The organism is Aquabacterium sp. A08, assembly GCF_011742065.1.
This window is the reverse complement of record NZ_JAAQQT010000690.1, coordinates 1-41,216: the sequence shown is the minus strand read 5'-3', so window position 1 is coordinate 41,216 and position 41,216 is coordinate 1. Positions and strand designations below refer to the sequence as shown.

34 protein-coding genes are annotated in these 41,216 nt (G+C 70.9%); 21 read left to right on the top strand and 13 right to left on the bottom strand.

Annotated features, from left to right (window positions below; genetic code table 11):
- Positions 1-1,673: transglutaminase family protein (locus HA630_RS23830; protein WP_243855539.1), on the bottom strand; the 1,673-nt coding region annotated here is incomplete at its 3' end.
- 118 nt (positions 1,674-1,791) lie between these two features.
- Here HA630_RS23830 and HA630_RS19305 point away from each other — a divergent pair.
- From HA630_RS19305 to HA630_RS19295, 3 genes are all read left to right on the top strand, one after another.
- Positions 1,792-4,257, top strand: coding sequence for a DNA internalization-related competence protein ComEC/Rec2 (locus tag HA630_RS19305; RefSeq protein ID WP_371809296.1), 2,466 nt, complete (start codon positions 1,792-1,794; stop codon positions 4,255-4,257).
- 100 nt (positions 4,258-4,357) lie between these two features.
- Positions 4,358-5,803: a circularly permuted type 2 ATP-grasp protein gene (locus tag HA630_RS19300; protein WP_166836920.1), complete on the top strand. Its 1,446-nt coding sequence runs from the start codon at positions 4,358-4,360 to the stop codon at positions 5,801-5,803.
- 13 nt (positions 5,804-5,816) lie between these two features.
- On the top strand, positions 5,817-6,779 hold the full coding sequence (locus tag HA630_RS19295; RefSeq protein WP_166836918.1) for an alpha-E domain-containing protein: 963 nt from the start codon (positions 5,817-5,819) through the stop codon (positions 6,777-6,779).
- A gap of 66 nt (positions 6,780-6,845) precedes the next feature.
- Here HA630_RS19295 and mltB read toward each other — a convergent pair whose 3' ends face one another.
- The 4 genes from mltB to HA630_RS19275 all read right to left on the bottom strand — a co-directional run bounded on the left by mltB (position 6,846) and on the right by HA630_RS19275 (position 12,067).
- Positions 6,846-7,928 (bottom strand): lytic murein transglycosylase B, encoded by a 1,083-nt coding sequence (mltB, locus tag HA630_RS19290; RefSeq protein WP_371809297.1) that lies wholly within the window; start codon positions 7,926-7,928, stop codon positions 6,846-6,848.
- A 79-nt stretch (positions 7,929-8,007) separates the two neighbouring features.
- Positions 8,008-10,086, bottom strand: coding sequence for a DUF3488 and transglutaminase-like domain-containing protein (locus tag HA630_RS19285; RefSeq protein ID WP_166836914.1), 2,079 nt, complete (start codon positions 10,084-10,086; stop codon positions 8,008-8,010).
- Positions 10,077-11,093, bottom strand: coding sequence for a DUF58 domain-containing protein (locus HA630_RS19280; protein WP_166836912.1), 1,017 nt, complete (start codon positions 11,091-11,093; stop codon positions 10,077-10,079). Before HA630_RS19280 ends, HA630_RS19285 begins: the two co-directional genes overlap by 10 nt.
- 50 nt (positions 11,094-11,143) lie before the next feature.
- Entirely contained in the window at positions 11,144-12,067 is a 924-nt protein-coding gene (locus HA630_RS19275) for a MoxR family ATPase (protein ID WP_166836910.1), read from the bottom strand.
- A 30-nt stretch (positions 12,068-12,097) separates the two neighbouring features.
- Between HA630_RS19275 and HA630_RS19270 the strand changes: the two genes are divergently transcribed.
- The 7 genes from HA630_RS19270 (at position 12,098) to HA630_RS19240 (ending at position 20,056) form a co-directional block, all read left to right on the top strand.
- A complete protein-coding gene (locus HA630_RS19270; RefSeq protein ID WP_166836908.1) occupies positions 12,098-13,048 on the top strand; it encodes a histone deacetylase family protein in 951 nt (316 codons plus the stop codon).
- Between the two features lie 22 nt (positions 13,049-13,070).
- Positions 13,071-13,853, top strand: a complete 783-nt coding sequence (locus tag HA630_RS19265; protein WP_166836907.1) for an enoyl-CoA hydratase — start codon at positions 13,071-13,073, stop codon at positions 13,851-13,853.
- 5 nt (positions 13,854-13,858) lie between these two features.
- Complete coding sequence (locus HA630_RS19260) at positions 13,859-15,184, top strand: mechanosensitive ion channel family protein (RefSeq protein WP_166836906.1); 1,326 nt, start codon at positions 13,859-13,861, stop codon at positions 15,182-15,184.
- 144 nt (positions 15,185-15,328) lie between these two features.
- On the top strand, positions 15,329-16,078 hold the full coding sequence (locus HA630_RS19255) for an electron transfer flavoprotein subunit beta/FixA family protein (RefSeq protein WP_166836905.1): 750 nt from the start codon (positions 15,329-15,331) through the stop codon (positions 16,076-16,078).
- A 50-nt stretch (positions 16,079-16,128) separates the two neighbouring features.
- The gene (locus HA630_RS19250; protein WP_166836904.1) at positions 16,129-17,058 is read left to right on the top strand and encodes an electron transfer flavoprotein subunit alpha/FixB family protein; all 930 of its coding nucleotides are present in this window, start codon (positions 16,129-16,131) and stop codon (positions 17,056-17,058) included.
- 127 nt (positions 17,059-17,185) lie between these two features.
- Positions 17,186-18,976 (top strand): acyl-CoA dehydrogenase, encoded by a 1,791-nt coding sequence (locus tag HA630_RS19245; RefSeq protein WP_166836903.1) that lies wholly within the window; start codon positions 17,186-17,188, stop codon positions 18,974-18,976.
- A 126-nt stretch (positions 18,977-19,102) separates the two neighbouring features.
- On the top strand, positions 19,103-20,056 hold the full coding sequence (locus tag HA630_RS19240) for a nitronate monooxygenase family protein (RefSeq protein WP_166836902.1): 954 nt from the start codon (positions 19,103-19,105) through the stop codon (positions 20,054-20,056).
- A 24-nt stretch (positions 20,057-20,080) separates the two neighbouring features.
- Here HA630_RS19240 and HA630_RS19235 read toward each other — a convergent pair whose 3' ends face one another.
- From HA630_RS19235 to mutL, 5 genes are all read right to left on the bottom strand, one after another.
- Positions 20,081-22,039 (bottom strand): diguanylate cyclase domain-containing protein, encoded by a 1,959-nt coding sequence (locus HA630_RS19235; RefSeq protein WP_166836901.1) that lies wholly within the window; start codon positions 22,037-22,039, stop codon positions 20,081-20,083.
- A gap of 60 nt (positions 22,040-22,099) precedes the next feature.
- A complete protein-coding gene (miaA, locus tag HA630_RS19230) occupies positions 22,100-23,083 on the bottom strand; it encodes a tRNA (adenosine(37)-N6)-dimethylallyltransferase MiaA (protein WP_166836900.1) in 984 nt (327 codons plus the stop codon).
- A complete protein-coding gene (locus tag HA630_RS19225) occupies positions 23,080-24,330 on the bottom strand; it encodes a multidrug effflux MFS transporter (RefSeq protein WP_166836899.1) in 1,251 nt (416 codons plus the stop codon). The genes miaA and HA630_RS19225 overlap by 4 nt, the downstream gene beginning before the upstream one ends.
- Before the next feature lie 97 nt (positions 24,331-24,427).
- A complete protein-coding gene (gene gdhA, locus HA630_RS19220) occupies positions 24,428-25,771 on the bottom strand; it encodes an NADP-specific glutamate dehydrogenase (protein WP_166836898.1) in 1,344 nt (447 codons plus the stop codon).
- Between the two features lie 104 nt (positions 25,772-25,875).
- Positions 25,876-27,843, bottom strand: coding sequence for a DNA mismatch repair endonuclease MutL (gene mutL, locus HA630_RS19215; protein ID WP_371809295.1), 1,968 nt, complete (start codon positions 27,841-27,843; stop codon positions 25,876-25,878).
- A gap of 150 nt (positions 27,844-27,993) precedes the next feature.
- Here mutL and HA630_RS19210 point away from each other — a divergent pair, with 150 nt between their 5' ends.
- Together HA630_RS19210 and HA630_RS19205 are read left to right on the top strand one after the other, a co-directional pair.
- Positions 27,994-29,391 carry an aromatic ring-hydroxylating dioxygenase subunit alpha gene (locus tag HA630_RS19210; protein WP_166836897.1) on the top strand — a complete coding sequence of 466 codons (1,398 nt, stop codon included), beginning with the start codon at positions 27,994-27,996 and terminating at the stop codon, positions 29,389-29,391.
- A complete protein-coding gene (locus tag HA630_RS19205) occupies positions 29,388-29,918 on the top strand; it encodes a nuclear transport factor 2 family protein (protein ID WP_371809294.1) in 531 nt (176 codons plus the stop codon). The genes HA630_RS19210 and HA630_RS19205 overlap by 4 nt, the downstream gene beginning before the upstream one ends.
- Positions 29,919-29,930: 12 nt before the next feature.
- On the opposite strand, the gene HA630_RS19200 is transcribed toward HA630_RS19205, so the two are convergent.
- Both HA630_RS19200 and tsaE read right to left on the bottom strand, forming a co-directional pair.
- A complete protein-coding gene (locus HA630_RS19200) occupies positions 29,931-31,343 on the bottom strand; it encodes an N-acetylmuramoyl-L-alanine amidase (RefSeq protein WP_166836896.1) in 1,413 nt (470 codons plus the stop codon).
- A complete protein-coding gene (tsaE, locus tag HA630_RS19195; RefSeq protein WP_166836895.1) occupies positions 31,340-31,846 on the bottom strand; it encodes a tRNA (adenosine(37)-N6)-threonylcarbamoyltransferase complex ATPase subunit type 1 TsaE in 507 nt (168 codons plus the stop codon). The genes HA630_RS19200 and tsaE overlap by 4 nt, the downstream gene beginning before the upstream one ends.
- A 24-nt stretch (positions 31,847-31,870) precedes the next feature.
- Between tsaE and queG the strand changes: the two genes are divergently transcribed.
- The 4 genes from queG to HA630_RS19175 are packed head-to-tail and all read left to right on the top strand — an operon-like array spanning position 31,871 to position 35,502.
- Complete coding sequence (queG, locus tag HA630_RS19190) at positions 31,871-32,980, top strand: tRNA epoxyqueuosine(34) reductase QueG (RefSeq protein ID WP_166836894.1); 1,110 nt, start codon at positions 31,871-31,873, stop codon at positions 32,978-32,980.
- A gap of 10 nt (positions 32,981-32,990) precedes the next feature.
- On the top strand, positions 32,991-33,794 hold the full coding sequence (locus tag HA630_RS19185) for an ABC transporter permease (RefSeq protein WP_166836893.1): 804 nt from the start codon (positions 32,991-32,993) through the stop codon (positions 33,792-33,794).
- A 5-nt stretch (positions 33,795-33,799) separates the two neighbouring features.
- Entirely contained in the window at positions 33,800-34,792 is a 993-nt protein-coding gene (locus tag HA630_RS19180) for an MlaD family protein (RefSeq protein WP_166836892.1), read from the top strand.
- Positions 34,789-35,502 carry a hypothetical protein gene (locus tag HA630_RS19175; RefSeq protein WP_166836891.1) on the top strand — a complete coding sequence of 238 codons (714 nt, stop codon included), beginning with the start codon at positions 34,789-34,791 and terminating at the stop codon, positions 35,500-35,502. The genes HA630_RS19180 and HA630_RS19175 overlap by 4 nt, the downstream gene beginning before the upstream one ends.
- A 75-nt stretch (positions 35,503-35,577) precedes the next feature.
- Here HA630_RS19175 and HA630_RS19170 read toward each other — a convergent pair whose 3' ends face one another.
- Positions 35,578-36,492, bottom strand: coding sequence for an AEC family transporter (locus HA630_RS19170; protein WP_166836890.1), 915 nt, complete (start codon positions 36,490-36,492; stop codon positions 35,578-35,580).
- Between the two features lie 116 nt (positions 36,493-36,608).
- Here HA630_RS19170 and HA630_RS19165 point away from each other — a divergent pair, with 116 nt between their 5' ends.
- From HA630_RS19165 to HA630_RS19145, 5 genes are all read left to right on the top strand, one after another.
- A complete protein-coding gene (locus tag HA630_RS19165) occupies positions 36,609-37,571 on the top strand; it encodes a hypothetical protein (protein ID WP_166836888.1) in 963 nt (320 codons plus the stop codon).
- Entirely contained in the window at positions 37,552-38,436 is an 885-nt protein-coding gene (locus HA630_RS19160) for a class I SAM-dependent methyltransferase (RefSeq protein ID WP_371809293.1), read from the top strand. Before HA630_RS19165 ends, HA630_RS19160 begins: the two co-directional genes overlap by 20 nt.
- A complete protein-coding gene (gene rnhA, locus HA630_RS19155) occupies positions 38,433-38,870 on the top strand; it encodes a ribonuclease HI (RefSeq protein WP_166836887.1) in 438 nt (145 codons plus the stop codon). The genes HA630_RS19160 and rnhA overlap by 4 nt, the downstream gene beginning before the upstream one ends.
- Positions 38,871-38,994: 124 nt before the next feature.
- Entirely contained in the window at positions 38,995-40,206 is a 1,212-nt protein-coding gene (locus HA630_RS19150; RefSeq protein ID WP_166836885.1) for an efflux RND transporter periplasmic adaptor subunit, read from the top strand.
- A gap of 15 nt (positions 40,207-40,221) precedes the next feature.
- Positions 40,222-41,216: efflux RND transporter permease subunit (locus tag HA630_RS19145; RefSeq protein WP_166836883.1), on the top strand; the 995-nt coding region annotated here is incomplete at its 3' end.

Here is a 41,216-nt window from a genome sequence, read left to right as displayed (position 1 = left end):
TAGTCGGTGGCCGAAACCCAGGGCAGGGAGTCCAGCGGCAGGCGGTAGCCCATGGGCGAGTCGCCGGGGATGAGGTACATGCGCTCGTCGCGGAAGAACCAGGGGCCGGTGCTCCAGCTGCTGCCAAAGCCGTTGCGCACGCCTTTCTGGCTGCCGTCGGGCACGGCGTGCACCTGCAGCGGCAGCACGTAGCCCACCGTGGCGTCCAGCCCCTGGCCGAAAACGCGGCGCAGGCGCACCCGCTCCATCTCGTCGCTCAACTTGGCGTCGAACGGGTCCACGTTGACCGGCAGCTTGCGTTCGCGCCACAGGTAGTACCAGGTGTCCTCGTAGCCGGGGGTGATGTGCTGGGTGCTCAGCCCGAGCTTGCGCGCCAGGGTCTGGATGAAGCGTTGGGCGTCGGCGTCGGTGTAGTGGGCGGTGTCGCGCTCGTCGGCGAACAGCTCGGGCTTGTGCCACAGGGTCTGCCCGTCGGCGCGCCAGAACAGCGACAGCGCCCAGCGCGGCAGCTGTTCGCCGGGGTACCACTTGCCCTGGCCCAGGTGCACAAAGCCGCCGGCGCCGTATTCGCGGCGCAGCCGGTGCAACAGTTCGGTGGCGTAGCTGCGCTTGGTCGGGCCCAGGGCGTCGGTGTTCCACTCGGCGGCGTCGCGGTCGCGCGTGGCCACGTAGGTCGGCTCGCCGCCCATGGTCAGGCGCACGTCGCCGGCCACCAGGTCGGCGTCCACCCGTTCGCCCAGGGCCTGGATGGCGGCCCACTGCTCGTCGGTGTAGGGCTTGGTCACGCGCGGCGATTCGTACACGCGGCTGACCTGCATGTGGTGCTCGAACGACACCTCGCACTCGTCCAGGGCGCCGTCGATGGGCGCGGCGCTCGACGGCTGCGGCGTGCACGCCAGCGGGATGTGGCCTTCGCCAGCGAGCAGGCCGGAGGTCGGGTCCAGCCCGATCCAGCCGGCGCCGGGCAGGAACACCTCGCACCAGGCGTGCAGGTCGGTGAAGTCGGCCTCGGGGCCGTTGGGGCCGTCGACCGATTTCACGTCCGGCGTGAGCTGGATCAGGTAGCCCGAGACGAAGCGCGCCGCCAGCCCCAGGTGGCGCAGCAGCTGCACCAGCAGCCAGCCGGTGTCGCGGCAGGAACCGCTGCCTTTGCGCAGCGTGTCCTCGGGCGTTTGCACCCCGGGCTCCAGGCGGATGGTGTAGGCGATGTCGCCCTGCAGCTGCTGGTTGATGGCCACCAGGAAGTCGATGGTGCGCTGCGGCTTCGTGTCCACCCGTTGCAGGTAGGCCGCCAATTCCGGCGTCAGCGGCTCTTTCACCAGGTAGGGCGCGAGTTCTGCCGCCAGCGAGGCGCTGTAGCCGAAGGGGAACTGCTCGGCGCTGGGTTCGAGGAAGAAGTCGAACGGGTTGTGCACCGCCATTTCCACCACCAGGTCCACCGTGACCTTGAATTCGCGCATGGGTTCGGGGAACACCAGCCGCGCCTGGTAGTTGGCGAACGGGTCCTGCTGCCAGTTGATGAAGTGGTTGGCCGGCTCGATGCGCTGGGAATACGACAGGACTTTGGTGCGGCTGTGCGGCGCCGGGCGCAGACGCACCACGTGCGGGGCCAGGTTGACGAGGCGGTCGTACCGGTAGTGCGTGATGTGATTCAATGCGACATGGATGGCCATGTGGGTCTTTCAGAGCGGCGAGGGGAGGAAAAACAATGCACGACCGTGGGTACACAGAGGTGGTCGGGTTCATCCTAGCAAGGAATGCGCCAGTTTTGATGTCTGCCGGGGGCTGACGGTGCTGCCGTGGCACCGCGGCCCGGGTGTGCTGGCACCGGCCCTGCTGGGGGCGGTGATCGGGGCCGCCTGGCAGCTGCAATGGGCCGAGTTGCCCGGGTGGGCCACGCACTCGGCCGTGGCCGCGCTGGGGCTGCTGGCCGCCGCCGTGGCCGCGCGCTGGCGCGGCATGGCCCCCGTTGCGGCGGCGGCGCTGGCCTTGTGCGCCGCGCTGGCCCTGGCCTGGGCCGCCACCGGCGCCCGGGCCCTGGGGTACGCCCAGGGGGCGTTGCCCCCGGCCTTGGAGGGGCGCGACCTGGTGGTCGAAGGCGTGGTGGCCGGCTTGCCCCGCCAGGGCGACACCGGGGTGCAGTTCGAATTCGACATCGCATCGGCCCGGCTGGCCGGCGCGCCGGTGGCGGTGCCGGCCTCGGTCCGCCTGTCGTGGTTGGCCGCTGGACCGCCTGCCGGGTCTGTGGCCGGGCGCGACGGCGCCGCCTTGCCGGCGGTGCGGGCCGGTGAGCGCTGGCGCCTCACGGTGCGGCTGTACCGCCCGCACGGCCTGGCCAACCCCCACGGTTTCGACACCGAACTCTGGCTCTGGGAGCGGGGGCTGCGGGCCACCGGCCACGTCCGGCGCGGGCGGGACGCGCCAGCGCCGGCCCTGCTGGAGCACACCTGGCGCTACCCGGTGCAGCAGGCGCGCCAGCGGGTGCGCGACCGCCTGTGGGCGCAGGTCGACGATCCGCGCTCGGCCGGGCTGCTGGTGGCCTTGCTGGCCGGCGACCAGGCCTCCATCGGCCCGGACGACTGGGCCGTCTTCCGCACCACGGGCATTGCCCACCTGGTGTCGGTGTCGGGGGTGCACGTCACCATGTTCGCCTGGCTGGCCGTGTGGACCCTGGGCTTGGCCTGGCGCTGGCTGGGGCGCTGGCGCCCCGGGCTGCTGCTGGCCGCGCCCACGCCCATGGTGGCGGGCGTGGGCGGGGTGGTGCTGGCGGCCCTGTACGCGGCCTTTTCCGGCTGGGGGGTGCCGTCGCAGCGCACGGTGCTGATGCTGGCGGCCGTCACCGCCCTGCGCCTGAGCGGGCGGCGCTGGCCCTGGCCGGTGGTGTGGTTGCTGGCCATGAACGCGTTGGTCTGGATCGACCCCTGGGCCCTGCTGCAACCCGGTTTCTGGCTGAGCTTCGTCGCCGTGGGGGTGCTGTTCGCCACCGCCTGGCCCCAGGCGCCGGCCCCCGGTGGCAGCGCCCTGGCGCGGCAGGGGCGCGAGATGCTGCAGACCCAGGCGGTGGTCACCGTCGCGCTGGCGCCGCTGACGCTGATGCTGTTCGGCCAGTTCTCGCTGATCGGGCTGGTGGCCAACCTGTTTGCCATTCCGTGGGTGACGCTGCTCGTCACCCCGCTGGCCATGCTGGGGGCGGTCTGGCCCCTGTTGTGGACCCCGGGCGCCTGGGCGGTGGATGCCCTGTTGTGGTGTCTGCACGCCCTGGCCCAGGTGCCGGGCGCGACGTTGGAGCGGCCGGCCCTGCCCCTCGGGCTGGCCATGCTGGCGGCGCTGGGCGGTGTGCTGCTGGTGCTGCGCCTGCCCTGGGCCTGGCGCGGTTGGGGGCTGTTGCTGCTGTGGCCGGCGCTGGTGTACGCCCCGCCTCGGCCAGCGCACGGCACCTTCGAGGTGGTGGCGCCCGACGTGGGCCAGGGCACCGCCGTGCTGGTGCGCACCGCACGCCACACCCTGCTCTACGACACCGGGCCGCCCCTGGGCGCGTCCACCAACGCCGCCGAGCGGGTGTTGCTGCCCTTGTTGCGCGCCGGCGGCGACCGGCTCGACGCCGTCATGGTCAGCCACGCCGACAGCGACCACGCCAGTGGCGCGGCCAGCGTGGCCCGGGCCCACCCCAGGGCGGTCTGGTGGGCGTCGTGGCCCTTGGGTGGGCCAGGCGCCGAGCCGCCGCTGGACGCGGTGCGGGCCCGGCCGTGCCTGGCCGGCGAACACTGGGACTGGGACGGCGTGCGCTTCGAGGTGCTGCACCCGCGTCCCGCCGACCATGCCGCGGGCCTGTCCGAAAACGCCCGCTCCTGCGTGCTGCGCATCGGTGGCGATGGCGGTGCGCTGCTGACCGGCGACATCACCCTGGCCGAGGAAACCCGGCTCGCGCTGGAGCGGCCCGAACTGCGCACCCAGCTCCTGCTGGCCGCCCACCACGGCAGCCAGACCTCCACAGGGCCGGTCTGGCTCAACACCCTGCGCCCGGCCGTGGTGGTGGTGCAGGCCGGCCACCGCAACCGCTACGGCCACCCCGCGCCGGTGGTGGTGCGGCGCCTGCAGGCCCGGCCGCTGCGCTGGGTGGCCAGCCCGCGCTGTGGCGCCGCCACTTGGCGCAGCACCGAACCGCAGCGCATCGACTGCCACCGCGACACCGCCCGGCGCTACTGGCACACGCCCCGCGCAGGCGCCCCGGCCGCCAACGGCCCCGACCCGAACTGACGCATACTGACCCGGTGTGCACACCCCAAGATGGCCTGGCCCGCTCCTTGCTTAAAGCCCTTCGGCAAGCAGACACAGGCGCCTACACCAAAGAGCATCCATGAGCAAACACACCTTTGACGAAATGTACGCGGCGCCCGAACAGGTGCGCGACCACTACCGCCAGTACGCCCGCTGGCTCGCCCAGCAGCCCGCCGACGTGATGGCCGACCGGCGCGAAGAGGCCGAGATGATCTTTCGCCGCGTCGGCATCACCTTCGCCGTCTATGGCGACAAGGACGAGGACGGCGCCGGCACCGAACGCCTCATCCCCTTCGACCTGATCCCGCGCATCATCCCCGCGCACGAATGGCGCTCCATGGAAAAGGGGCTGGCCCAGCGCGTCACGGCGCTCAACCGCTTCATCCACGACATTTACCACGACCAGGACATCATCAAAGCCGGCATCGTGCCGCGCGAGCAGATCGAGCGCAACGCCCAGTTCCGCCCCGAGATGGTGGGCGTGGACGTGCCCGGCGGGGTGTACTCGCACATCGCGGGGGTGGACATCGTGCGCGCCCCGGTGCCCGGCGGCAGCGGCGAGGCCGAGTACTACGTGCTGGAAGACAACCTGCGCGTGCCCAGCGGTGTGAGCTACATGCTGGAAGACCGCAAGATGATGATGCGGCTCTTCCCCGAGCTGTTCAGCCAGAACCGGGTGGCCCCGGTGGCGCATTACCCCGACCTGCTGCTGGAAACCCTGCGCGCCGTCAGCCCCGCCCACACCGCCGAGCCGACGGTGGTGGTGCTGACCCCCGGCATGTACAACAGCGCCTACTTCGAGCACGCCTTCCTGGCGCAGCAGATGGGCGTGGAACTGGTCGAGGGCCAGGACCTGTTCGTCAAGGACCACTTCGTTTACATGCGCACCACGCGCGGCCCCAAACGGGTGGACGTGATCTACCGCCGGGTGGACGACGACTTCCTGGACCCGCTGGCCTTCCGGCCCACCTCCACCCTGGGGTGTGCGGGCCTGCTGGACGTGTACCGCCGCGGCAACGTGACGCTGTGCAACGCCATCGGCACCGGCGTGGCGGACGACAAGTCCATCTACCCCTACGTGCCGCAGATGGTCGAGTTCTACCTGGGCGAAAAACCCATCCTGAAGAACGTGCCCACCTTCCTCGGCCGCAAGCCCGACGACCTGAAATACATCCTGGCCAACCTGAAGGAACTGGTGGTCAAGGAGGTGCATGGCGCCGGCGGCTACGGCATGCTGGTCGGGCCGGCGGCCACCGCCGCCGAGATCGAGGCCTTCCGCCAGGCCGTGCTGGCCAACCCGGAGGGCTACATCGCCCAGCCCACGCTGAGCCTGTCGTCCTGCCCCACCTACGTGGAGTCCGGCATCGCGCCGCGCCACATCGACCTGCGCCCCTTTGTGCTGAGTGGCAAGACCGTGCAGATGGTGCCCGGCGGCCTGACCCGCGTCGCCTTGAAGGAAGGCTCGCTCGTCGTCAACTCGTCGCAGGGCGGCGGCACCAAAGACACCTGGATTCTGGAAGCCTGAGGGGACACACACAATGCTGTCAAGAACCGCCGACCATTTGTTCTGGATGTCGCGCTACACCGAGCGCGCCGAAAACACCGCCCGCATTCTGGACGTGAACTACCAGACTTCGCTGTTGCCGCAATCGGCCGGCGTGGCCCAGGTGGGCTGGGAGGGGCTGCTGCGCATCAGCGAGCTGATGCCCGCCTACCAGTACCAGTACGGCGAAATCACGCCGAAAGACGTGCTGCACTTCATGGTGCGCGACGAGAGCAACCCGTCGAGCATCGTCAGCTGCCTGCGTGCCGCCCGCGAAAACGCCCGCGCCGTGCGGGGTGCGCTGACCACCGAACTCTGGGAAACCCAGAACCAGACCTGGCTGGAGCTGCAGCGCCTGCTCAAGGCCAAGGCGTTCGAGAAAGACCCGGGCGAGTTCTTCGAGTGGGTCAAGTTCCGCTCGCACCTCTCGCGCGGGGTGGCCATCGGCACCATGTTGCAGGACGAGGCCTTCCACTTCTACCGCATGGGCACCTTCTTGGAGCGGGCCGACAACACCGCGCGCCTGATCGACGTCAAGTTCCACGCGGTGGAGAGCGACTTTTACGGCGCCGCCAACGAGTCCGACCAGGAGCTGGACTTTTACCACTGGAGCGCCATCCTGCGCAGCGTCAGCGCCTTCGAGGTCTACCGCAAGGTGTACCGCGCGGTGATCACGCCAGAACGGGTGGCCGAGCTGATGATCCTGCGCCCGGACATGCCGCGCAGCTTGCTGGCCTGCATGAACGAGGTGGTGAACAACCTGAGCGCGGTGAGCAACGAGACCTCGGCCGAAACCGAGCGCCACGCCGGCAGGTTGCGCGCCGAGCTGCAGTTCGGTCGCATCGACGAGATCCTGGCCAACGGCTTGCACGCCTTCCTGACGCAGTTCCTCGACCGCGTCAACATGCTGGGCAACCGCATCAGCCAGAACTTTTTGGTGCCGGTTCACGCGCCCTGATCGCGCTTGGTGCGGCGGCGTCCGGTTTGGGGTGTGGATGCACCAGGCTGGTGCCTTTGGGCGCGTTCAGCGCACCACCAAGGCCTGCACCGCCTGGCCCAGTTCGATCACCGCCATCGCGTAGTAGCTGCTCCAGTTGTAGCGGGTGATGGCGTAGAAGTTTTCGGTGCCCAGCACGTAGCTGCGCGGGGCGTCGCCGTTTTCCAGTTCCACCAGGGCCAGCGGGCCGGGGTGGGCCTGCACCGCGGCGTCGAAGCGCGCGCCCTGGCGGTGCAGGGCGTCCGGGCTGAAGGTGGGCAGGATGTCGGGCAGCAGCAGGGCTTCGAGGTCCAGGCTGGCGGCGTCGAAGCCGACCGGGTAGTGCGTTGGCATGCCGGGTTGCCAGCCGTAAGCCTGCAGGTAGCGGGCGACGGAGCCGATCGCGTCGCTGGGGCTGCGCAGCAGGTCGATGCGGCCGTCGCCGTCGAAATCCACCCCGAACCGTTCCCAGTTGCTGGGCATGAATTGCGGCAGGCCCATGGCCCCGGCGTAGCTGCCGCGCCACTCGGTCGGCGCGACGCCGCTGCGGCGGGCCATGTCCAGGAAGGCGGCCAGTTCGCTGCGGAAGTACTCGGTGCGCTGGGCGGCGCGCGGGTGTTCGGCCGGGAAGTCGAACGCGAGGGTGGCCAGCGCGTCCAGCACGCGGAAGTTACCGGTGTGCTGGCCGTACAGGGTTTCCACACCGATGATGCCGACGACCAGCCAGGCCGGCACGCCGTAGGTGGCCTCGGCGCGGGCCAGGGTGTCGGCGTGCTGGCGCCAGAAGCGCTGGCCGGCCTGCAGCCGCACCGGCTCGACGAAACGGCTGCGGTAGGCGGCCCAGTTCTTGGGGGTGCCGCTGGGCGGGGGCGCGATGAGCCGGACCACCTGCGGCTTGCGCTCGGCCTGGGCCAGCCAGCGCCGGGCCCAGCCGTCGTCCCAGCCCTGGCGGCGGTCCAGTTCGTCGGCGTAGGCCAGGGCGGCGGCGTGGCTCTGGTAGCTGAAGGCCGGTGCACTGGACGGGGCGCTGCGCGCGGCGGCTGGGCGGGTGGGGCTGGCGGGTTGGGCCACGGCGCTGCCCGCCGCCAGGCAAGTGGCCAGCAGGGCGGCGTGCCAGCGTGGCGGGTTCAGGACGGTGCTGGCCAGGCGCGGTGCAGTGGCCCGTGGCTTCCAGTGGGTGGCGGTGGACACAGGGGTGGAGGGAGCGGGTTCAGGAGGCCGAGGGGCGGACATGGGGTGAGGCAGGGGTGGACAAGGGCGGCAAGGCGGGCAGTTGGCGCCAGCGGGTGCGCAGCGCGGGCAGGGATGTGGCTGGTGCGGCGTGGGCCGGGTCGTAGCGCCAGGCCTCCAGGTCCAGCAACCAGTCTTGCCAGGCCTGGGCGGTCAGGGCCGAAGCGCCCGGCACGTCCCCACCCAACGCGGCCAAGGCCTGGGCCAGTTGGCGTGGGGTGGCGTGCGGCGGCAGCGCCAGGCCGTGCCGTTGCAGGCGCTGGCGGGCTTGTTGCAGCAGCGCCAGCCAGGGGTCTTGCCGGCGCCGCTCCCACCAGGTCCAGCCTGCGCCGGCCAGGCCCGCCAGCACCAGCGCCGTGGCCAGCAGCTGCACCAGGTCGGTCCAGCTGGGCGATGGGAAGCCCAGCCGGCGCAGCAGGTCCAGCTGGCGGCTTTGGGTGTAGTTCAGCACCCACTGGTTCCAGCGGTTGTTGGTGGCTTCCCAGACCGAACGCAGGTGCGCCAGCAGCGTGGGGTTGGCGCGCAGGAGCGCGCCCATGAACAGGCCGGGGGGCGGACGCAGCCGCTCCACCGTGTCGGTCCGGGCCGGCATGACGTAGGCGGTCGGGTCGATGCGGGTCCAGCCCCGTTCGGCCAGCCAGACCTCGGCCCAGGCGTGGGCGTCGCTCTGGCGCACCGTCCAGACGCCGTCCACCGGGTTCAGCGACCCGCCCTGGTAGCCCGTCACCACCCGGGCCGGGATGTCCAGCGCCCGCATCAGGATGACGAAGCTGGACGCGATGTGCTCGCAAAAGCCCTGCTGGCGGTCAAACCAGAATTCGTCGGCGGTGTGGCGGCCGTACAGGCCCGGCTCCAGCGTGTAGCGGTAGCCGCCGCTGCGCAGCCGCTCCAGCACGGTGTCGACGTAGGTGGCGGCCGGGGTCTCGGGGCCCAGCTGGCGCTGCAGGTCCTGGGCCCATTGCAGGGTGCGCGGGTTGAAGCCGGGCGGCAGGTCCAGGTCGGCCTGCAGCGCCAGTTCGCGCTGGGCCGGGCCGTGGCGGTGCTGCGGGTAGGCGACCGCGTCGAAGCGGGTCACGTCGGTCAACGGGCGCGGCACCAGCCATTGCAGGTCGGGCGTCGGGCGCGGGGTCTGGCCGGCCAGGACGGGCAGTTCGGGCGTGGCCTCCAGCGTCAGCACCCAGGGGCGGTTGCTGGGCTCCATCGTCAGGCGGTAGCGCACACCGGGGCCCGTGGTTTGCAGGCCGCTGTCCGGCAGGACCGGCCGGCTGGCGTCGGCGTGGCGCGGGCGCCACTCGGTGCCGTCGAACTGGCTCAGCACCGGCCCGCGAAAGTACAGCGCCTGTTGCGCTGGCCGCTGGCCGGGCTCGAACTCGACCCGCAGGGCGATGCGGTCGTCCTGCGCCAGCCGGGCGATCTGGCCCACCTGCATCTGCCCCGACAGGCCGGTGCGTCCCAGCGTGCTGTCGTTCGGGATGCCCCACAGCGGCGCGAAGCGCGGGAACAGCATGAACAGCACCAGCATGATGGGCGCCCCCAGCAGCGCCATGCCGCCGGCCAGCCGCACGCTGCGCCACAGCGGCGGCCGCCCCACCGGCATGTGGGCGTTGACCAGCGCCGTCAGCAGCCCCAGCAGCGCGACCAGGATGCCCAGCGCCGTGGACAGCGACTGGGAATGGAAAAAGTGCGTGAGCAGGGTGAAGAAGCCGAGGAAGAAGACGACGAAGGCGTCGCGCCGGGCGCGCAACTCCAGCGTTTTGAGCGCCAGCAGCAGCACGATCATCGTCACCCCGGCCTCCTGGCCGAGCAGGGTGCGGTGGCTGGCCCAGACGCCGCCCATGGCCAGCAACAGCACCCCGAGCCGCCAGGGCCAGCCCGGCAACGCGCGCTGGCGCAGGGCCAGGGTGCCGCGCCAGGCCAGCACCGCCAGCGTCAGGCCGGTGCACCAGGCGGGCAGGTGGGGGCTTTGCAGCAGCACGATCCAGCCGATCACCCCCAACAGAAACAGGGTGTCGCGCGCGTCGCGCGGCAAGGGGGCGAAGCGTGGGACGCTCAGTGGCATGCCAGGGCCTCCAGGCAGCGGCGTCGGTGCGCTGGGCCCTGGTCGGGCGGCAGGGCCAGACCGGGCAGGCGCAGGCCGTAGCGCAGGCCCAGGGTCTCGGCCCGCAGGACCCAGGCGCACAGGCGCGAACGCTGGGCTTCCGGGTCGCTCAGGCCGCACTGGGCGTGGTCCAGCCACAGTTCGGTGCCGCTGGGGGGCGCAAAGTCGCGGCTGACCCAGGCCGGGTGGGGGCCGTCGGCCAGCCGCGCCACTTTTTTCCAGAGCACCCATTTCAAGGGGTCGCCACGCCGGTGTGGGCGCACGCCATCGGTCTCGTCGCTGCGGCCCACGCCCTGGGCGCTGGGGGGCTGCTCTGGCGCTGGTCCGTCGGGACGGGGCAGGGCGGGCTCGGGCGTTTCTGGGGCGGGGTACACCAGCCAACGGCCGGCCGGCCGCCACCAGTGCCAGGCGCTCACGGTGCCCAGGGGAAAGCGGGTTTCCACCCGCAGCGCGGGCAGGGGCAGGGGGCCTCGCCGCTGGGTGGGGTGGCTCAGCTGCACGGTGGCGCTGGCCTGGGGCGGCACATCGGCCCAGACCGACGCGTCGGCGGCGCCAGGGTCCAGCCAAGCCAGCCCCACGCCGTAGCGGTGTCGCGTGCCGGGGTTGTGCAGCACCAGTTGCACCGGCGCCGCCTGGCCGGCGAACACCGGCTCCAGGCCGTGCACCGACAGGCGCAGCCCGCGCAGGTTGTTGTGGGTCACGTGCAGGGCCACCACCGCGCAGCCGGCCAGCAGAAAGGTCAGCAAATAGCCCAGGTTCAGCTGGTAGTTGATGCTGCCCACCAGCAGCAGCAACAGGGTCAGCCCCAGCATCAGCCCGGCGCGGGTGGGCAGGATGTAGAGGTTGCGGTGGGTCAGCGTCAGGTGGGCCGTCGGGGTCTGCCGCCGCAGCCACCACCCGTGCCAGGTCGCCCGCCAGCGGCCACGGCGCCACCGGGAGGGCGGGGAAGCGGGGGCAGGGGTGGGCATGTCGCTCTGAGCCGGCTGGGGCGGGGAAGTTCGGGGCGGCGCCGTGGCCGTCAGGGCAGCGGCGTGGCCGCCACCATGGCACGCACCTGCTCGGCGGCGCCGCGCCCGGCCGCGCCCACCGCCACCAGCCGGTGGGCGGCGGTCTGCGGCAGGATGGCGGCGATGTCGTCGGGCGCCACGTAGCGCCGCCCGTCCACCAGGGCGCGGGCCTTGGCCGCCCGCAGGATGGCCAGCCCGGCCCGCGGGCTCAGGCCCTGCACGAACCAGCGCCCGTCGCGGGTGGCGTCCAGCAGGTCCTGCAGGTAGTTCAGCACCGGCTCGCTGGCGGCCACGGCCTGCACCACCTGCTGCAGCGCCTGCAACTGCCCGGGCTGGAGCACCGCCGGCAGGCCGTCCAGCAGGGCGCGGCGGTCCTGGCCGCGCAGCAGTTCGCGTTCGGCGCCGCGGTCCGGGTAGCCCAGCCGGACGCGCATCAGAAAGCGGTCCAGTTGCGATTCGGGCAAGGGGTGGGTGCCGAGCTGTTCGTGCGGGTTCTGCGTGGCGATGACGAAGAAAGGTTGGGGCAGGGGGCGGGTTTCGCCCTCGACCGACACCTGTTTCTCCTCCATCGCCTCCAGCAGCGCGCTCTGGGTCTTGGGGCTGGCGCGGTTGATCTCGTCGGCCAGCAGCACCTGGGTGAACAGCGGGCCGGGGTGGAAGACAAAGCCCTGGCGCTCGCGCTCGTACACCGACACGCCCATCAGGTCGCTGGGCATCAGGTCGGAGGTGAACTGCACCCGCGAAAACCCCAGCCCAAAGCTGCGCGCCAGCGCCTGGGCCAGCGTGGTCTTACCCACGCCGGGCACGTCCTCGATCAGCAGGTGGCCGCCGGCCAGCAGGCAGGTCACGCAGTCGCGGACCTGGGCCTCCTTGCCCACGATGACCGTGGTAAGCTGGTGCAACAACGAGGAGATGGTCTGTTGGGGGGCGTCCATACCCCCTGACGATACCGGAAAACGACAGCTATGAAACCCACAGGCTATTACACCCACCCGGTGTGCTGGAAGCATGAAATGGGGGCCGGTCACCCGGAGTGCCCCGAACGCCTCAGCGCGATCGAGGACCGGCTGCTGATCACCGGCGTCGGCGACGCGCTGGAGCGGCGCGAACCGACCCCCGCGTCGGTCGCCGAACTGGAGCTGGCCCACGGCCGCATGCACGTGGCGGCGCTGCGCGGGCTGCACGACGAGCTGCGCGAAGAAATCGCCGCCGGCGGCCCCAGCCACGCCCAGCTCGACCCAGACACCTCCATCAACCTGCACACCTGGGAGGCGGCGCTGCTGTCGGCCGGGGCCGCGCTCAACGCCACCGACGCGGTGCTGGCCGGCGAGCTGGAAAACGCCTTCTGCGCGGTGCGCCCACCCGGCCACCACGCCTGCCGCGACAAGGCCATGGGCTTTTGCTTTTTCAACAACGTGGCGGTGGCGGCCAAGTACGCGGTCGAGCGCCACGGCCTGCAGCGCGTGGCCATCATCGACTTCGATGTGCACCACGGCAACGGCACCGAAGACATCGTCGCCGGGGACGACCGCATCCTCATGTGCAGCTTCTACCAGCACCCGTTCTACCCCGAGTGGAACCACTCCGGCGCGGCCAACCTGGTGAACATGCCGGTGTCGGCCTACACCAAGGGCATGGACATCCGCGAGCTGATCGACATGACCTGGTTGCCCCGGCTGGAGGCGCACCGGCCAGAAATGGTCTTCATCAGCGCCGGCTTCGATGCGCACCGCGAGGACGACATGGGCCAGCTCGGTCTGGTGGAGCAGGACTACGTCTGGATCACCCAGCAGATCAAGCAGGTGGCCCAGCGCCATGCCCAGGGGCGCATCGTCAGCGTGCTGGAGGGTGGCTACAACCTCAGCGCCCTGGCGCGCAGCGTGGAAGCCCACCTCCGCGTGCTCGCCGACGTCTGACCTTTTTTCACGGAGCCTTGGCATGAGCGACGAAGCCATCCTGCTGCACAGCCGCGACCCGCGTGGCGTGCACACCCTGACCCTGAACACCCCCAAGGCCTTCAACGCCCTGAGCGAGGCCATGCTGGCCGCGCTGTCCGCCGCGCTGGAACAGGTGGCGCAAGACCCGCAGGCCCGCGTGGTGGTGCTGGGTGCGGCCGGCAAGGCCTTTTGCGCCGGCCACAACCTCAAGGAAATGAAGGCCCACCCCACGCTGGACTACTACCAGCAGCTGTTCGCCCAGTGTTCGCGCATGATGCTGCAGATCCAGCGCCTGCCGGTGCCGGTGATTGCCCGGGTGCAGGGCCTGGCCACCGCGGCCGGCTGCCAGCTGGTGGCGCAGTGCGACCTGGCCGTGGCGGTGGACGATGCCCGGTTCGGGGTCAACGGCATCGACGTCGGCCTGTTCTGCGCCACCCCCAGCGTGCCGCTGGTGCGCAACGTGCCGGCCAAGGTGGCCATGGAAATGCTGCTGACCGGGGAATTTATTGGCGCCGCCGAAGCCCAACAGCGTGGCCTGGTGAACCGGGTGGTGCCGGCCGAGCGGCTGGACACCGAGGTGGAACGCCTGTTGGCCGCCATTCTGGCCAAACCGCGCGAGGCGATTGCCATGGGCAAGGCCGTGTTCTACCAGCACCGCGAAACCGGCATCGAAGCCGCCTACCAGCTCGCCGGCCAGACCATGGCCTGCAACATGGTCCACGAGGTGGCCCAGGAAGGCGTGCAAGCCTTCATCGACAAACGCGCCCCCGCCTGGCGCCCCTGAACGACATGACCCCTGAGACGACACCCCCGGTACCCCTGAGCGATTTTTCCCAATGGCTGGCCGCCATGCTGCAGCCCGCCGCCCTGATCGAACTGGCCGTGCTGGCCGGCTGTGTGTTGCTGGCGCTGCTGCTGGTCTGGCTGCTGCGCCGCGGCTTGGAGCTGGACCACGGCGCCTCCATCTGGTTCGGTCGCAACCTGTTCGACGGGGTGCTGTTCCCGGCCCTGCTGCTGGCCCTGGGCTACGCCGGCCGTTCCTTGCTGGTCCAGTACCAGGAGCTGGCGGTGTTCCGGGTGGCCATCCCGGTGCTGGTGTCGCTGGTCACCATCCGCGTGGGGGTGAAGGTGCTGCAGGTGGCCTTTCGCGACGCCCCCTGGCTGCGCCCGATCGAGCGCAGCATTTCCTGGGTGGCCTGGCTGGGCATGGTGCTGTGGGTGTCGGGCCTGCTGCCGGTCATGCTCAACGAACTCGACCAGATCTCCTGGAAGCTCGGCGGCACCACCATGACGGTGCGCACCCTGCTGGAGGGCGCGCTGACCGCCGGTGCGGTGCTGCTGGTGTCCCTGTGGGTGTCGGCGGCCATCGAATCGCGGCTGCTGCGCTCGGCCGTGGGGGGCGAACTGTCGCTGCGCAAGGCGGCCAGCAACGCCACCCGCGCGCTGCTCATGTTCGTGGGCCTGATGCTGGCCCTGTCCTCGGTCGGCATCGACCTCAGCGCCCTGTCGGTGCTGGGCGGCGCCATCGGTGTCGGCATCGGTTTTGGCCTGCAGAAACTGGCCGCCAACTACGTCAGCGGTTTCGTCATCCTCACCGAGCGCAGCATGCGCATCGGCGACCTGGTGCGTGTCGACAACTTCGAGGGCCGCGTCACCGACATCAAGGCGCGCTTCACCGTCATCCGCAACCTCACCGGGCGCGAGTCCATCGTGCCCAATGAAATCCTCATCACCAGCCGGGTGGAAAACCTGTCGCTGGCCGACCCGCGCCTGTGGCAGTCCACCGTGGTGGGGGTGTCCTACAGCAGCGATGTGGAACTGGTCAGTCGCCTGCTCACCGAGGCCGCGCTGAGCCAGCCGCGGGTGTTGCGCGACCCGGCCCCCAGCGCCGCCATGTCGGCGTTCGGCCCCGATGGCCTGGAGTTCACCCTGGGCTACTGGATCGCCGACCCCGAAAACGGCCAGCTGGGCCTGCGGTCCGACATCAACAAGACCATCCTGGCATCTTTCCGTGCCCATGGCGTCGAGATTCCCTTCCCGCAGCGGGTGCTGCACCTGCCGGCGGCGCCCCCGCTCCCGGAGGGGCTGGCTTCGGCTAATAGTTATATAAAATAACCAATAGACCGTTTCGTTGTGGTTTACCCGGACACCCCGCTATAATGCACAAAAAAGAACGGTCGTTCGTTTTTTTCCACGTACAATGTTGACGTTTACGTAAACGTCAATTTGTCGACGCCTCAAACATTTCAGGAGCATGGCATGAAAATCCTCGTCCCCGTCAAGCGCGTGGTGGACTACAACGTGAAGGTTCGCGTCAAGGCCGACGGGTCGGGCGTGGACATTGCGAACGTCAAGATGAGCATGAACCCCTTCGACGAGATCGCGGTCGAAGAAGCCGTGCGCCTGAAAGAAAAGGGCGCGGCCACCGAGGTCATCGCCGTTTCCTGCGGCGTGGCCCAGTGCCAGGAAACCCTGCGCACCGCCATGGCCATCGGTGCCGACCGTGCCATCCATGTGGAAACCGACGCCGAACTGCAGCCCCTGGCCGTGGCCAAGCTGCTCGCCGCCCTGGTGGCCAAGGAACAGCCCGGCCTGGTGATCCTGGGCAAACAGGCCATCGACGACGACGCCAACCAGACCGGCCAGATGCTCGCCGCGCTGACCGACCTGCCGCAGGCCACCTTCGCCTCCAAGGTGGAAGTGTCCGGCAGCAGCGCCGAAGTCACCCGCGAGATCGACGGCGGCCTGGAGACCCTGAGCGTGAACCTGCCCGCCATCGTCACCACCGACCTGCGCCTGAACGAGCCGCGCTACGTGACGCTGCCCAACATCATGAAGGCCAAGAAAAAGCCGCTGGAAGCCGTCAAGCCCGAAGATCTCGGTGTGGACGTGGCCCCGCGCCTGAAAACCCTGAAAGTGGCCGAGCCCGCCGGGCGCAAAGCCGGCATCAAGGTGGCCGACGTCGCCACCCTGGTCGACAAGCTCAAGAACGAAGCCAAGGTGCTCTGAAGCCCCACCGCCGCCCCGCCGTTCACCCCAGGTACCAAGGAATTCCCGTCATGACCACCCTCGTCATTGCCGAACACGACCACGCCAGCCTCAAGGGCGCCACCCTCAACACCGTCACCGCCGCCGCCCAACTGGGCGGTGAGGTGCACGTGCTGGTCGCCGGCCACCAGGCTGGCGCCGCCGCGCAAGCCGCCGCCCAGATCGCCGGCGTCGCCAAAGTCCTCCACGCCGACGGCGAGAGCCTGGCCCACGGCCTGGCCGAGCACGTCGCCGCGCAGGTGCTGGCCATCGCCAGCAACTACAGCCACATCCTGTTCCCCGCCACCGCCGGCGGCAAGAACGTGGCTCCGCGCGTGGCCGCCAAGCTCGACGTCGCCCAGATCAGCGACATCACCCGGGTGGTGAGCGCCGACACCTTCGAGCGCCCGATCTACGCCGGCAACGCCATCGCCACCGTGCAAAGCGGTGATGCGGTCAAGGTCATCACCGTGCGCAGCACCGGCTTCGACGCCGCCGCCCTGGGTGGCAGCGCCACCGTCGAGAGCGTGGCCGCTGTGGCCGACGCCGGCCAGAGCCGCTTCGTCAAGAGCGAGATCGCCAAGAGCGAGCGCCCGGAGCTGACCGCCGCCAAGATCATCGTCTCCGGTGGCCGCGCGCTGGGCAGCAGCGAGCAGTTCAACCAGGTCATGACCCCGCTGGCCGACAAGCTGGGCGCCGCCATCGGTGCCAGCCGCGCCGCGGTGGACGCCGGCTACGCCCCCAACGACTTGCAGGTCGGCCAGACCGGCAAGATCGTCGCGCCGCAGCTCTACATCGCCGCGGGCATCTCCGGGGCGATCCAGCACCTGGCCGGCATGAAGGACTCCAAGGTGATCGTGGCGATCAACAAAGACCCCGAGGCGCCGATCTTCTCGGTGGCCGACTACGGGCTGGAGGCGGACCTGTTCGCCGCCGTGCCGGAGTTGGTCAAGACGCTCTGAGCCAGAGCGCGTGAGCCAGGGCATCGTTCGCGATGCCCTTTTTGTATCCGTGTGCGGTGCGGTCACCCGGCAGCGGCCGGGCGGGCGAGGTGACACGGTGGTCCCCCAGTCGACAGGAAACAGTTTCATGACCTACAAAGCCCCCCTCAAAGACATGCTGTTCGGCATGCAGCACCTGGCCAACCTGGAACAGGTGGCGCAGCTGCCCGCGTTCGAGGACGCCGGCCTGGACACCGCCCAGGCGGTGCTGGAAGAGTGTGCCAAGCTCAACGAAGACGTGGTGGCGCCCCTGAACTGGGAGGGCGACAAGAACCCGTCGTCGCTCAAAGACGGCGTGGTCACCACCACCCCGGGTTTCAAGCAGGCCTTCAAGCAGTACGCCGAAGGCGGCTGGCAGGGCCTGCAGCATCCGGTGGACTTTGGCGGTCAGGGCCTGCCCAAAACCATCGGCGCGGCCTGTGGCGAAATCCTCAACAGCGCCAACCTGAGCTTCGCGCTGTGCCCCTTGCTCACCGACGGCGCCATCGAAGCCTTGCTCACCGCCGGCAGCGACGAGCAGAAAGCCCAGTACCTGCCCCGCATGATCTCGGGCGAGTGGACCGGCACCATGAACCTGACCGAGCCGCAGGCCGGCTCCGACCTCTCGCTGGTGCGCACCCGCGCCGAACCCCAGCCCGACGGCAGCTACAAGCTCTTCGGCACCAAAATCTTCATCACCTACGGTGAACACGACATGGCCGACAACATCGTCCACCTCGTGCTCGCCCGCGTGCAAGGCGCCCCCGAAGGCGTCAAAGGCATCAGCCTCTTTCTCGTGCCCAAGTTCCTCGTCAACGCCGACGGCAGCCTGGGCGCGCGCAACGACGTCCACTGCGTCAGCATCGAACACAAGATGGGCATCAAGGCCAGCCCCACCGCCGTGCTCCAGTTCGGCGACCACGGCGGCGCCATCGGCCACCTCGTCGGCCAGGAAAACCGCGGCCTCGAGTACATGTTCATCATGATGAACTCCGCCCGCTACGCCGTCGGCGTCCAGGGCATCGCCGTGGCCGAACGCGCCTACCAAAAAGCCGTGCAGTACGCCCGCGACCGCGTGCAAAGCCGCCCGGTCGATGGCTCGCTCAACACCGCCGCGCCCATCATCCACCACCCCGACGTCAAGCGCATGCTCATGACCATGCGCGCGCTCACCGAAGGCTGCCGCGCCATGGCCAGCGTCGCTGCCGCCGCCTACGACGCCGCCCACCACCACCCCGACGCCGAGACCCGTGCCCAGAACCAGGCCTTCTACGAATTCATGGTGCCCCTGGTCAAAGGCTACAGCACCGAAATGAGCCTCGAAGTCACCAGCCTGGGCGTGCAAGTCCACGGTGGCATGGGCTTCATCGAAGAAACCGGCGCTGCCCAGTACTACCGCGACGCCAAGATCCTCACCATCTACGAAGGCACCACCGCCATCCAGGCCAACGACCTGGTCGGGCGCAAGACCGCGCGCGACGGCGGGCAGGGCGCCCAGGCCCTGGCCCGCCAGATCGAAGCCACCGAAGCCGAACTGCGCGCCAGCGGCAGCACACACGCTCTGGCCATGGCCCAGCGCCTGCAGGCCGCGCGCCAGGCTTTCGTGGACGTGGTCGAATTCATCGCTGCCAGCGCCAAGGCCCGCCCCAACGCCGCCTACGCCGGCAGCGTCAACTACCTGATGCTGGCGGGCAACCTCATGGCCGGCTGGCAGATGGCGCGCGCCCTGTTGGTGGCCGAGCGCGAGCTGGCCGCGGGCCACGACGTGGCCTTCATGCAGGCCAAGGTCACCACCGCACGCTTCTACGGCGACCACATCCTGACCCGGGTGCCGGGGCTGCGCGAGGCCATCGTGCACGGCGAGGCCGGCGTCAACGCCATGGCGCTGGAAGCGTTCTGACGGCTGGCGTGGTGCCCGGGCGCCGGACCCGTCTGGCGCCGTGACCCTGACACGCCCTGTCGCTTCACCGACAGGGCGTTGTTGCCTCTGGGCCCAGAATTCCCCCACAACAACGACGGAGACCCCATGTCCCAACTGCCCCCCGCGCTGCGGCGCGTGCCTTTTCCGGTGATCGGCTCACCGCTGTTCATCATCAGCAACCCCAAGCTCGTCATTGCCCAGTGCACGGCCGGCGTGGTCGGTTCCATGCCCGCCCTCAACGCCCGCCCGGCGGCCCAGCTCGACGAATGGCTGGCCGAAATCACCGAAGCGCTGGCCGCGCACGACCGGGCCCACCCGGACAGCCCGGCCGCGCCGTTCGCCATCAACCAGATCGTGCACAAGAGCAACGACCGGCTGGAGCACGACATGGCGCTGTGCGCCAAGTACAAGGTGCCCATCGTCATCACCAGCCTGGGCGCGCGCGAAGACGTGAACCAGGCGGTGCACAGCTGGGGCGGCGTGGTGTTGCACGACATCATCAACAACTTTTTCGCGCACAAGGCGATCGAGAAGGGGGCCGATGGCCTGATCGCGGTGGCGGCCGGTGCCGGCGGCCACGCCGGGGTGAAAAGCCCCTTCGCGCTGGTGCAGGAAATCCGCCAGTGGTTCGACGGCCCGCTGGCCCTGTCCGGCGCCATGGCCACCGGGGATGCGGTGCTGGCGGCCCAGGCCATGGGGGCAGACTTCGCCTACATCGGCTCGGCCTTCATCGCCACCGAGGAGGCCCGGGCCTCCGACGCGTACAAGCAGTGCGTGGTGGACAGCAACTCCGACGACATCGTCTACAGCAACCTGTTCACCGGGGTGCACGGCAACTACCTCAAGCCTTCCGTCCGCGCCGCCGGGCTGGACCCGGACCACCTGCCCGAGAGCGACCCGAGCAAAATGAACTTCGGCGGCGACGCGAAGAAGGCGTGGAAGGACATTTGGGGCTGCGGTCAGGGCATTGGGGCGGTGAACGCGGTGGTGCCGGCGGCCGAACTGGTGGCGCGGCTGCGGCGCGAATACGCGGCGGCCAAGGCCCGGCTGCTGGGCTGACGCAGGCGGGCTCCCGGGGCGAGGTCAGGCGCCGGGGGTGCCCTCAGCCGCCACGGGCGTCCCGAAGCCCGCTCCCGCAGGTGCCTCTGCCAGGCAGACCCGGCCGCTGGCCTGCTGCTTGGCCCGGTACATGGCCTCGTCGGCGCTCTGGATCAGCCGGTCCACCGTGTCGCCGTGTTCCGGGTAGCGCGCCACGCCCACGCTGGCGCTGAGGCCGATGGTGTGCGCACCGACGGTGCAGGGCTGCTCAATTGCCTGCACCACCCGCTCGGCCAGGGCCAGCACCGGCGCCAGCGCGGGCTCGTCGGGCAGCAGCACCACGAACTCGTCGCCGCCCTGGCGGCAGACCAGATCGGTTTCGCGCAGCAGGCCGGTCAGTCGCTGGGCCACTTCGATCAGTACCGCGTCGCCGGTTTCGTGGCCGTAGGTGTCGTTCACCGGTTTGAAGCGGTCCAGGTCGATGAACAGCAGCGCCGGGTGGCGCCGGTAGCGTTTGGCCAGCGACAACTCCACCCCCGCGCGCTCCACCAGCAGGGCCCGGTTGGCCAGGTGGGTCAGGTAGTCGTGGTGGGCCAGCTCGCGGATGCGGTCCTCCGCCTGGCGGCGCTCGGTGATGTCCTGGAACAAGCCCACGTAGTGGGCCACTTGCCCCTGGGCGTTGCGCACCGCGCAGATGGACAGAAACTCGGGGTAGGCCTCGCCGTTCTTGCGGCGGTTCTGCAGCTCACCCTCCCAGTGGTCGTTGGTCTGGAGCCGGGCCAGCAGTGACTCTTGTGCGGCCGAGGGCCGGGGCTCGGCGGCCAGCATGCGCGGGGTGTGGCCCATCACCTCGTCGGCGCTGTAGCCGGTGATGCGGGTGAACGCGGGGTTGACCGAGACGATGCGGCGCTGCGCGTCGGTGACGACGATGCCCATGGGGCTGGCTGCCATGACGGTGCCGGCCAGGCGCAGTTCGTCCTGCTGGGCCTGCAGTTGCTGGTTGCTGCGCTGGCTGAGCCACAGGGCCTGTGCAATGCGCTGCCGGCCGCGCAACATGACCGCCACCAGCCCGGTGGCCAGCAAGGTAAGGATGCCGCCCTGCAACAGGGCGTTGGGGCGGGTGTGGGCGTCTTCCAGCGCGGCCAGGCCCGCGGCGGTGGGACGGAACCGCAGGTGCCACTGGCTTCCGTAAAGCGACAGGTGTTCGCTGTGATGGATGGGGAGCGGGGGGGCCGCCGATGGCGCCTCGCTGGCGTACAGCAGCTGATCGGGGTCGGCCCGGTCGCTGGCGAACCATTCGAGGCGAAGGTGGTCCCGCGCGAGCGGGCTGTTGGGGGTGCGCAGCGTGGCCACCACGTCGCCGGCCCGCAGCGGGGAGTAGGCCCAGCCCTGCAAGGCTGGGGTGGCGCTGGCCACCCCGGGTTTGCCGTGGATGGGCATGAACATCAGCAGACCGGCCTGCGGGGCGGTGTGGGTTTCTTGCAGCAGCGTGACGCGCCCGGACAGGGTGGGCTGGCCGCTGGCCACGGCCTGTGCCATGGCGCGCTGGCGCACCGGTTCGCCGTACATGTCGCGCCCCAGGGCGCGCTGGTTGCGCCAGTCCATGGGTTCCAGGTAGACGATGCGGCTGCTGCCCAGGCTCTGCCCTGGGGCAGGTGGTTGCCAGCGGGCAAAACCGACGCCCTGGATCCAGGGGTAGCCGGTGTCGAGCTGCAGGCCCTGCACATAGGTGCGGAATTCGCTGGCGTTGACGTCGTCGCTGCTGGCAAACAGGCCGGCCACGCCGCGCAGCAGGGCCGCGTTGCTGTGCAGGTGCCGCTCCAGCGCGGCGGCCACCTCGGTGGCCTGGGCCTGGAAGCGGGCCTGGCGCAGGGCCTGGAAGGTGGCGGTTTCTTCCCGGTGGGCCAACCCGGTCAGCCCGGCGCCCACCGCCAGCATCAGCAGCGGCAAAGCACGCTGCCAGCGCGGGGTGGCGGGCTCGGGGGCGGGCGGGGTGGCGGGCATGGTGGGGAGGCGGGCGCAGTGCCCCATGCTACGCGCAAACGCCGGTTTTGTGCCGCCGGGCTAGGGCAGCCGTTCGAGGGCCCATTGCAGGGCCACCGGAGCGGCGTCGGGCGCGTCGCAGGCCACAACGTGGCGCTGTGGCATGGCGCGCAACCAGGTCAGTTGCCGTTTGGCGAGCTGGCGTGTGGCAAAGATGCCGGTGTTGCGCAGGTGCTGGCGTTCGGCGTTGTTCAGGTCGGTGCGGCCGTCGGCGGCCGCGTGGTCCAGCGCTTCCCAGGTCTGGCGGTAGCCGACGCAACGCATGGCCGGCAGGTCCGGGGTCAGGTCGCCGCGGGCGCGCAAGCGCTGCACCTCGCCGATCAGGCCCTGGTCCAGCATGGCGTCGAAGCGCTGGGCGATGCGTTCGTGCAGCCAGGCCCGTTGTGTGGGTTCCAGCGACAGCAGGGCGCCGGGCTGGCCGGCGATCTGCAGGGCTTGGTCGGGGGCCGCGGGCACGCGGCGGTGGAAGCTCGACAGCGGCTGGCCGGTGGCGCGGTACACCTCCAGCGCCCGGCCGATGCGCTGGCCGTCGTGGGGCGCAAGCCGGGCGGCGGTGGCGGGGTCCACCCGGGCCAATTCGGCGTGCAGGGCCGGCCAGCCCAGGGCCTGGGCTTGGGTCTCCAGTTCGGCGCGCAGGGCGGGTTGGGCCGCGGGCATGTCGTCCAGGCCCTCGAACAGGGCCTTGAAATACAACAAGGTGCCGCCCACCAGCAGCGGCAGTGCGCCGCGTTGGTGGATCTCGTCCACCAGCCGTTCGGCGTCGCGGGCAAAGTCGGCGGCGCTGTAGCTGCCGCTGGGGTCGCGGATGTCGAGCAGGTGGTGCGGCACCGCCGCCCGTTCCTCTGCGGTCGGTTTGGCGGTGCCAATGTCCATGCCCCGGTACACCAGGGCCGAATCGACGCTGACGATCTCCACCGGCCGCCGCTGGGCCAGGGCCAGCGCCAGCGCGGTTTTGCCCGACGCGGTGGGCCCGGCAATCGCCAACCAGCTCGCGCGGGCGTTCATGGCGTGGCCGCCCGCGCCAGCGGTTGCGGCGGTGTGCGGACCTCGCCGTAGCGCTGCACCAGCGTCCAGCCCACGGCGGCGATGGCCACGCTCCAGAACCACAGGCCGTTGGTCAGGGGCAACACGCCGGCTTCGGGTGTGAGGCTGCCGCCCAGCCAGGTGCCCATGAGAAAGGCCGCCACCATCATGCTGAAGCCGCTGAGTGCCGACGCGGCCCCGGCCGCCTGCGGGAAGGGCGCGACCGCGCCGCTTTGCCCGCAGGGCTGGTGCACGCCGTGCGCCATGATGAACAGGTAGTAGGGCACCATGATGGCCCAGGTGTTTTCCCAGCCGAGCCAGCCCAGCACGCCCATGACGGTGCCGCCGGTCAGCGTGCAGCCGGCGGCAATGGCCACCGTGCGCCGCACCCCCAGCCGTGGAATCAGGCGGCGGCACAGCACCGTGCCCGCGATGTAGCTGGCCGACATGGACAGCATCAGCAGCCCGTACTGGGTCTTGCTCAGGCCCAGCACGTTGATGAACACGAACGAGGAGGTGGCCAGAAAGGTGAACAGGCCGCAGTAGGAGGTGGCCGCCAGCAGGGTGAAGGTCCAGTAGGTGGGGTGGCGCACAATGCCGCGCCAGATGCGCAGCATCTCGCGCGGCTGCAGGGCGCGCGGGTTGGGCGCGGGCAGCGTTTCCCGAAATCGCCAGGCCACCGCGAGCAGGGTGACGCCACCGAACACGGCCAGGGCCCCCAGGGTGGTGCGCCAGCCGAACCATTCCGACAGCACGCCACCCACCGGCGCGCTCAGGCAGGCCAGCACGCCCAGGCCGGTCAGGCCCTTGGACATCATGCGCGCGCCCTCGACCGGGGCGTAGAGGTCGCGCACGATGGCGCGCGCACACATGACCGCCGCGCCCATGGCCGCGCCCTGCACGGTGCGCCAGAGCACCAGTTGCTCCATGTTCTGGGCGAACACGCTGCCGACCGAGGCCAGGGTGAACGCCGCCATGCCGCAGAGCAGCACCGGACGGCGGCCGTAGCGGTCCGACAACGGCCCCCACAGCAATTGCGACACGCCAAAGGCCAGGAGCAGCGCGGTGAGGGTGAGCTGCGCCTGGTGCATGGGCGCGGCAAAACCCGCGGTCATGGCCGGCAGGGCCGGCAGGTAGAGGTCGGTGGCCACGGGCTGGATGCCCAGCAGCAGCGCCAGCATCAGCACGGTGGTGCCGCTGGACATGGAGGGACGGCTGGGGTGAGGCATGCCGGCGAGGGTAACAGATGGGGGTGGCCGCGCCGGCTGCCGCCGCTGGCGGGGCTGCGCCTGGGCACCGCGCCACCGCGGTGCCCAGGCTCTGGCCTCAGATGACGCCCTGCGCCAGCATGGCGTCGGCCACTTTGACGAAGCCGGCGATGTTGGCGCCGTCGATGTAGCTGACCGAGCCGTCGGCGCGCCGGCCGTGCTTGACGCAGGCGGCGTGGATGCCCTGCATGATCTGCAGCAGGCGCGCGTCCACTTCCTCGCGGGTCCAGCTCAGGCGCATGGCGTTCTGGCTCATCTCCAGGCCCGAGGTGGCCACACCACCGGCGTTGGACGCCTTGCCCGGCGCGTACAGCACGCCGGCCGCTTCAAAGGCCTTGGCCGCTTCGATGGTCGAGGGCATGTTGGCGCCCTCGGCCACGCAGACCACGCCGTTGGCGATCAGGGTGCGGGCGTCGGCCTCGTCCAGCTCGTTCTGGGTGGCGCAGGGCAGGGCCACGTCCACCGGCACGTGCCAGGGGCGCTGGCCGGCCTCGAACTGCACGCCGGTGCGGGCGGCGTAGTCGCTCACGCGGCCGTAGTGGTGGTTCTTCACGTCCATCAGGATGGCCAGCTTCTCCGGCGTGAAGCCTTCTTCGTCGACGATGGTGCCGCTGGAGTCGGACACGGTGATCACCTTGGCGCCCAGCGCCATGGCCTTTTCGACCGCGTACTGCGCCACGTTGCCCGAGCCGGACACCGAGACGCGCAGGCCCTGAAAGGACTTGCCACGGGTCTTGAGCATCTCGTCGGCGAAGTACACCGTGCCGTAGCCGGTCGCCTCGGGGCGGACCAGCGAGCCGCCGAAGCTCAGGCCCTTGCCGGTGAACACGCTGGCGGCGTTGTTGGCCAGCTTCTTGTACATACCGGCCATGTAGCCGACCTCGCGGCCGCCCACGCCGATGTCGCCGGCCGGCACGTCGGTGTCCGGGCCCACGTGGCGGAACAGTTCCTGCACAAACGCCTGGCAAAAGCGCATGACCTCGGCCGGGCTCTTGCCCTTGGGATCGAAGTCCGAGCCGCCCTTGCCGCCGCCCATGGGCAGGGTGGTCAGGGCGTTCTTGAAGGTCTGTTCAAACGCCAGGAACTTGAGCACCGACAGGTTCACCGACGGGTGGAAGCGGATGCCGCCCTTGTAGGGGCCGATGGCCATGCTGTGCTGGATGCGGTAGCCGCGGTTGACCTGCACCGTGCCGTGGTCGTCCACCCAGCTCACGCGGAACATCACCACCCGTTCGGGCTCCACCAGGCGCTCCAGCACGCCGTGGTCGGCGTAGCGCGGGTGCTGTTCGATGAACGGCCACAAGCTCTCGATCACCTCGGTGACGGCCTGCAGGAACTCGGGTTGACCGGGGTTGCGGTCGGCGACGTAGCGGATGAAGTCGTGGGCGCTCGTGTGTTTCATTGTGGTGCAAATGTCGGGAGTGAACCCCGTATTTTCCACAATTGCGGTGCGGTTCTTACAAAAACGCACCGAAACAAGGCGTTTCCTGTTTGAGTTTGGTGCGTTCAGCGGCCGCGCAAGAACAGGGCGTCCAGGTCTTTCAGGGTGAGCTGGCGCCAGGTGGGGCGGCCGTGGTTGCACTGGTCGCTGCGCTCGGTGGCTTCCATCTGGCGCAGCAGGGCGTTCATTTCTTCCAGCGTCAGGCGCCGGTTGGCACGCACCGCGCCGTGGCAGGCCATGGTGGCCAGCAGTTCGTTGCGGGCGCGCCAGACCACGTCGGCGCCACCGTGCTGCTCCAGTTCCGCCAGCACGCTGCGGGCCAGTTCCACCGCATTGCCCTGGGCCAGGGTGGCCGGCACCGCACGCACGGCCAGCGTCTGCGGCGAAAACGGGCCGATGTCCAGCCCCAGTTGTTGTAGCGCCTCGGTGTGGGCTTCGGCGGCGGCCACCTCGGTGGGGGTGGCGGCGAAGGTGGCGGGAATCAGCAGGGGCTGGCTTTGCAAGGCCTGGCCGTTGGCGCCGTCGAGCTGCTGTTTCAGGCGCTCGTAAACGATGCGCTCGTGCGCGGCGTGCATGTCCACCAGCACCAGGCCCTGGGCGTTTTCCGCGAGGATGTAGATGCCCTGCAACTGGGCCAGGGCTTTGCCCAGGGGCCAGGTGGGGTCGCTGGTGTTGGCCGTGGGCTCAGCGGGTGCCGCCATGCCCAAGGGGCCGGGGGTCGACCAGAGCGCGGCGGCTTCGTGCACGGCGGTGGCCACGTCCTGTCGGCGGGGCGGGGCGGGCCAGTGGCCGTCGCGCACCGGCCAGGCCGACGGGCTGTGCAGGGGCAGGCCGGTTTGCTGGGTGGTGTGGCCCCAGGGGCGCGGCGGTGTGCCGAACGCGGCCGGGGCGGTGTGGGGCCGGGTGTCGCCCGCAACGGCGCCGGCGCCGCTGCCGGGGGCGTTGCCCGCCTGGGCCCAGCCAGCGGCGGCGGCCTGTTGCTGGGCCCGGGGCACGGCCAGGGCGTTTTCCACGGCGTGGCGCACCGCCTGGTGCACCTCGCGCCCGTCGCGGAAGCGCACCTCGATCTTGGTCGGGTGCACGTTCACGTCTACGCGGGCCGGGTCGATCTCGATGAACAGCACGTAGGCCGGCTGGCGCTGGCCATGCAGCACGTCTTCGTAGGCGCTGCGGGCGGCGTGGGCGATCACCTTGTCGCGCACGTAGCGGCCGTTGACGTAGGCGAACTGGCGGTCGTTGCGGCTGCGGGCGGCGTCGGGCAGGCCGGCGCGGCCCCACACGCGCACCGCGCTGCCCAGGCCGTCCAGGCGCAGGCTGTCGTCCACAAAGTCCGGCCCCAGGGCGGCGGCCACCCGCTGCGCCAGGGCCTCGGCGGCGTCGTCCTGCGCGCAGGGGCGCCACTGCTCCAGCAGCTTGCCTTCGTGCCAGATGGCAAAGCCCACGTCGGGCCGGGCCAGGGCGTGGCGGCGCACCGCCTCCAGGCAGTGGGCCAGCTCGGTGGCGTCGGTCTTGAGGAATTTACGCCGCGCCGGGGTGGCGTAAAACAGCTCGCGCACCTCCACCGTGGTGCCCACGGCGCGGGCGGCGGGCACCAGTTCGCCGGTGCGGCCGTGCAGCAGCCAGCCGTGGGGCTCGGGCGCGTCGACGCTGCGCGACAGCAGGCCGACCTCGGCGATGGAGTGGATGGCGGCCAGGGCTTCGCCGCGGAAGCCCATGGTGTCCACCGCCTCCAGTTCGTGCAGGTCGCGGATCTTGCTGGTGGCGTGGCGTTTGAGCGCCACCGGCAGCTCGTCGCGCGGGATGCCGCAGCCGTCGTCCTCCACCGCGATCAGCCGCACGCCGCCGGCCAGCAGCCGCACCGTGACCTGGCTGGCGCCGGCGTCCAGCGCGTTGTCCACCAGTTCGCGCACAACCGAGGCGGGCCGCTCCACCACCTCGCCGGCGGCGATCTGGCTGATCAGCTCGTCGGGCAGTTCCTGGATGGCGCGGCGGGGCTGGGTGTGCGGGCGGGGCAGGGCGGTCGGTGGGTTCACCGCGGCATTGTAGAAGCGCCGCCGGTGCGTGCCTTGCCGGCCACCGCCCGTTGGGCACCTGGGCGCCAGTGCGCGTGGCCGTCAGGGTTCCCCCCGATGCAACAAAAGATATGTGTACTTATTATTTGCCAAGACTTCACCGACCTCGCCATGACCGCTGCCCGCCCCAAGCCCCCTGCGCCCCGCCCCTCGCCCGCCGAGTCCGGCACCGGCCGCGTGCCTTTCTGGGCCTACACCGACCCCCAGGTCTACCAGCAGGAGCTGGACAAACTGTTCTACGGCCCGCACTGGAGCTACGTCGGCCTGGAGGTGGAAATCCCGAACGTGGGCGACTACAAACTGAGCTGGGTGGGCGAGCGTCAGGTCATTCTGGTGCGCGACCGCGTCATGCCCAAGGAACGCGCCACCGACCACGGCATCCGCGTGGTGGAAAACCGCTGTGCGCACCGTGGCGTGCGCTTCTGCCAGGAGCCGCACGGCAACGCGCGCAGCTTCGTCTGCCCCTACCACCAGTGGACCTACAAACTCAACGGCGACCTGGCCGGCCTGCCGTTCAAGGACGGCGTCAAGGTGGTGACCGAAGGTGCCGAATGCACCCACGGCGGCATGCCGCCCGACTTCGAGCTCAAAGCCCACGGCCTGACCAAGCTGCGGGTGGAGGTGCTGCATGGCCTGGTGTTCGCCACCTTCAGCGACGCCGCCGAACCGCTGCGCGATTACCTGGGCCCCCAGATCCTGCCCTGGCTGGACCGCATCTTCCAGGGGCCCAACGGCCCGCGCCCGCTCACCCTGCTGGGCTACAACCGCCAGCGCATTCCGGGCAACTGGAAGTTGATGCTGGAAAACATCAAAGACCCCTACCACCCGGGGCTGCTGCACACCTGGTTCGTTACCTTCGGCCTGTGGCGCGCCGACCAGCAAAGCCGCATGGTGATGGACGCACACGGCCGCCACGCGGTGATGCTGTCGCGCCGCAACGACGGTGGCCAGGGCCCGGCCAAAGACTCCGGCGTGCAGACCGACGTGACCCAGGGCGTGACCAGCTTCAAGGCCAACATGAGCCTGCACGACCCGCGCCTGCTCGATGTGCAGCCCGAGCCATGGTGGACGGTGGACGACCCGCAACACCCCGGCCAGTCCATCACCCCCACGGTGACCATGATCACGCTCTTCCCCAGCCTGATCGTGCAGCAGCAGGTCAATTCGCTCTCCACCCGCCACATCCAGCCACGCGGCAACGGCAGTTTCGACTTCGTCTGGACCCACTTCGGCTTTGCCGACGACACCCCCGAGATGACGCAACGCCGCCTGCGCCAGGCCAACCTGTTCGGCCCGGCCGGTTTTGTCAGCGCCGACGACGGCGAGGTCATCGAGTTCAGCCAGGACGGCTTCGCCCAATGGAACAGCGACGGCCGGGGACAGGGCAGCACCCTGTGCGAGCTGGGCGGCAAAGACGCCGGCCTGGGCCAGCCGCCGACCGAACACATGGTCACCGAAACCCTGATCCGCGGCATGTACGCCTACTGGCAGAAAGCGATGGCCGCATGACCCCCGCCGCCCACCCCACGCCCGTGGCGCTGGACCCGATGGCCACGCTGTGGCTGCACCACCAGATCGACCGTTTCAACGCCGCCTACGCCGCCGCGCTGGACGAAAAACGCTACGGCGACTGGCCCGACTTCTTCCTGCCCGACGGCCACTACCAGGTGCAGGCGCGCGAGAACTTCGACCGCGGCTTGCCGCTGGCGCTCATCGCCCTGGAAAGCCAGGGCATGATGAAGGACCGCGTCCACGGCATCACCCAGACCATCTACCACGGGCCTTACCACATGCGCCACGTGGTCAGCCCGGCGCAGGTGCTGTCGGTGGTGGCCGATGACGCCGGCGAGGTGGTGCAGGCCCAGGCCCACTACGCGGTGTTCCGCACCAAGCCGGGCGAGGTGAGCGAGGTGTTCAACGTCGGCCGCTACCTCGACACCTTTGTGCGCGGCGCCGACGGCACGCTCAAATTGCGCGCGCGCCGCTGCGTCTATGACAGCGAGATGGTGCTCAACTCGCTGATCTACCCGGTCTGAGCCGCGCCCGCCTCAGAGCGGGCGGCTGCGCGCCAGCGGCGGGTTTTTCTCGAAATAGGCCACGATGCCGCGCAGCAGGGCATCGGCCATGTCGGCCTGAAAGCGCGGGGAGCGCAGGCGCTTTTCCTCGTCCGGGTTGCTGATGAAGGCGGTTTCCACCAACACGCTGGGCATGTCTGGCGCCCGCAGCACGGCAAAGCCGGCCTGCTCCACCCGAGGCTTGTGCAACTTGCCCACCCGGCCCATCTGCCCGAGCATGGCGCTGCCCAGGCGCAGGCTGTCGTTGATCTGCGCGGTGGTGCTCATGTCCAGCAGGGCGCGTTGCACCTGCAGGTCTTTGGCGCGCACGTTCAGGCCGCCCACCAGGTCGGCGGCGTTTTCCTTGTTGGCGATCCAGCGCGCGGCCGCGCTGGTGGCGCCCCGGTCGCTCAGGGCGTACACGCTGGCCCCCTGCGGCCGCGGGGTGAAGAAGGCGTCGGCGTGGACGCTGACGAACAGGTCGGCCTGCACCCGGCGCGCCTTGTCCACCCGCACGTGCAGGGGCACGAAGAAGTCGGCGTCGCGCGTCAGGAAGGCGCGCAGGGTGTGGCCATTGACCTGGGTGCGGTTGATGCGGTCGCGCAATTGCAGGGCGATGGCCAGCACCACGTCCTTTTCCTGGGTGCCGCCGGGGCCGATGGCGCCGGGGTCCTCGCCGCCGTGCCCGGGGTCCAGCGCCACCACGATCAGCCGGTCGGTTTTGCCGGGGCGCTGCTTGGCGGCGAAGCTCGGTCGCGCCTCGGCCGGCGCGCTCGCAGGCGTGGGGGTGGGGGCGTCGGGGGCACGGGCCGGCGCCGGGGGCGCGGCCGTCAGGGCCGGGGCCTGTCCGCGCTGGGCGATCAGGTCGCCCAAGGGGTCGGGCGCTGCTTGCGGGGCTGCTGCCGGTGCCGGGGTGGCCTGGGCCACGGCCTGCTCGGCCTCTTGCAGGCGCTGGGCGATCAGGCTCTCCAGCGGGTCCGCCGCCTGGGTCGGGTACAGGTCGAGCACCAGCCGGTGCTGGTAGGCGGCCACCGGCGCCAGGTCGAACACCTGCGGCGCGATCGGGCGCTTGAGGTCCACCACCAGCCGCACCACGTTGGGGGCGTTCTGCCCGACGCGGATGCCCGCGATGTTCGGGTCGTCCGCGCGCAACTGGCCGACCAGGTCGCGCAGCCCGGGGATCAGGTCCAGCCCCTCGATGTCCACCGCCAGCCGCGGCGGGTCGGCCACGAAAAAGTGCCGCGCTTGCAGCTTGGCGTCGGACTCGATGGTGACCCGGGTGTAGTCCTGCGCTGGCCAGATGCGCACCGCCACGATGCTGGCGCCGTGCGCGATCTGGTGCGGCCCCAGCCACAGCAGCAGCAACCCGCCCGGGCCCAGGCGGGCCAGCACGTCGCGCCGCCTCATGCGCAGGCGGCGGCCAGCAGTTGCCGGCCGGCGGGGGTGTGGGCGGTCAGGTCCAGGGTGCGGGCGTCGTCGTCCATGGGGGTGAGTGTGACAGAGAGGTCGGGCGGGGGCAGCAGGCCGGCGGCCTTTTCGGGCCACTCGACCAGCTTGAGGCCGGGGTCGGCAAAAAGTTCGCGAAAACCCGCGTCCTCCCACTCGCGCGGGTCGGTGAAGCGGTAGAGGTCGAAGTGGGACACGTTCAGGCCGTCAGGCCAGGCCGTGGCAGGAGGGGCGGTGTGCGGCTCCACCACCGCGTAGGTGGGGCTTTTGATGCGGCCCTGCACCCCCAGCGCGCGCAGCAGGTGGCGCACCAGGGTGGTCTTGCCCGCGCCCAGGTCGCCGTGCAGGGTCACCAGCGCGTGCGCCAGCGCCGGGCAGCGGGCCAGCCGGGCGGCCAGCGCCTGGGTGGCGTCCTCGCTCGGGCAGTGGCAGCGGGCCGTGGCGGGCAGGGGGGCGGCGGTCATGACGGGCTTTCTACAATGGGGCCAATGTTCAACGCGGAACGCTTTGTCGCGCAACTCCAGGCCTGGGGCCTGGAGGCCGGATTTTCCCAGATCGGTGTGGCCGGGGTGGACCTGCGCAGCGCCGAGCCGGGCCTGCTGGCCTGGCTGGAGGCCGGCTTCCACGGCGGCATGGGCTACATGGCCCACCACGGCCTGAAGCGCGCCCGCCCGGCCGAGCTGTTGCCCGGCACGGTCAGCGTGCTCACGGCGCGGATGGACTACCTGCCGCGCGACACCCCGCCCGACTGGGCCGAGCGGGAACGCGCGCGCCAGCAGCGGCCCGGCGAGGCGGTGGTGTCGCTCTACGCCCGCGGGCGGGACTACCACAAGGTGCTGCGCCAGCGCCTGCAGCGGCTGGCCGAGCGCATTGACCAGGCGCTGCAGGCCGGGCCCTGGGCGGCGCCCGACGGCGGCCTGCAGCACCGGGCCTTCACCGATTCGGCCCCGGTGCTGGAGGTGGAGCTGGCCGGCCGCAGCGGGCTGGGCTGGCGCGGCAAACACACCCTGCTGCTGCACCGCGATGGCGGCTCGATGTTTTTCCTGGGCGAGATTTTCCTGAACCTGGCCCTGCCGCCCACCCCCCCCACCACGGCGCACTGCGGCCAGTGCCGCGCCTGCCTGGACGCCTGCCCCACCGGCGCCATCGTCGCCCCGTACCGGGTGGACGCGCGGCGTTGCATTTCTTACCTCACCATCGAGCACGACGGCCCGATCCCGCTGGCGTGGCGCGCGGCCATCGGCAACCGCATTTACGGCTGCGACGACTGCCAGCTGGTGTGCCCGTGGAACAAGTACGCCCAGGCCAGCCGGCTGCCCGATTTCGACGCCCGCGCCCACCTGGTGGCCCAGCCGCTGCCCGAGTTGTTTGCCTGGGACGAGGCGACCTTTCTGCGGCTGACCGAGGGCAGCCCGATCCGCCGCATCGGCCACGAGCGCTGGCTGCGCAACGTGGCGGTGGCGCTGGGCAACGCGCTGGCCGCCGGTCCCGCACCGGATGTGCGGGCGGCGCTGTGTCAGGCCCTGGCCACCCGGCAAGGCCACCCCAGTGCGCTGGTGCGCGAACACGTGGCCTGGGCCTTGGCCCAGGCGCGATAACATCGGGCGCATGGCTCGCTTCCCCGCGCTCCAGTCCCTGTGGCACCGCAGCCTGCGGCCGGCCGGGCACTGGGCGCTGCAGTGGTGGCGCATCGTTCACCTGGGCGCGGTCATTCTGGTCATGGCGCTGTCGCCCGGCAGCTATGGTCGCGACCGCTGGCCGCTGCTGGCGCGCCAGCTCCACCAGGCCACCGCCCCGGTCCTGCTGTGGTTCACCGTGCTGTCGGCCCTGCTGGGCCTGGTGCTGATCCGCATCGTCGTCGTCACCGCGGTCAGCTACGGCCTGTCGCGCTACGCCGTGGACATGGTGGTGCGGGTGCTGGTGCTCGAACTCATTCCGCTGGCCGCCGCGCTGTTCGTGGCCCTGCGCATCACCATCCCGCAGGGCAGCGAACTGCTGGCCTGGCGCGAGCAGGGCGCCTTCGAGCGCCTGCGTGCCGAGGGCCGCGACCCGCTGCACTGGCTGGTGCTGCCGCGCGCGCTGGCCGGCATGTTTTCGGTGCTGATGCTGGCGGCCCTGAGCTGCCTGGTGGCACTGGCGCTGGCGTACCTGAACATCTATGGCTTCACGCCCTGGGCGCTGGCCAGTTACACCCGGGTGGTGGGACAGGTGTTCAGCCCGGTGGTGACCCTCATCTTCGCCTTCAAAACCCTGTTTTTTGCGCTCACCGTGGCGCTCATTCCGCTGGCGTCCAGCCTCTACGATTCGCCCCGTCCCGAGGCGCGCGCCCGCTCCGAGCTGCAGTCTCTGGTGCGCATGTTCCTGGCGCTGATCGCCATCGAGCTGGTGTCCCTCATGGGCAATTACTATTGAGTACCATGCCGCCGACCGACGCCCCCGACCCCTTGCTGCCCAGCACCCGCGTGCCCGGGGTGGAGTTCAAGGCCGCCCTGCTGCTGGCCTTGATGGTGGCCATGGTGCTCGGCTCCGGCCTGTACCTGCTGTACGCCCGCGGCGTGTTCGAGGCGACCCAGGAACTGGTGCTGGTGGCCGACGACTCCGAAGGCGTGTCCGTGGGCATGGACCTGACCTTCTCCGGCTTCCCCATCGGGCGGGTGCGGCGCATCGAACTCGGCGCCGAAGGCAACGCCCGCATCGTCATCGACGTGCCGCGCAAGGACGCCAATTGGTTGCGCGAGTCCAGCATTTTCACCATGGAACGCAGCCTGGTCGGGGCCACCCGTATCCGCGCCTACACCGGTGTGCTGGAGGCCCCACCGCTGCCCGACGGCGCGGTGCGGCCGGTGCTCAAGGGCGACGCCATGGCCGAAATTCCCCAGCTCGTCGGCGCCGTGCGCGACCTGCTGGCCAACCTCAACGCCATGACGCAGGACAGCTCGCCGCTCAACGGCAGCCTGCGCCAGGTGGAGGCCGCCACCGCCCGCCTCAACGGCCCCGGCGGGGCGCTGGACCTGCTGGCCGGCAACGACGCCGACCGCCAGCGCCTGCTGCGGGTGTTCGACGACGCCCAGCGCGTGCTGGCCCGCCTGGAAGGCGTGGCCGGCCGCACCGAAACCCTGCTGGGCCACACCGACGAGCGGGTCTTCGGCCCCGAGGGCCTGATGACCGACACCCAGGCCACCGTGCGCGAGTTGCAGGGTCTGCTGGCCGACGCCCGCCAGACGCTGCAGCGGGTGGACCGGGTGCTGGTCGAGGCCCAGGGCATCGCCGAGAACACCCGCAGCGCCACGGTGGACCTGGACGCGTTGCGCGCCGAGGTCGAGTCCAGCCTGCGCCGGGTCGATGGCCTGGTCAACGACCTCCAGCGGCGTTGGCCTTTCGGCCGCGACACCCGCCTGCAGCTGCCATGAGCGCCGTGTCCACCCCCGCCTTCGTGCGCAGGCTGCGGTCCGGGTGGCTGGCTGCGGCCGCGCTGGCCCTGGCGTGGGGACTGGGCGGCTGCGGCACCCGGCCCCCCGCGCCCGACTGGCAGGTCAACGCCCATGGGGCCGTGCAGCGCGCCACACAGGCCGAGCTGGAAGGCCGTGCCCGCGTCGCCCAGCTGGAGTGGGACCGCGCCCGCCGCGAGACCGCGCGCACCGCCGACGCCACCTGGGTTGCCCGCGTGGCCCTGACCGAATGCGCCATCCGCCAGGCGGCGCTGGACCTGGCCCCGTGCGACGCCTTTCTGGCCCTGGCCCCCGGCGCCGCCGAGGCCGACCGGGCCTACCACCGCTGGTTGCTGGCCCAGCCACTGGCCGGCGATGCCCCGGCCTTGCCGCCGGCCTACCGCCCCTGGGTGCAGGCCTGGCCGCTGGCCGAGGGCACCGACACCGCGGCCCGTCTGGTGGCCATGGACGATCCGGTGGCCCGCCTGATCGCGGCCTCGGTCCTGCTGCGGGCGCAGCGGCTGGACGCCGCCGGGGTGCAAGCGGCGGTCGATACCGCCTCGGGGCAAGGCTGGCGCCGGCCCTTGCTGGCCTGGCTGCGGGTGCAGCGCCAGCGGGCCGGGCAGGTGGGCGACAGCGCCCTGCGCGACGCAGTGCAGCGCCGGCTGGACTTGCTGGACGGCGCCCGCTGAGGCGCGGCCCGCGACACGGCCGCTCGGTGCCATGCCGGATGGGCTGGACCCGACGAACTGGCCCCGTGGGCCGCGTCAGCGCCAGTGCGCCAACACCCCCAGCGCCAGCGGCAGGCTGACCATGCCGAGCAGGGTGGACAGGGTCACCAGCCCGGCCACATAGGCCCCGTCGTGCCCCATGCGGGCGGCCAGCACGTAGCAGCTGGACGCGGTCGGCACGGCCGAAAACATCAGCAGCACCGTGGTCTGCAGCGGGTCCAGCCCCCACAGCCGCGCCACGCCCAGCGCCAGCAGCGGCAGGCCCAGGTGCTTGACCGCCAGCACCAGCCCGGCCAGGGTTTTGGCCTGCGCCATGCGGCCCAGCTGCATGCCGGCCCCGGCGGCCATCAGGCCCAGGGCCAGCGACGCCGCGCCGATGCGCTGGGTGGTGGGCGCCAGCCAGTCCGGTATGCCCAGGCCCAGCAGGTTGGCCGCCAGCCCGCTCAGCGTGGCGATGATCAGCGGGTTGCGCACCAGTTCGCGCCACAGGCCGCGCGTGCCGTGGCGCGCCATCGGGTAGACCGCCCCGACGTTGAAGAGGGGCACACAGACCCCGATCAGCACCGCCACCAACGGCATGCCCTGGGGTCCCGCCACCTTGTCCACCAGCGCCAGCACGATGAAGGAGTTGAAGCGGAAGCCGATCTGCGCACTGGCCGCGTGCAGCCGGGGGTCCAGCCGGCGGCCCAGCCCCGGCCAGTGCGGCAGGGAGTAGGCCAGGGCGATGCCCAGCAGCCCCAGCGTCAGGCCCGCACCCATGGTGTGGGTGGCGGTTTGCCATTCCAGCGGCGTGCGCACGATGGCGTGGAACAGCAGCACCGGGAACAAAAAGAAATAGACCAGCCGCTCCAGCGGTTCCCACACCTGGCGGTTCAGGGCGGTGTAGCGGCACAGCAGGTAGCCGCACAGAATCAGCGAAAAGTCGGGAAACAGCAGTTGGGCAAAGTTCACCGGCGGCAGCATAGCAAAGCCGCTGGAACTCCCGCCGCGTTTCCGTGACAAAATCGGCAGGCTAAGCACAGCACGCCTCGCGTGGCGCCTTTTTTGCCACATTGGCCCTTTTATTTATGAACAATATCAAAACCAAATTCCATTTGAACAAGCGCGCGCCTTCCCGTTTTGCCCCGGGGGGAGCCACCCCTGGCGCGGGCGCGGCCGTGGCCCTGGTGGACGAGCGCTACCTTGGTTGGCTCGCGGCCCAGCAGCCGCGCGAGGCCACCCAGCCCGCGCCCGTGCTGCAGCGCGCTGCCCTCATGTCGGTGTTCGGCCACCTGGCCCGCTGTGGCCAGCCTGAGGTGGCCCTGCTGCGCACCTGCCTGTTCACCGACCGCCCCGTGACCGAACTGGTCGACGACGTCCTGCTGCGGCCGGTGCCGCCCCACGCCCAGGACGGCGGGCTCGGCCTGGTCCGTGCGCTCGGGCTGGAACTGACCCAACTGGCCCAGCGCGGCCAGTGCCCGCTGGTGCTGGTCGCCAGCGACGACGAACGCCTCATCCCCTACATCGACGAAGCCCAGTGGCGCGGCCTCAAGGTGGTGCTGGTGACCGACGAGGCCTCGCACGACGTGGCCCGCCTGCTGGCCGACGACCCGAGCTGGGCGCGGTTGCTGATGCAGGCCGACCGCCGCGTGTCGATCAACGCCGCGGCCTGGCAGGCGCTGACCATCCCCGGTCTGGGCTACTTCGCCGGTCGGCCGGCCGAGCCGCCGCGCGACCCCGAGGCCGAGCTCCCGCTGCGTGAGCCCTACCTCGATGCCCAGGCCGAACCCGACACCGACTGGCGCGCCCAGGTCGAGCGGGTGCTGCAGGACTGGTGGACCGAGGAAACCGCCGATGCCCGCCTGGACCTGTTCGAGGAAATGCAGAACAGCCAGGGCGTGCCGCCCGAAACCGACCGGCACCTGCTGCTGCGCGTGCGGCGCGAATTGGCGCGGCCGCTGAGCTTCCCCGAGAAAAAGGTCATGCGCGAGATGATCCGCGCCCTGGTGCTGGCCCAACCCCCGGCGGTGGATGAACCGGCCGACGCCTGAGCCCCTGCCACCCGCCCTGGAACTGGGCGAGGAACTGGCGGCCTGGTTCGCCACGCCCCCGGGGCGCTACCTGCTGGCCTGGGAGCGTGCCCGCTTCGACGCGGCGGTGGTCGATCTGTTCGGCTACAACGCCCTGCAGCTGGGCCTGCCCCAGCTGGACGCCCTGGCCGCCAACCGCATGCCGCACCGCTGGCTGGCGGTGCCGGAGTGGGCCGGGGTGGAGGCGTCGCGCCTTGCCGTCCCTGAGCGGGCTGGGCCCGGCCCCGCGGTGGCGCTGGTCACCCACGCCGCGGCTCTGCCGTTCCCGGCGCAGAGCCTGGACCTGGTGGTGCTGCCCCACACCCTGGAACTCAGCGCCGACCCCCACGCCGTGCTGCGCGAGGTCGAACGCGTGCTGGTGCCGCAGGGGCGGGTGGTCATCACCGGGCTCAACCCCGCCAGCTGGTGGGGCTTGCGCCAGTACCGCGCCCACGCCTGTGCCCGCCTGGGGCTGGGCCAGACCGCGCTGGGCCGCCTCTACCTCCCCGAGGCCGGGGCATTCATCGGCCACTGGCGGCTGCGCGACTGGTTGCGCCTGCTGAGTTTCGAGGTCGAGTCGGTGCAGCTGGGCGCCTACCGGCCCCCGGTGCGCAGCGACGCCTGGCTGCAGCGCTTTGAATGGATGGACCGCGTCGGCGCCCGCTGGTGGCCGGTGCTGGGCGCGGTGTATTTCCTGGTGGCGGTCAAGCGGGTGCGCGGCATGCACCTGTTGGGGCCGGCCTGGAAGCCCCGCCGCGCCGCCGCCGCGCCGGTGGTGGTTGCCCAGAAACCCTCTCTCCAATCCCTCGGCCGCCCCCCGGCCGGCAATGAAAGACACCGAGCGTGAACCACGTGGTCATCTACACCGACGGCGCCTGCAAAGGCAACCCCGGCCCCGGCGGCTGGGGCGCTTTGCTGCGGTCCGGCGCGGTGGAAAAAGAGCTGTTCGGCGGTGAACGCGAAACCACCAACAACCGCATGGAGATGACCGCCGTCATCGAAGCGCTGGCGGCGCTCAAGCGCCCGTGCCGCGTCACGCTCTACCTGGACAGCGAGTACGTGCGCAAAGGCATCACCGAATGGCTCAAGGGCTGGAAAGCCAAGGGCTGGAAGACGGCGGCCAAACAGCCGGTCAAGAACGTGGACCTGTGGCAGCGGCTGGACGACCTGGTGCAGCACGCCGGCCACCAGATCGAGTGGCACTGGGTCAAGGGCCACGCCGGTGACCCGGGCAACGAACGCGCCGACGCCCTGGCCAACCGCGGCGTGCCCGGCCGCTGAGGCGGTGCGCACCGCCCTGCGCGCGCACCCTGGCGCTCGGTTATTCGCCGTGCGGCGGCGTGGAACCGGGCGGCGCTGCTAGAGTCAGCCATTTGGGCGGCTCAATCCGCGGGACACAGAGCAGATGGCAAGCAAACCGATGCGTGGGGTGGTGGTGGTCGCCGGCTTGGCGGCGGCGATGGCGGTGGCCTGGTGGCTGCAGCGCGACAGCGACCGCCCCTCGGGCGCGCCCGCCCCGGTGGCCGCGCCCGGCGCCCGCCCCCCCGCCAACGGGCCGGGCGGCGGCCTGCCCAGCGTCGAGGTGGCCCAGGTGCAAACGCTGCGGCTGGTGGACGATGCCGAATCGGTCGGTTCGCTGCGCTCGCGCCAGAGCGTGGTGCTGCGCCCGGAGGTCAGTGGCCGGGTGGTGCGCATCGCCTTCGAGGACGGCGCCGCGGTGCGCCAGGGCCAGCTGCTGGTTCAGCTCGACGACACCCTGCAGCGCGCCGAGCTGAGCCAGGCGCAGGCGCAGCTGTCCATCGCCCGCGCCAACCTGCAGCGCAACGAGGAACTGGTGGCGCAGAATTTCGTGGCCCAGCGCGTGTTGGACGAAAGCCGGGCCAGCCTGCAGGTGGCGCAGGCCCAGGTGCAGCTGGCCGAGGCCCGGGTGGCGCGCATGCGCCTGGTGGCGCCGTTCGACGGCACGGTCGGCATCCGCAGCGTCAACCTGGGTGACTACGTCAAGGACGGCGCCGACCTGGTCAACCTGGAAGACACCTCCCAACTGGTGGTGGATTTCCGCCTGCCCGAGCGCTACCAGGCCCGGGTGGCGCCGGGCCAGCCGGTGCAGGTGCGGCTGGACGCCCTGCCGGGGCAGACCTTCACCGCCCGCGTGCAGGCGCTGGACCCGCTGGTGGACGCCAACGGCCGCGCCTTGCAGGTGCGCGCCAGCCTGCCGGCCGACCGCCGCGGCGGCCTGCGCCCGGGGCTGTTCGCCCGCGTCACCGTGACCCTGTCGGTGGACGAAGCCGCGCTGATGGTGCCCGAGGAAGCCATCGTGCCCCAGGGCGGGCGCCAGACGGTGGTGCGGCTGGAGCCCAGCCCGGACGGGGCGCAAGCCCCGCCCGTCTCGCGCCGCACCGAGGTAACCCTGGGCCTGCGGCGTGGCGCCCTGGTGCAGGTGCTGGACGGCCTGCAGGCCGGCGACACCGTGGTGGTGGCCGGCCAGCAGCGCTTGCAACGCGACGGCACCGCCGTGCGGGTGGTGGACCTGGCCCGGGCCGGCGCTGGGCCCACCGGGTCGGTGCCCGGCGCGGGCACCGCGCCGCCGGCCGCCCCCAAACCGCCGGCCGGTTGAGCCCCGGGAGTCGCCATGCAGCTGCCCGAAATCGCCATCCGACGCCCGGTCTTCGCCACCGTGCTGTCCCTGCTGGTGCTGCTGATCGGCTGGGTCGCGTTCACCCACCTGTCGGTGCGCGAATACCCCAAGATCGACGAGCCCAACGTCACCGTCAGCACCCGCTTTGCTGGCGCTTCCAGCGAGGTGGTCGAGTCCCAGGTCACCAAGCCGCTGGAAGACTCGCTCGCCGGCATCGAGGGGGTGGACGTCATCACCTCCATCAGCCGGCAGGAGCAGAGCCAGATCACCGTGCGCTTCAAGCTGGAGCGTGACCCCGACGCCGCCGCCGCCGAGGTGCGCGACAAGGTGGCCCGGGTGCGCGGGCGCCTGCCGCAGACCATCGACGAACCGGTGGTGGCCAAGGTCGAAGCCGACGCCTTCCCCGTGGTCTGGATCGCCCTGAGTTCCGACACCCACAACGCCCTGCAGCTGTCGGACTACGCCAACCGCATCGCCAAGCCGCTGCTGCAGACCGCCACCGGCGTGGCCGACGTGCGCGTCTACGGCGAGCGCAAGTACGCCATGCGCCTGTGGCTGGACCCCGACCGCCTGGCCGCCTACCGCCTGACCGTGCAGGACGTGGAGGACGCGCTGCGCCGCTCCAACCTGGAGGTGCCGGCCGGGCGCATCGAGAGCGCGCAGCGCGAGTTCAACGTCACCGCCACCACCGACCTGCAAACGCCCGATCAGTTCGCCGCCGTGGCCATCCGCAGTGTCAACGGGCTGCCGGTGCGCATCGGCGACGTGGCCCGGGTGGTGCAGGGCGCGCAGGACGAGCGCACCTCGGTGCGCCTGAACGGCCGCGACGCGATTTCTTTGGGCGTCATCCGCCAGGCCACGGCCAACCCGCTGGAGCTGTCGGCCGCCGTCACCGCCTTGCTCGACCGCCTGCGCGACGACCTGCCCCCCGGCGTCAGCGTGCAGATCGCCAACGACAACTCGGTCTTCATCGACCGCTCCATCCAGGC

Coding starts and splice junctions, on each gene's coding strand:
- HA630_RS19160 (WP_371809293.1), top strand. CDS start 37,552: ATGAACCGGCCGACGCCTGAGCCCCTGCCACCCGCCCTGGAACTGGGC.
- HA630_RS19175 (WP_166836891.1), top strand. CDS start 34,789: ATGAGCGCCGTGTCCACCCCCGCCTTCGTGCGCAGGCTGCGGTCCGGG.
- gdhA (WP_166836898.1), bottom strand. CDS start 25,771: ATGAAACACACGAGCGCCCACGACTTCATCCGCTACGTCGCCGACCGC.
- HA630_RS19250 (WP_166836904.1), top strand. CDS start 16,129: ATGACCACCCTCGTCATTGCCGAACACGACCACGCCAGCCTCAAGGGC.
- HA630_RS19165 (WP_166836888.1), top strand. CDS start 36,609: ATGAACAATATCAAAACCAAATTCCATTTGAACAAGCGCGCGCCTTCC.
- HA630_RS19185 (WP_166836893.1), top strand. CDS start 32,991: ATGGCTCGCTTCCCCGCGCTCCAGTCCCTGTGGCACCGCAGCCTGCGG.
- HA630_RS19280 (WP_166836912.1), bottom strand. CDS start 11,093: ATGCCCACCCCTGCCCCCGCTTCCCCGCCCTCCCGGTGGCGCCGTGGC.
- HA630_RS19150 (WP_166836885.1), top strand. CDS start 38,995: ATGGCAAGCAAACCGATGCGTGGGGTGGTGGTGGTCGCCGGCTTGGCG.
- tsaE (WP_166836895.1), bottom strand. CDS start 31,846: ATGACCGCCGCCCCCCTGCCCGCCACGGCCCGCTGCCACTGCCCGAGC.
- HA630_RS19270 (WP_166836908.1), top strand. CDS start 12,098: ATGAAACCCACAGGCTATTACACCCACCCGGTGTGCTGGAAGCATGAA.
- HA630_RS19255 (WP_166836905.1), top strand. CDS start 15,329: ATGAAAATCCTCGTCCCCGTCAAGCGCGTGGTGGACTACAACGTGAAG.
- HA630_RS19225 (WP_166836899.1), bottom strand. CDS start 24,330: ATGCCTCACCCCAGCCGTCCCTCCATGTCCAGCGGCACCACCGTGCTG.
- HA630_RS19180 (WP_166836892.1), top strand. CDS start 33,800: ATGCCGCCGACCGACGCCCCCGACCCCTTGCTGCCCAGCACCCGCGTG.
- HA630_RS19210 (WP_166836897.1), top strand. CDS start 27,994: ATGACCGCTGCCCGCCCCAAGCCCCCTGCGCCCCGCCCCTCGCCCGCC.
- HA630_RS19300 (WP_166836920.1), top strand. CDS start 4,358: ATGAGCAAACACACCTTTGACGAAATGTACGCGGCGCCCGAACAGGTG.
- HA630_RS19285 (WP_166836914.1), bottom strand. CDS start 10,086: ATGCCACTGAGCGTCCCACGCTTCGCCCCCTTGCCGCGCGACGCGCGC.
- HA630_RS19295 (WP_166836918.1), top strand. CDS start 5,817: ATGCTGTCAAGAACCGCCGACCATTTGTTCTGGATGTCGCGCTACACC.
- miaA (WP_166836900.1), bottom strand. CDS start 23,083: ATGAACGCCCGCGCGAGCTGGTTGGCGATTGCCGGGCCCACCGCGTCG.
- HA630_RS19260 (WP_166836906.1), top strand. CDS start 13,859: ATGACCCCTGAGACGACACCCCCGGTACCCCTGAGCGATTTTTCCCAA.
- HA630_RS19235 (WP_166836901.1), bottom strand. CDS start 22,039: ATGCCCGCCACCCCGCCCGCCCCCGAGCCCGCCACCCCGCGCTGGCAG.
- HA630_RS19205 (WP_371809294.1), top strand. CDS start 29,388: ATGACCCCCGCCGCCCACCCCACGCCCGTGGCGCTGGACCCGATGGCC.
- HA630_RS19245 (WP_166836903.1), top strand. CDS start 17,186: ATGACCTACAAAGCCCCCCTCAAAGACATGCTGTTCGGCATGCAGCAC.
- HA630_RS19240 (WP_166836902.1), top strand. CDS start 19,103: ATGTCCCAACTGCCCCCCGCGCTGCGGCGCGTGCCTTTTCCGGTGATC.
- HA630_RS19265 (WP_166836907.1), top strand. CDS start 13,071: ATGAGCGACGAAGCCATCCTGCTGCACAGCCGCGACCCGCGTGGCGTG.
- HA630_RS19200 (WP_166836896.1), bottom strand. CDS start 31,343: ATGAGGCGGCGCGACGTGCTGGCCCGCCTGGGCCCGGGCGGGTTGCTG.
- HA630_RS19275 (WP_166836910.1), bottom strand. CDS start 12,067: ATGGACGCCCCCCAACAGACCATCTCCTCGTTGTTGCACCAGCTTACC.
- queG (WP_166836894.1), top strand. CDS start 31,871: ATGTTCAACGCGGAACGCTTTGTCGCGCAACTCCAGGCCTGGGGCCTG.